The organism is Brevundimonas sp. CEF1 (genome assembly GCF_051353055.1).
In the GTDB taxonomy this organism is placed as follows: domain Bacteria; phylum Pseudomonadota; class Alphaproteobacteria; order Caulobacterales; family Caulobacteraceae; genus Brevundimonas.
Genome location: NZ_CP195593.1, coordinates 2,214,530 through 2,269,334 on the forward strand (window position 1 = coordinate 2,214,530; position 54,805 = coordinate 2,269,334).

A 54,805-nucleotide genomic window follows, 5' to 3' on the forward strand; every position below is an offset into this window, starting at 1 on the left:
GGGTTCCCTATCGCGACGATCTGGTCGGCGATCCCGAGACCGGCGTCCTGGCCGGCGGGCTGGTCACGACCCTGCTGGATCACGTCGGGGGGCTGGCGGTCTGGGTCGGACTGAAGACCTATCAGCCGATCGCCACACTGGACCTCCGCGTCGACTACATGCGCGCCGCCATCCCCGGTCGGGATCTGATCGCCGAGGCGCGCTGCTATCGCCTGACGCGCAGCATCGGCTTCGTCCGCGCCTGGGCCTTCGAGGACGACCCCGCCGATCCCGTCGCCGCCGCCCAATCCGCCTATGTCATCAGCGCCGAGGGCGACCACCGCGCCGGCGCCAACCTGCGCGTCAAGCCCGGCGCCGGAGACGCCGCATGACCGCCCCCCTGCTCGACAGCCTGCCCTACGCCCGCTTCCTCGGCCTGAAGACTCAGCTGAACGGCGACGAACTGACGGTCGTCATGCCCTTCGCCGACCGCCTGATCGGCAACCCCATGCTGCCGGCCCTGCACGGCGGATCGACCGCCGCCCTGCTGGAAATGACGGCCGTAGCCCAGGTCTCGCTCAGCTATCCCCGCCTGCGCTTGCCCCGCCCGATCAATGTCACCGTGGCCTATCTGCGCTCGGGTCGTCCGACGGACGTCTTCGCCCAGGCGCGAATCAACAAGGCCGGCCGACGCGTCGCCCACGTCACCGTCGAAGCCTGGCAGCAAGGCCGTGACCAGCCCATCGCCGCCCTGACCGCCCACTTCCTGCTCGACGGAGACGACGATTCAACCTGAGAGAGTTCGTATACACTCAAGGTTGAATGTAACCCTTGGTAAATAAACCTCTATCAAACACCCTTAATACGCGTTAAGAAATGACGGTATTTCTTTATTGAGGGGTAAAGTCATGGACCGCACTGAAGTGATCGCTGGCGTCGCCGGCGAACTGTACGCCACCGAAAAAGCGGTGGATGACGCCATCACCCACGCCACCACCCTGGTTCAGGCCATGATCGGCGCTCGCGCCGCTCTGTCGCTTTCGCCGGTGTCCGCCGCTGGTTCGCAAGCGAAGGCCGTCGAAGCCATCGTGGCGCTCAGCACCGCCCGCGACGCCGTGGTGGCCTGCCATGCCGAACTGCAAAAGGATCACCGTCGCCTCGGCTACGGCACCTACGCCGTTGGTCCGGTCAACAAGCCGGAAGAGTGGGACGACCGTCCGATGACGCGCAAGAACGACCACCTGCGCGTCGCGTGAAATTCCCGTAACCTTGGGGATCGGCTCTCCGGTTCCTAGCGACTTTGTATTATGTTCGCCCCCATTGTCATCATGACGGTGGGGGCGCTTCATGTTTGAGACGTGGCCAGCTTTGGTCGGCGCCGCCTTTGTGGTGGCGGTTGGTCTGTTCGCCTTCATCAAGGGAGGACAGCCCGAGAAGATCGGCGCCGGCACCTTTCTCTTTGGCTGGTTCGCCTCACTCATGGTCCAGAGCAACGCTGGCCTGTTCGGTGTTCAATGGGCCATGTTCGCCATCGACGTGGCCATGCTGCTGGTCTTCATCGCCATGGTCTGGAAGGCGCCGCGATCCTGGCCGGTCTGGGCCTGCGCGCTTCAACTGCTGGTCGTCACCAGCCACGTCATGGTCATGCTGAACCTGCGCACGCCGATCTCGGCCTTCTATACCGTGGTCAACATGACCGGCTATGGCATCATGCTGGCGATCGCCATTGGCACCTTCTGGGCCTGGCAGGAGCGCCGCGCCATCGGGGCCGACGCCGACTAGGTGGATATTCCTATCGCCTTGCGATAGGCTTCAGGGGCCATGCCCCTCTCCCACGCCAAGCTCTGGAAGGCCCTGGACGCCCTGGCCCGTCGCGAAGGCACGTCTCCATCGGGTCTGGCGCGCCGCGCGGGCCTGGACGCCACCAGCTTCAATCCCTCCAAGCGCTTCGGCCCCGGCGAGCCGCCGCGTCCGCGCTGGCCCTCGACCGAAAGCCTGACCCGCGTGCTGGAGGCGACCGGAATCTCCCTCGGCGCCTTCGCCGCCCTGGCCGACGATGCACCCGCTGAAGACCGCTCCATCCCCCTGCTGGGCCTGGCCCGCGCGGGGGCCGACGGCTTCTTCGACGACGCCGGCCTGCCTCTGGCCGAGGGCTGGGACCAGACCGACCTGCCGACCCGCAAGGACAGCCTGATCAGCCTCACCATCGACGGCGATTCCATGACGCCCCTCTATCGCCCGGGCGACCGGGTGATCGTGGACCTGGAAGCGTCTGACGTGCGGCGCGGCGACCGCGTGGCGGTGCGCACCGCCTCGGGCGAGACCCTGGCCAAGGAGATCGCGGCCATGAACGCGCGCGAGGTCACCCTGACCTCGATCAACCCCGCCTATCCGCCCCGCGCCCTGCCCCGTCGCGACATTCTGTGGATGGCCCGCATCCTCTGGGTCAGCCAGTAGCCGCTGCGCTCAAGCAAGCCGCTAGCCGGTAGCGCACCAAGAAAGCCGCTCAAGCAGGCCGAACGGCCGATAGCGCACAAAAAAGAAAAGAGCCGCCCCATCGGGACGGCTCTCTCCATTCAGACTGTCAGTCGCCTAGTTCGGCGCGACGTGGTGGGCGTTCACCCAGCCGCCGCCGGCGATCTGAACCCACTCGCCTTGCGAACCGACAGCCGTGAAGGGCTGGCCGGCCGACAGGCTGCCGGTTTGGCGATAGTTGGTGCCCGGACCCGTGCGGATGCGCAGGTTCGAGGTGGCGCGGTACGAGTTGGCGGCCGCCTGATTGGCCGAACGCGCGCGCTGCTGGTTGCAGCCGATATAGGAACCGGCGGCGGCGCCGGCGCCCGCGCCGACCACGGCGCCGAGGGCGCGCTCGTTCTTGGACACCTGGCTGCCGGCCAGGCCGCCCAGCACGGCGCCGATGGCGGCGCCGGCGCGCTGACGGCCGCCCGGCGCGTCACAGTTGGTGACGCCATTGGCTTGCGGCATGGCGCTGGCGGTCATCGGCACGGCGGCCGAACCCAGAGCGGCGAACATAGCGGTGGCGGCCAGACCCGCCTTGAAGAACTTCGACATGTCTCTCTCCTGTCATCGAGTGTCGTGGGGAGACAATGCCCCGGCGAAGCTGAAGGCTCCCCCCGTCGCGCCGTTATTTTCGGTTCATCTTTATGAGGGACCTACCGCACATTCCTGTAGGCCTACCGCCCTTCGGGCTACTTGAGGCCCATTCACCCCGTCATCCCGGAAACGGCGCAGCCGTTATCCGGGACCGCAGGAAGCGCCGCCCTCAGCGTCTTGGGCGGTCCCGGCTCTCCGCCCTCGCTGCGCGAGCGCTACGGCCGGGATGACGCTGCTTAGGCGGCCAGTTCGCCGTTCGCGCCCGCTTCGATCAGGGCGATGGTCTGGGGCAGACCATAGATGGCCGCGAACGACCCGAAGCGCGGCCCCTGCGAGGCGCCCAGCAGCACCTCGTAGAGCGCCTGGAACCAGGCCCGCAGCGGCTCGAACTCATGCGCCTTGCCCACGGCGTAGACCTCGCCCTGGATGACCTCACCGTCGGTCGTGTCGGCCGGCAGGGCCTTCAGACGCTCCGCCAGGTCCAGCAGCGCCGCCTTCTCCTTGTCGTCGGGCAGACGATAGGTCTTCGAGGGCTTCACGAAGTCCTCGTAGTAGTTCAGCGCATAGCCCATCAGCCGGTCCAGCACGGGCTCGCTCGTCGGCGTGGCGTCCGGCAGGTATTTGGCGAAATAGGCCCACAACTGGTCCTTGCTGGAGGCGTTGGCCACCCCCACCAGGTTCAGCAGCAGGGCGAAGGACACCGGCGAGGCGCTCTCAGGCGGCTGGCCCGAGTGGATGTGCCAGACCGCGTTGTCGATCTGCTTGGCCGGTTCCTGCGTCTTGTACTGCTCGATGAAGGACAGATAGTCGTCCGTCGCGCGCGGGATGACGTTGAAGTGCAGGCTCTTGGCCGACTTCGGCGACTGGAACATGTACCAGCTCAAGCTCTCGGGCGTGCCGTAGCGCAGCCACTCGTCCATCGTCAGGCCGTTGCCCTTCGACTTGGAGATCTTCTTGCCTTCGACGTCGAGGAAGAGCTCGTAGTTGAAGCCTTCCGGCGCCGTGCCGCCCAGGGCGCGACAGATCTTGCCGCTCTCGCGCACGCTCTCGATCAGGTCCTTGCCCGACATCTCGTAGTCGACGTCCAGCGCGGTCCAGCGCATGGCCCAGTCGGGCTTCCACTGCAGCTTCACATGGCCGCCGGTGACGGGAACCTCGGTGCGCCCGCCCGCAGGGTCGTCAAACACGATGGTGCCGCGCTCGACGTTGCGCTCCAGCGTCGGCACCTGCAGCACATGGCCGGTGATCGGGCTGATCGGCAGGAAGGGCGAATAGGTGGCGCGGCGCTCTTCGCCCAGGGTCGGCAGCATGATGCCCATGACCTTGTCGAAGCGTTCCAACAGGGTCAGCAGGGTCGCGTCGAACCGGCCCGACCGATAGGTCTCGGTCGAGGACATGAACTCGTAGTCGAAGCCGAAGCTGTCGAGGAAGGCGCGCAGACGGGCGTTGTTGTGCGCGCCAAAGCTGTCATGCGTGCCGAACGGGTCGCGCACCTTGGTCAGCGGCAGGTGCAGGTCCTCGCGCAGCATCTCCGGGTTGGGCACGCCTTCCGGCACCTTGCGCAGGCCGTCCATGTCGTCGCTGAAGGCGATCAGACGCGTGCGCCAGTGGTCGCCGGTCAGGGCGCGGAACGCGTTACGCACCATGGTCGTGCGGGCGACTTCGCCAAAGGTGCCCATGTGCGGCAGGCCCGACGGACCGTAACCCGTCTCCAGGATCACCGGCCGGTTCAGGGCCTCGAAGGTCGCCAGAGCCTCGTCCGTCTTGCCCGCGTCGATCAGCAGTTTCGCCGCATCGCGCTCCGCATCCGAAAGCCGTTTTTTGAGCACGTGGGCCAGCAGGTTGCGCGCTTGCTCAAACGGCCACGAACGGGCCTCACGGGACAGGGTTTCAAGGTTCTGAAGCATCCACGGGCTTTGCAGCCTTGAACGCCCGCGGTCAACCGCAGCGGGCGGATCAGAGCCTTGCCGCGGCGTTCCGTGGCAACTGCATCTGGTTCTCGAAACTCATGGCCAGGTCGCCGTCCTGATTGGTCACCCAGGTCTTGGTGCGGACCACGCCGCGATCGGGCTGGCTCTTGGAAGGGCGGATTTCCATAATCTCGCGGCGGACGGTCAGGGTGTCGCCCGGCCGCACAGGCCGCACCCACCACAGGGCGTCGACGTTCATGCCCAGCAGCGGCGTCTGCCCGAAATAGGCCTCGTCCACGAACTGGCGCATCACACGCGAGCAGACGTGCCAGCCGCTGGCGATCAGACCGCCGAAGCGTCCCGCCTCGGCCGCCGCCTTGTCCACGTGCATGGGCTGAGGGTCGAACTGCTGCGCGAAGGCGATGATTTCGGCCTCGGTGATGGTGAAGGGCTCGCCCGTCCAGCTCTCGCCAACGCTCAGGTCGTCCAGATAGCGATCAGCCATGTCGTCTTCCTCATGCGAACTGCAGGTCAGATAGTCGCTTCGTGCGGCGGGGCCAACCGCCGTGCGCCTTGACCCGGCGGCGCGGGCATGGCCTTTGCCCGTCCTCATGCTGACATCCGATTTCGACTTCGACCTGCCCGATGACTGCATCGCGCTGCGCCCCGCCGAGCCGCGCGATTCCGCGCGCCTGCTGCTGGTCAAGGACGGCGCGCTGGACGACCGGATCGTCCGCGACCTGCCAGACTTCCTGCAACCGGGCGACGCCCTGGTGTTCAATGATACGCGGGTGATCCCGGCCCGCCTCTCGGGCGTGCGCCAGCGGATCGGACCGGAAGGCGAGACCCTGACCGTCGAGGTCGAGGCCACCTTGCACCACCGCGACGCCCCCGATGTCTGGTCCGCCTTCATGAAGCCGGGCAAGCGGCTGAAAGCCGGAGACCGGGTGCGCTTCGGGCGCGAGGCCGACGGCGCCTGCGAACTGGGCCGCCTCGACGCCACCGTCGAGGCCAAGGACGAAGACGGCCTGATCACCCTGCGCTTCGACCTGACCGGGCCGGCGCTGGACGACGCCATCCGCGACGTCGGAGTCATGCCCCTGCCCCCCTATATCGCGGCCAAGCGGCCCGAGGACGACCGCGACCTGAAGGACTATCAGACGGTCTTTGCGACCTACGACGGCTCCGTTGCCGCGCCCACGGCGGGACTGCACTTCACCCCCACCCTGCTGGAGGCCCTAACCGCGCGCGGCGTCAGCACCCACGCCGTGACCCTGCACGTCGGCGCCGGCACCTTCCTGCCGGTCAAGGCCGACGACACCGCCGACCACAAGATGCACTCCGAGTGGGGCGAGGTCTCGCCCGAGACCGCCGCCGCCCTGAACGCCGTCCGCGCCGCCGGCGGCCGCATCGTCTGCGTCGGCACCACCTCGCTTCGCCTGCTGGAAAGCGCCACGACCGAGGACGGGGTGGTCCAGCCCTTCCACGGCGACACGGCTATCTTCATCACGCCCGGCTACCGCTTCCGCGCCTGCGACGTGCTGATGACCAACTTCCACCTGCCGAAATCGACCCTCTTCATGCTGGTCAGCGCCTTCGCCGGGCTGGAGACCATGCGCGCCGCCTACGCCCACGCCATCGACAGCGGCTATCGTTTCTATTCCTATGGCGACGGGAGCCTGCTGTTCAGGAAGGACGCATGACCGAAGACCTGCCCGACGATTTCGCCGCCTCTCTGGACATCCTCGCCTCGGCGGCGAGCGAGATGCAGGACCCGTGGTGGATCTTCGGCGGGGCGGCCATGGTGCTGTGGGGGCTGCAGGACTGGCGCGCGCCCGACATCGACATCCTGTGCAGTCCGCGTGACGCGCGTCGTCTGATCGAGGCCCTGCACGGCCAGGTCACGCCCGATCCCGGCGAGGGCCTGTTCCGTTCGCAGGTCTTCGGCCAGATCCTGACCACGCCGGTTCCGCTGGACGTCATGGCCAACATGGACGTCCGCGCGGGCGGCGACTGGGTTCCGGTGACCTTCTCGACCCGCGTGCCGATCGCGCTGGAGGACTTCACCGTCTTCACGCCCTCGATCACCGAGCAGATCGAGACCTGCCGCCTGTTCGGCCGGCCCAAGGACCTGCAACGCGCCGAAATGCTGGAAAGCCTGCGTTAGCCCTAGTTCGCTCGTCATCCCGGAAATGGCGAAGCCATTATCCGGGACCGCCCAAGACGCGACGCCTGCCGCGATCCCGGCTCAAGGCCGGGATGACGATGTCGGGGGTGACAGGGCGGACCCCCATATGCTTGAGAGCCACAAGCCAGCCGCATGGGCGTGGCTAAAGCCTGGGTCCCCGCCTCCGCGGGGATGAGCGGAGTTAACTGTTGCCCTTCCCGTTTGAAATTTCCGCCACCGAAGGCCGCGCCCGCACCGGGGTGCTGAAGACCACGCGGGGCGACATCCGCACCCCAGCCTTCATGCCCGTCGGCACCGCCGCCACAGTCAAGGCGATGACGGTGGATCAGGTCAAGCAGACCGGCGCGGACATCCTTCTGGGCAACACCTATCACCTGATGCTGCGCCCCGGCCCGGAGCGGATGGAGCGCCTCGGCGGGCTGCACAACTTCATGCGTTGGGACAAGCCGATCCTGACCGACTCGGGCGGCTTCCAGGTCATGAGCCTGTCGGGCATTTCCAAGCTGACCGAGGAGGCCGTGACCTTCTCCAGCCACATCGACGGGTCGAAACACGTCCTGACGCCGGAACGCTCGATCCAGATTCAGGCCGACCGCCTGGGCTCCGACATCGTCATGCAGTTGGATGAATGCGTCGCCTGGCCCGCCGAGGAAAAGCGCGCCCGTCAGGGCATGGAGCTGTCGGCCCGCTGGGCGCAGCGCTCCAAGAACGCCTTCGGCGCCCGCGACACACAGGCCCTGTTCGGCATCCAGCAGGGCTCGACCTATGAGAACCTGCGCCGCGAATCCTCCGAACGCCTGCAAGAGATCGGCTTCGACGGCTACGCCATCGGCGGTCTGGCCGTCGGCGAGGGCCATGAGGCCATGTGCGAGGTTCTGGACTTCGCCCCCGAGTTCCTGCCCAAGGACCGCCCCCGCTATCTGATGGGCGTCGGCAAGCCGATTGATCTGGTCGAGGCGGTCTGGCGCGGCGTCGACATGTTCGACTGCGTCCTGCCCACCCGCGCCGGGCGCCACGGTCAGGCCTGGACCTGGGACGGGCCGATCAACATCAAGAACGCCCGCTTCGCCGAAGATCAGGACCCGCTGGACATGGGCGTGCCCTGCCCGGCCTCGCAAGACTATTCAAAGGCTTACCTGCATCACCTGATCCGCGCCGATGAAATCCTCGGCAAGATCCTGCTGAGCTGGCACAACATCGCCTTCTTCCAGGCCCTGACCGCCGCCATGCGCGAGGCCATCAGCGAAGGCCGCTTCGAGCAGTTCCGGCGCGACTTCCGCGCCCGTCACCTGAAGACCTAGTTGCGCGTCTGACCACGGGTCGGGCGCGGCACGAACCCCGCCGGGGCCGCCGGCGGGGCGCAGTTGCGCTGCATCCCCACGCCCTTCAGGAAGGACCGGCGGCGCAGACCCGCCTGGATGGCCGACTGCACATGCTTGCTGTGCGCCTCGGCGCCGCTCAGGCGGCGCACCCAGCTGCGGGCGGGAATGAAGTCAGTCACGGCCCCGCGCACGGCGTCCAGCGTGGCCCCCGCCGCCGCATCCGCCGCCCGCTCGCTCATATAGGAGCCGTCCTGCGACGGCGGCGCGTCCGTGTCCGGCCCCAGGGCCTCGTCCAGACGTGCGATCTCGGCGGCGATGGTGCGGCAGTGATTCAGGTTGCGCAGGTCATAGGGATTGCTCTCGGCCTGCAGCAGGATCGTCGGGATCATCTGGCGACGCAGATTCAGGTCGTCCAGCGGCGCCGTCACCGCATCGCCCAACCCGGCCCCCACCTGTTCGGCCCCGCCGCGCGCCGAGGCGCCAGCGTTGCAGCCAGCCAGGATCAAGGACGCGGCGACGACGGAAAGAGCAAGAGAACGCATGCCCCCTTAGATCACGAGCCCGCCGCCCAAGCCAAGCCGTATGCTTGTACGCCACGACCGGGAGGTTAGGCTCCAGTCATGAGCATCAACGACAATGCGGGCTTCGCCCTGACCCCCATGGATTTCATCATCGCCGTCGCGGTTCTGGCCGTCTTCGCGATTCTGGCCTGGCAGATCAGCGGCTTGCTTCACCGGCGCGGCGTCAAACCCCGCCACGTCACCTTGCTGGACAAAAAGCTAACGCGTCTCGAGGACAGCCTGCGCGACAAACATCAGGACGAGCATAAGCCCTAGGCGGCGATTTTCCATTTGGAGAGAAGGGAGATGGTACGCCCCCTCGGGCTCGAACCGAGGACCCTCTGATTAAAAGTTTGGCAAGCGCCCTCCCCGTTAGCTTGTCTCAGTTTGTTCTAGCTTAAGAAGCTATTTAAAATCAGATAGTTGAGCCGTTGTAAATTTGACGTTCTTTGTCCATGCTGCCCGCAACTTGCTAGCATTGTGCTAGCTTTTGGGTGCGAGGGACCGGAATGGTGAAGCTAACCAAGACCTACATCGATGAGGTGAAACCGCCCGAGAAGGGCTTTGCCATGCACTGGGATGACAAGGTCGCGGGCTACGGCTTGCGGGTCACTGCCGGGGGCGTGCGGAGCTTCATCGCCCAGGGGCGCGTGCGCGGTAAATCGGTCATCGTGACGATCGGCCGATACGGGCTGTACCCCGAGGACAAAGCCCGGAAACGGGCCCAGAGCATCCTGCAGGGGATGCGAGAGGGCATCGACCCTCGGGACGTCAAGAAGGCCGACGAGGCGATGAGCGTGACGCTGGGGGAGGTATGCGAGGCCTATGTCTCCCGGCCAGGCAGGCTAAAGGCGAGCACGAGGACCGAGTACAAGCGGCACGTAGACAAGGTGTTCGCGGCCTGGAAGGACAAGCCCATCGTCCAGATCACCGAGGACGACGTGCGCAAGCGCCACCGGGCGCTTGTGGAGGGTGGACTGGATGGGAAGAAAGCCGCTCCTGCCAGCGCCAACGCCGCGATGGTCACGTTGCGCATTCTGCTCAACTTCGCAGGTCGCCAGTACCGGCGCGGCGACGGAACGCCGCTGATCCAGCGGAACCCGGTCGAGGTGCTCAAGGATCATTGGGCGCCTCTTGGGTCGCGTACCGACCGCTACATCGACCGTCGGAGGATCGGAGAGGTCTGGAACGCGCTGAATAATGCCCGGTCCGACGCCAAAGACCACCACGCCCTAGCCAGCATCGACTTGACCCTGTTCCTGCTGCTGACGGGGGCGCGTCGGGATGAAGGAGCCACCCTCACGTGGGATCGCGTCAATATCGACGATGACGACCCCTCAAACTGCTGGTGGCATCTGGACGAGCGTAAGCGGGGCGACCCTTTATGGCTTCCGCTGTCGTCGCAGGCCGTAGCGGTGCTGAAGGGGCGACCACGGTTGAAGGACAACCCTTACGTCTTCCCGTCCTGGAGCAAGACGGGCCACGTGACCGAGGCGCGTGCGCCGATGGAACTGGTCAGCGCGGTGGCGGGCAAGCATCTGAGCCTGCACGACCTCCGCCGCACCTTCACGAACATCGCCATGCGCGAGTGCCTGATCGAGAAGTTCAGGACTGATCTCCTTACCGGCCACAAACCTGCGCAGGAGGACGTCACCGCCCGCAATTATCTCGACCTCGCCCGCCTCGAATGGCTCCAGCCCGAGGTGCAGAAGATCGGTGACTGGATCGAGGCTCAGGCGAGGGTTGCCGCCATGAAGGCAGCGGGAGCCAACGTCGTCCCGAGCCGCGCGTAGTTGACTAACCCGCTAAAAGATTTGTGAGCGGCCCCAAGAATGGCTGAACGATCTGCATGTGGTTTGCGGCAGTCTCAATGAACTTGCTGTAGGCCGACACAAACCCCGATTTGCCCTGCTGGGCTTCCATATCCTCCACTGCTGCTAGCAGCGGCTCACGAGCAGTCGGGTCGCTCACCTCTGCGCAGATGCGCGCCTTCAGATCACCGAACAAATTTCCGTGCACCACGGTGTTCGTGCTGTTGTCCGTCGAATGCTGATTGATGCGCGCGTTGTCGCCATAGAAATTGTTGGTCACGTTCTGTGCTGTCCTACTCTCTTCATTCGTAAAGCTCATTCCATCGCCCGTCACGCCAGCGGCTTCCATCGCGAGAGCCCAATCAAGCGCCCTGTTGCGAACACCGTTGACCACAGCTCTGAACTTGCCTTGGTCCACTGACAGACCGACCTTGTCGACGCCATTGAGGTTCTGGACCATCGACCGCTCTAGCCATTCCGGGTAGCTCAGTATGATCTGGCCTGTGCTAGCGGCGCTGGATTCAGCTTCCGAAATGCTGGCGTAGAACAAGTTGAAGGATGCAATCTTGTTCATTTGCTCATCTGGGCCAAGAGCTAGCAATCGCCATCCGTGAAACACACTATGAGCCAACGGGACGCCGCCAATCGCCCTGTATTCGGGTAGAGGCGCATCGTTGGGGTATCCATTCAACTCGTGCTGAACCCACTCTTCAAGTTGCGGAAGCCTTAGCTTGGAGGCTGCGATCTTGATCCGACGCAACAGCTGAGAGACGGGGACGCTATCGTCGCTCGCGTCCCTTTGTATTTCTTCGATTAGTCCCGACACGTGAGGCGTCCTGATTCGATGGCGCTATGAACGAGTGTGACGTGACCCCCGTTTCTCATCCAGCCATAACAAGAGTCCGAGGTTGATCTGGGTAGAGATTGGTTGGGTTGGCAATAGGGCGGCCTGCGCAGCCGTCAACCAGCGCAGCAGGCCGCCCGGCGTTTCCAGCAAGGGCTTGCGCGTAGGCCTGCGGCGTCAGCCAGCCGAGCTTCGAGTGCGGTCGCCGTTCGTTGTAGTCACGCCGCCAGGCCTCGAGCACCGCGCGCGCGTGCGGCAGGGATCGAAACAGCGTCTCGTTCAGCAGCTCGTCACGCAGGCGCCCGTTGAAGCTCTCATTGAAGCCGTTCTGCTGGGGCTTGCCCGGCGCGATGTAATGCCAGCCGACGCCGGTGTCGTCGGCCCACGCCAGGACGGCGTTCGAGGTGTATTCCGTGCCGTTGTCGCTGACGATGGTGTCGGGTCGGCCCCGCTGCCGGATGACGGCGTCCAACTCTCGCACCACCCGAGCGCCCGACAGCGAGGTGTCGGCCACCAACGCCAGGCACTCGCGGGTGCAGTTGTCGATCACCGTCAGGATGCGGAAGCGCCGCCCGTCCGTCATCTGGTCAGAGACGAAGTCCAGCGACCAGCGCTGGTTGGCCACCAGCGGCAGGTCCAGCGGTCTCCGCGTGCCCATTGCTCGCTTCCGCCCGCCGCGCCGGCGCACCGTCAGCCGTTCCTCACGATAGATCCGCTGAACCCGCTTCTTGTTGACCGCATGGCCCTCGCGCCGCAGCAGGACGTGCAGGCGGCGGTAGCCGAACCGGCGACGCTCCTGGGCGAGGGCCCTCAGCCGGTCGCGCAGGGCGCCGTCGTCCGGGCGCGTCGCCTGATAGCGCACGCTCGTCCGATCGACGCCCAGAACACGGCACGCCCGCCTTTCGCTCATCTCGTAGGCGGCTTGCAGATGACCAGCCGCCTCGCGCCAGCCGGCGGGCGTCACCACTTTTTTCCCAGCAGGTCCTTCAGGGCCACGTTGTCCAGCATCGCGTCCGCCAACATTCGCTTGAGCCGGGCGTTCTCGTCTTCAAGCGTCTTCAGCCGCCGAGCCTCCGACACGTCGAGCCCGCCGAACTTGGCCTTCCATTTGTAAAAGGTCGCCGAGCTGACCCCGTGACGCCTACACACCTCCGCCGTCGTCACTCCGGCTTCCTGCTCCCGCAGGATCCCGATGATCTGCTCTTCCGTGAACCTTGATCGCTTCATTCTGTCCGTCCTTCGTTAGGGCGGACTCTAGCTATTCCTGGAGGAGTTTCAGGGGGTCACGTCAGGCGCGACGGCGGCCGAGCTGCTGAAGATCCCGGCCAAGCCGCAGGATCAGGCCCCCGAGGATTGGGCGCCGATCCACAAGGCGCTGGGCGTGCCCGAGGATCCGAAGGACTACCAGATCACCCTGGCCCCCGAGGCGGCGGCGGATGCGCCGGCGCTGGAAGGCGTGCTGCGCGAGCTGGGCGGCAAGGCCAAGTTCCAGCCGGCCCAGATGGCGGCCGTGATCGAGACGCTGAACACCCTGGGCCAACAGGCCGAGGCCGCAGAGATCGCTGAACGCGAAGCCGAGACGAAGACCGTCACCGACACCCTGAACAAGGAATGGGGCGCAGCGGCTGAAGGCAACAGGCGGGCCATCGGCAAGCTAATGCGCGACGCCCTAGGCGGACAGATCGACGAGGCGGCCCAGGCAGATCTGGAACGAACCGTCGGTGCCAACCTGACCCTGTCTCGCATTCTAGCCCATGCCATCGGCAAGATGGCCGAGCCTGAAGGCCCCGAGGGTGGATCGGCGGCGGTCGGCGGCAAACAACTGACCCCGGCGGCGGCTCAGGCCGCGATCAACGCCTTCCACGCCGATCAGGGCAAGATGGCGGCCCTGAACGACAAGAAGCATCCGCAGCATGGTGCGGTGCTGCAGGAGCGCGCCGGGCTGCTGGCGCAGGCGCGGGGAGAGAAACGGCCCGATCAGATCACCTGACCAGGCCGTCGTTAGTTACTTCTGAACAGCGAAAACGAGCAACTTCCACCGGATCGGCCCGGAGCCCGGCTGATGCTGGTGGTGGTTCTGCGGCGGCAAGGGATTTCCCTTGTTCGCCGCGATCTCGTCACCGCACACCGTGCATTCATAGATCCCCGACCAAGCGGGCTGTTCCCCAGGCGTCATCACATGATCAAACGCCTCGGCGTCGAGCTTGACGATCTTGTGCATGTATTTGGCTGAAGCCATATTACCATATCCTTATATGGTTGCCCTTGGCCGTTGACCGAATCTGTCACTGGAGTAAGCTCCAGGTGTTGTTGATGTCATCGGCCGCCGACCAAGGGCGGTTCATGAAAATGCCCGGCGCTTCCAACGGCGTCGGGCAATTCCAAGAATAACAGTGATTCGCGGCGTAGCGCTAAGATCCTTAACTTTTGGCCGCTTGACCCGGTCGCCAAATCAGTTCAGCGCATAGATATTCCCTTCCGCCGGAGACCGCGTTCCTGACGCGCCGGAGCCCGGAAGCGGCGCCACAGGCGAGCGCATCGCCAGGCACGCACGGCCCCCGGGCTGAGACTGCAGCCGATCAAACCCAACACTTGATCGAATGCAGGAGGGCGTGCGCCCATGGACTACTCCCAAATCACCCAGGCCGACGTTGACGGCTTCCGCGCCAACCTGAACATGGTGCCGCAGGTTCGCGAGAGCGTTTACCTGCCCCACGTGGACAGCGACCTGAGCTATTCCGAGCCGGGCAAGCTGTTCAACATCGACACCATCGGCACCTCGGACCCCAAGAAGGTCGATACCGTCGTGCCCGACAGCCCCGAGGGCCTGGTGGACATGGTCCGCCGCGTCGGCGCGTTCGAGAGCTTCCACGACGGCAAGTTCATCGAGAGCCTTCAGAAGGTCCACCAGCTGCAGGACCCGACCAACGAGGTCATGGCGGCCATGCGCGCCGGTAAGATGCGTGCGATGGACCGCAAGATCCGCGACAGCTTCTTCGGTTCCGTTCGCATCGGCGAGAGCGGCGAGAACACCCTGAACTTCCCGGGCGGCCGCGTCATTGGCGTTCAGTCGCGCAAGTATCTGCACGCTCAGGAAGGCACCGCCCTGCCCGCCGCCGGCAACGACCTGCCGTTGACGCTCGGCAAGCTGCTGACCGCTCGCGCGCAGATCCGTAAGGGCCGCGTGCTGAGCGTCCTGCCGGGCGCCAAGCTGAAAATCGCGGTGCGATCGGAAGACATCAGCCAACTGCTGACCACCATCCCGGTGACCAGCGGCGACTATCAGACGGTGCGCCGTCTGGAGAGCGGCGAGATCAACAGCTTCCTGGGCTTCGAGTTCGTCATCGACGAGGACGTCAATCCGAAGGCGGGCGCCGCCGGCGTGTTCATCCTGCCCGTCTGGGTCGATCAGGCGATGAAGTATCGCGCCCGCGAGATCCACACCGCGACCATTACCCAGCGCGGCGACAAGTCGATGCGCCCCTACGCCTACTATGAGACCGAGCATGGCGCCCTGCGCGGCTGGGACGAAGGCGTGGTCGGCATCGAAGTCAAGGATCTGGCCTAACCCTGAGCCGGGCCGGTCCTGACGGATCGGCCCACCCTTCTTTCCCGCCCTGAGCGGCGGCGCGGACCCGAGAGGCCGCAGGATGACAAGGAACGAACCCCATGGCCCGCTTTATCGGTGCAATCCTCGGAGCCGCCCATGCCGCCGCCAACGGCGCGGCCGGCTCGCTGGTGGACCCCTTCTTCAACAACGGCCGCGTCGCCCGTATCCTGGGCGACTACTGGACCGGCGACGCCGCCCAGAACGACGTGGTCTCGCTGGGCTATGTCGACTGGAGCACCCGCTTCGACGCCCTGTCGACGATCGAGTTCGACGACTTCGGCACCGCCATCACCCTGGATGTCGGCGTCGCCTCGAATACGGCGAACAGCGGGGCTGGGGCGGTGGCCTGCCTGGTCAACGCCCAGGACGTCGCCACGGCGGCCGGTTCGGCTTCCCTGCTGAAGTCGGTGGCGATCACCAACCGTCACAAGCCCCTGTGGCAACTGGCCGGTTACGCCTCGGCCCAGGCAGCCCGGGACGCCACCGCGTCCGATGGCGGCCGCGCCGAACTGATCGCCACCCTGAAGGGCGGAGATCCGACGGCGGGAACCCTGTCCTGGCGCGTTTACGGCAGCCCGCAATAAGCGGCTGCTGATCCCTTCCCCGTCCCGGCCGTGCTGCTCAATCACAGACGGGACGGGTTGAAACCGAAGGCGGGAGGATTTGAACCCCTCTCGCCTTCGACGCATCTGGAGATACCCTAATGAGCGCAGCCGCCACCCTTCTGGTCAACGGCGCCCTGGTGCAGCTGGGCGAGGACACGGTGCAGTCCGTGGAACTGGACCCGCCGCCCGCTCGCCTGGTGAAGATCCTGCCGCACCTTCAGCCCGCGATCGACGCGGTGCTGGTCAAGTATGGCTGGCTTTGCGCGCTCGACTATCATGAGCTGGAGCCGTCCGGCCTGGTTCCCGGCAACTGGAAGTATCCGACCGCCTATGTGGCGCCGGCGGGGGTGCTGCGGTTCTGGGAGGTGGAGCGGGCCAGCGGCTGGGAGCGCGGCGTCTGGGTCCGCGACGACGGCGCCACCCAGCCCATCCTGCGCGCCAAGACCGGCGGGCCGATCCGGGTCAGCTGCGTAATGCGCCGGGCCGCCGACGCCCTGGACGCGAACGTGCGCGACGCCGTGGTGTTCGAGCTCGCGGCGCGGGCGGCGCGGCCGATCGGGGGGTCAACCGAACGGGCGCTGGAGCTGCGCAAGATCGCCGACGAGGCCGTGCTGTCGGCCATGGGCACCGACGGGCAGGATAGCCGCGCGGACGAGGCCATGTTCGTGGACCGCGTCGGGGCGTTGAGGGCCAGCGCGGCTTAAGTCCGCCCCCCATTGGGGCGCGGCCAGTCTGCGCTCATGAGACAGACAGGCTGGCAGCAATCTTTCAACGTTGGCGAGCTGGGGCCGGACGGCTGGTCGCGCTCTGACTTGGCGCAGTTCTCCAAGGGCGTCATCCTCGGCTACAACATGATCGGTCGCGTGGTCGGCCCGACCGGACGCCGCAACGGCACCTGGTTCGTGGGCCTGCCCAAGCACGCGGATCGGCGCAGCCGCCTGATCCCCTTCCGCCGCAACAGCGGCGACGCCCTGGTGCTGGAGTTCGGCGACGCCTACGTGCGCGTCTGGACCGTGAACGGCGCGCCCGTCATGAACGGGGGCGTTCAGGTCGAGTTCGCCAGCCCCTACGGCGCGCACCAGCTGGACGGCATCCTGCCGCGTCAGTCCGGCGACGTCATCTTCCTGACCCACCGCAACAACCTGAGCCCGCGCATCCTGCGCCGGGCCTCGAACACCAGCTGGACGTTCGACGGCCTGCCGATCTTCAACGGCCCGTTCCGCGCCGAAAACGGCGACGGCGCCCATACCCTGAGCCTGAACGGCACAGCGCTGACGGCCAGCAAGCCCACCTTCCAGCCCGGCCACGTCGGCAGCTTCTGGCGGCTACGCCAGAACAACGGCAACCCGGGCGTGCTGAGCTGGGAGCCGGAAGAAGATCCGATCCCCGGCGGGGCGCAGAGGCTGTCGAACGGCCGCGTCTATGGCCATTCCGGCGGATCGAACAAGGCGGGCAATACGCCGCCGGTGCATACGGCGGGGGCGGTGTCGGACGGCAGCGCCGTCTGGACCTATCTGCATGACGGGGCGGTCAACGTCTATGTGGACGCCTACGTCAGCCCGACGCAGGTCGCGGTGACGCCCTGGAGCGGCGTGCCCGACGGCCTGAACACCGGCACGAGCAGCTGGGCCGAGGGGGCCTATTCCGACTATCGCGGCTGGCCCAGCGCCAACCCCGCCGTGCGCGAGGAGCGTCTGGCGCTGGCTGGCAATCTGGGCGAGCCGGACGTGATCGACCTGACCCGCACCGCCGGTTTCTCGCCGGGCGGCCTGGATTACACGGCGGGGCTCGGCACCGGACGGGTGGTGGACGACGACGCGGTGCGCCGGATCGTCGGCGGCGACCGCGACCGCATCGTGTGGATGGCGGGGTCCACCTTCCTGATGATCGGCACCACGGACGGCGAGTTCGTGGTCTCGGGCGGGTCGCTGGACGAGCCGATCACGCCCGCCGGATGCGTCGCGCGGCCCATCGGCGAGTTCGGCAGCGCCGACGTCATGCCCGCCCTCGCCTTTGGCGGGGTCCTGTTCGTCGCGGCCGGGGGCGAGACCCTGCGCGAGGCGCGCATGGAGCAGGACCAGTCCATGGCGCGCAGCGACCTGAGCGTCATGGCCTCGCACATCGCCAGCCGGGGCATGGTGGAGCTGACCTGGCTGAAGCAGCCGCTCAACCTGTTGTGGGTGCAGCTGGCGGACGGCGGACAGGCCAGCATGACCTATCACGCCGAACAGCAGGTCCTAGGGTGGAACCGCCACGGCGTCGCGGCGACCCAGACGCCCACCGATGACGAACCCTTGGGCGGCGGCATGGTGCTGGAAAGCAGCTGCGTCGTGCCCGGCTATCGGGGGCGTCCGCGCCTCTTCATGATCGTGCGGCGCGAGAAGGACGGCGTGACGCAGCGGATGATCCTGCGGATGGCGGAGCCGGCCGACAAGCTGTTCCTGGACGCGGCTGAAGTTTACGCGGGATCGCCCGTCAATGCGGTCTCGGGATTGGATCACCTGAAGGGCGAAGCCGTGACGGTGATGGCGGGGACCGAGGCAGCCGCTGCCTCGGTCCCCGGTCGAGGCTGGGGCGAATATCGCAACCGCACGGTGGACACCGCCGGGGCGGTGACCCTGCCCGAGACGGTGACGGCGGCGCGGATGCAGGTCGGCCTGCCCTATCTGAGCCGGTTCGAGGGCCTGCCGCCCGAGTTCGCCGGGCCGGGCACCACGGCCGGGCGCAAGGTGCGCTACACCAAGGTCGCCGTGACGCTGGAAGCCGCCATCGCCGAGGTCGGCACCACGGGGCTGGAAGGCGACGCGGGCACGGACCGCCTATTGAACCGCGCGCCGGGCGACGTTGGGGGTCCGGTCGTCAGCCGGACCGTCTGGACGACGCCCGTTTTGGGCGGAGCCGAGACCGAGCGGCGCGTCTTCATTCAGACCGACAGCGGTTTCGACATGGTGATCCACACGCTGCGAGCGCTGGCCGATGTCGACTGACGGCAAGCTGACGCACCGCTGCGGCCTGACCCTGCGTCGCTACTCGCCCTCTGACCCGACGCGGATCCAGGCGCGGGCCGATTTTGCGCGCGAGCAGGCGCTGGCGGGCGATCCCCTGATGGGCCTCGACCAGCCAGGCGGCCTGTGCTGGACCCTGACGGCCGGGCCGGGGAAATGGGACCGGCCGCTGGCCTGCGGCGGGCTGGAAGGCCTGGGGCACGGCCGTTGGAGCGGCTGGCTCTACGCCTCGGACCTGAGCCCGCGCGGCTGGGCCATGGTGGCGCGGGCGTTCCGGCTGATGATCGCCGAGACGAAGGCGCGGCGGGTGGAGATGGCGGTCAATGCCGCCCCCCTGCCCGGCCTGGGCTGGGCCGCGCACGGCTACGCCGAGGCGCTGGGCCTGGCGCGTGAAGGCGTGATGCGCGGCTGGGGGCCCAGCGGCGACGACTATGTTCTCTATGCAGGGGTGTTCGCATGAGCGGCATGTTGGCGACCGGCCTGGCGGCCGCCGGAAAGATCGTGGGCGGCTTCGCGGCCAGGAAGGCGGCCCGGGCGCGCGCGCGCGCTGACCAATGCGGCCAGGAACGCGCGGCAGGAAGCCGGGGTCGCGGCCTCGATCGCGCTGGAAGACAGCGACCGCGTCGGCGCCCGGGCGGCCACGCTGGCGGCGGCGTCGGGCGGCGGGGGATTGCAGGGCTCGGCCCTGGCGGTGATCGACGATCTGGCGAGGCAGGGGCTCGCGAACGCGCGCCAGCAGGTCAGAAACGGCCTTAGCCAATCCGTGGCCCTGCTGAACGACGCCACGACGGCCAAGCGGCAGGGCAGCCTGGATCTGTTCGCCAGCTTCGTGGACGCCGGGTCCACCGTCCTGGGTCAGATGGGATCCGACGCCCAGAACCGGCGCAGCGGCGATGCGGCCAAGATCGCCGCGCAGATGATGAAGGGCGGCTGAGATGGCCAAGCTACCGCAGGCGCTGGACATGCAGCGCCCCAACGGCGCCATGTCGTCAGGCCAGGCGCTGGATTTCAGCAGCCTGGACCGCGCGCTGCAGGGCGCCGCCAAACAGGTCGAGCGTTTCGATGAGGCGCGTCGCGCGGCGGACGACAAGATCGCCGGCCACGTCGTCAGCGAGTTCGCCAACAAATACACCGCCGCCGCCGCCGAACGCTGGGCGGCCTATGACGGTCGCACTGCGGGACAGGACACGGCCGAGATGGCGCTGTTCGATGCCGACAGCGCGCCGCTTCTGGCGCGTGAGGACCTACCCGACGGCGTTCGCGAAGCTGTGCGGCGTCAGGTTTCCGACCTGCGCCAGCAGACCCTGACCCGCGTCACCGCGACAGCGTCCCAGATGCGGGCGGAGCGCTTCGCCTCTGACCGCGACGCCAACGAAAACGCCGCCGCCCAGCGCCTGGTGCAGGACGGCATGGTTGAATGGCAGGAAACCGAAGCCGAGATCCGGCGCTCGGGCGCGGACCTGACGGCCGCCCTGATGCCAGCGTGGGACGGCTTCGTCGAGAAGATGCTCCAACCCCACCCGCCGGCTGTCCGCCAGCGCGCCGCCGCCATCTTCGAGCGCCAGCGCGGTCAGCTGGTCATGGGCGCGCTGCGGGAGCAGGAGGCGAACGCCGAACTGCAGACCCGCCAGAACAGCACAGCCGCCGCCAGCCAGTTCGTGAACCGGGTCCGCCGGGATCCGGCCCTGCTGGCGAACGGCACGGCCGAGTTGGGCGAGATCGCCGCCTCCCTGCCCCATGCCGCGCGATCGGCTTTCATCACGGAGTGGATGCAGAAGGCTGGCGCCGCCCAGCTCGAAGCCCGCATCGAGGGCGGTCAGGCCGATGCCGTCGAAGCGGACATCGCCGCGGGCCATTACGACGGGCTTCCGCCCAGCGTGCTGGAAGCCGCGCGCGCCAGCGTAAAACACGCCCAGTCGGTGATGACCGAAGAGAAAGCCTTCGCCATCGCCAACGCGCAAGCGCGCCACCTTCAGAACCTCGCGGCCATTGCACGCGGCGAGGAAGCGGACGACAGCGTCATCGCCGAGGCCCGCGGGCTGGTGAAGCCCGAAGAGCTGGTCGGCATGCTGGCGGAACAGCAGGAGGCTGTCCGTCTGCGTCCGTTCATCCAGGACATGCGGAAGATGGACGCGGCCCAGGCCGAGCTGGAGCTTCAGCGTCTGGAAGGCCTCGCCACCACCCAGGCCGCGCGCAACGCCCTGGCGGCCGTGCGACGCGAGAAAGACGCCGACTTCGGGCTGCGTGGAACCGACCCGGCCGCCTGGGCGCAGACGCCCGCCGGGCGATCCGACAGGATGCGGACGGCCGTCGCCGCCGCGTGGGCCAACGTCAAGACCAACCCGACGCCGGCCGCCGCCCAGGACTATGCGGCGCGGGCTTTGAGCGTCCAGGCCGAAGCGGGCATCGCCGACGCCAACCGCCGCCTGATCGATCGCGCCACGGCCCGCGACATGGTGGCCGGGCTGGACGCGCCCGGCGTGGACGTCAGCGCCAATATCCGGCGTCTGGCCCAGTTCGCCGACGCCTTCGGGCCGCATCGCGCCCGGGTGATGGTGGAATTGAGCCGGGCGGGCATGACCCCGCGCGCGACCGGCGCCCTGATGCACTACGCCGACCAGCCGCAGGTGCTGGAGCGCTATGCCGCCGGTCTGGCGGCCACGCCCACGAGCGACGAAAAACAGAGGGTCGAGCGCGAAATGCGGACGGTCCTGGGCGACTACGAGCGCACGATGGCCAGCGGCGTCGGGCTGGACGCGACCAAGGCGGCCGTGCGCACGGCGGCGTTCGGCTCGCTGGCGCGCGGCGAGAACGTGGCCGACGCGGTCAAGGCCGCGGCCGATCCGATCATCGGCGACTGGGCCTACGGCAAAACCTTCGCCGTTCCTCGCAGCGCCGGGGTCAGCGTCCGCACTGTAGAAATGGCGGGGAACGCCAGATTGCGGCGTGTGATGGAGAATGATCTTTCCGGGCTCAGGACCCCCGTGGCCCCGGGCTACACGAGAGAGCAAAGCCAACGCCGGTGGCGCGACGTGATCGAGCAGGGTGACTGGGTCACCAAGCCGGACGAGACGGGGATCATCTACATGATCGACCTAGGCAGGGGGCCGGAACCTTTAGTGCAGAAAAACGGAACGCCGCTGGAAATGCCGTGGTCAGCCGCGACCATTGAGGCGCGAGCGACACGGGATCAGATGCTGCGCGACAGCATCTCACAGCCGCTGGGCCTGTAGACAGTCCACCCCCCATTCGGGCGCGGCCAGATTGAGCGCCATGAGCGATCCCTTCCGCGTTCTCGCCCCGCCCTCTTCAGAGGATGACGCCGCCGCGCTTTTGCGCACCGCCCCCGCCTCTCGCGACTTCGGCCGCGAAGCGGTGGCGGACATGTCGCGCCTGACCGGCTCGGTGCTGAGCGGACTGAAGGCGGATGACCGCCGAGCCTTTGACCGGCAGCGCGAGCGCGTTTTCGGCGAGGCTTTCAGCAACCGCCTGACCGCCGAGGAGGCCACGGCCGAGTTCGGTATCGAGGGTCGCCTCAAGTTCGACAAGCCCGTCAACCGCAATATCGCCGCGTGGCGCCGGGACGAACATCAGCGCGAAATGTTCAACCAGGAGGTCGCGGCCTCGGCCGATCTTTCGATTGCCGACACGATCGGGGCGTCCCTCGGCGGGTCTTTCACCGATCCGATCCAGATGCCGCTGTTCATGCTCGGCGGCGAAGGCGTTCTGTTCCGCAGCGTCGGCGGCAGCGTCGTCTCGCGCGGGGCGGCCGCCGCGCGGGCGGCGGCCGTCGGGGCTCTGGACGGCGTCACGGCCAGCGTGGGGCTGGAAGTCGTCGACCAGACCGTCAAGCGCGCCGCCGACCGCGAGGCCCCTGTCGGCCAGTCGGTCGCCAACGTGGGCCTGGGCATGATCTTCGGCGCCGGGATCGGCGGCGTTGCGGGTTCGCTCGCCCGTCCGGGCGCCAGCGCCGCCCCGCGACGCGTCGGCAAACCGGCCGCCGTGGACGGCCGTGTCGAGGCCGAGGCGCGTCGGCGCGGCTTCGATCCGGCCGTCGCTGTGCGCATCCGCCAGTTGGAAAACGGTAGCGGCGACCCGCAGGCCCGGCCGATCAAAAACGGCAAGCGGTTGTCCAGCGCCCACGGCGTGTTCCAGATCACCGACGGCACCTGGACCGGCCTCGGCGGCGGCGATCGCAACGACGTCGGCCGCCAGGTCGAACTGGGGATCGAGAACCTGGTGCGCGAGCAGGCTGGCCTGCGCCAGGCGCTGGGCCGAGAACCCGAGGGCTGGGAGATCTACCTTGCCCACCAGCAGGGCCAAGGCGGCGCGCGTGCGCTGCTGGCCAATCCGGGCCGCGATGCGATCGCCGTGATGACCGAGGTGCTGGAGAAGGCCAACCCGGGTCGTGGCGCCCAGCTGGCGCGCAAGGCGGTGCTGGACAACGGCGGCCGCGAAGGCATGACGGCGGCTGACTTCGCCGGTCTTTGGCGGGCAAAATTCAACGCCGACGGTGCCGCGCCGCGTTCGGCCGCCGTGCTGGAGCCGATGACCCCCAACGAGCGCGCCGGCAGCCTGCTCACCGCCATCGACGCCGTCGCCCGTGACGAGCCCCTGGACCTCGGCCCGCTTCTCGCCCGCAAGGGACTGGCGGCCCTGGACGAGGCCGACGCCCTGCCGAGCGTGCGCGGCCGGTTTCTGGAAAACGATGTAGCCGTGACGCGGCGCGGATCGGAAGTGCCGGTCCGCTTCGCCGTGGTCGAGCTGCAGGACCTGAAGACCAGCCACAGCGACGACCTGACGCCCGTCGCCGACTATCCGGCCGTGCTGCAGCCGCGCGACCGATCACGGCCCGGCAGCCAGTCCGAAAACTACCAGCTTGAGGCTGACCTAAACCCGTCCCTGCTGATGCGCGACAAGTCGGCCGGCGGCGGCGCGCCGATCATCAGCCCGGCCGGACTGGTCGAGTCCGGTAACGGCAGGGCCATCGCCCTGCGCCGCAGCGCGGCGACCGGCACCGAAGCCTGGAGCCGCTATCAGACCGAGCTGAAGCGCCAGGGCATCGACACCACGGGCTTTGACCAGCCGGTGCTTGTGCGCATGCGCGCCGAGCCCATGTCGGGCGCCGAGCGGGCCGATCTGGCGCGCGAACTGAACCGCAGCTCCACCGAAGCCTACTCGCCCGTCGAGCAGGCCCGCAGCGACGCCCGCCGCATGGACCGCGACCTCTTGCGCGCCATCGAGGGCAACGACGTCTTCGCCGCCAGCAACCGGCCCTTCACGCGCGGGTTCATGGCGCGCGTGGCCGAGGGCGACGCCAACGCCCTGACCGACGAAGCGGGAGCTCTGAACCTGTCGGGACGCGCGCGGATCCAGGCTGCCCTGACCCACGCCGCCTATGGCGACGACACCCTCACCGCCGCCGTATTCGAGACCGGCGACGAGACCATCCGCGCCATCGGCAAGGCCCTGGCCGACGCCGCCCCCGCCTGGGCCAGGATGCGCGCCGACGCGCCCGAGGGGCTGGACTTGACCGGCAACCTGGTGTCCGCCGTCAACCTGGTGCGCGAAGGGCGCCGCAGCTCCCTGGGCATAAAGGGCTGGATGGAGACCCGGCTTCAGCAGCGCGACCTGTTCGGGGGCGAAACCGTTAGCCCTGAAACCGAAACCTTCCTGCGCCTGATGTTCCGCGACGATGCTTTCAGCCGTCCCCGCGCCGCTGGCGCGATCGCCGATGGCCTGAGAGACTATGCGCGCCGCGCCGCCGACACCCCGGCCGGTGCTGACCTTTTCGGAGTTGTGCCCGATGGCCGACAATTTCTCGCAACCACCCTCGACTACCTCCGGCGCCTTGAAGGCGACGGATCTCGGGGCCTCGCCTACGCCGGCGGCGCCGAACCTGCGTGGACGGGTCGATCGCTTGCGGATCCTGTCCTCGATCTTCGACAACCTCAGCCAGAAGGGCGAGACGCCGGAGGACAGGGCGTACGACCAGAAGGTCAGCCAGAGCCTGTCGACGCTGGCGGAGGATCTGGAAAACGGCAGAAAGTCGTAGGCCCGCAGCCCCTGCCACCGGAGATCGCGGCGGACCCGGAGCTGCGCGCCATCCTGGACGACACGGAAGCCCTGGCGCGCGAGGCCGGCATCGACGTACCGGACTTCGAACCCGCCGACCGGCCCGAGACCTGGGCGGCGGCGATCCGGGCCGCGGCGATCTGCCTTGCCGGTTGAGGCCTACGTCCGGAAGCGGCGTAGCTGGATGACGATGTTCGGCCATGAAGATCAAGCCGCCGCCCTCCGTCATCCCTGCCATCATGCTCATGCCGGATCAGATCAGCTTCGACTGCGGAGCCTGCGAGACGACCCATATGCTGACGCGCGGCCTGGACTTCATCGAGGACCGGGCGGGCGTGTGGCGACTGAAGGAACAGCCCGGCTACGAGTGCGATTGCGGCGCGGTGCTGGTCGGCGACTTCACTCTGAAGGCGGCGGAAGGAAGCCCTGCTCCGTCAGATACTCCGTCGCAATCCGACGAAGCGCTTCAGGCCGCGACATCTCAGGCGCGCCGATAAGCGGTCCGACCTCGGCCGACCATTTGTCGACGGCAGCCATCAAGTCCGGTGGCGTGCGAACGCCGACCAACACCGCGCCGATACGCGGCCGGCCCCGTTTTCTGTTAACAGCTATTGACCCACCCTCCATAACTGCTAACAGTTATAGCGAGCCGAACCGGGGCGGCAACCCCGGAACGGCCCTCACCACCACCCACGATCCAGCGGAGATCGACATGATGACGGCTGCCCCGGCCTCTACCACGCCCTGCCCTGTCGCGGAACTCGCGCACGACGCCATCCAGCTGGTGCGCCAGCTCAACCGATACGACCAACATAACTGCTCCGATCTGTGGGATCGGACGGCGTCCCGACTGGGGGAGCTGGAAGACGCGGCGTCGCTGATGACCGCGCGGAGTTCCCAGGGCTTCTTCCTGCAAGCCTGCGTGGCGCTGGCCGAAGTCGGAGTGCTGGAGAGCCTGGCTTCAGGCGCTGAAGCCGCGGCGGCCTATACCAAGGCGAGGCGCACCCTGGAACGCGTCGCGCTTGCCCACTTCACCGACGACCTGTCGGTGCTGGCGGATTACTATCTGACCTTCGCGTTCAAGGACGCGATGACGGCCTGATGCCTCGGCCCCGCCGCAGTTTTGAACAGGTCGAAGCTGACTTTTGGACGCGTGTCGATAAAAGCGCTGGCCCGGACGCATGCTGGCCTTGGCTCGGAGCAGTCTATCGAGCGGGCTATGGGAAGGCGACAATCCGTATTGATGGCAAACTGAAAACGCTAACTGCGCACGCGCTTGCATTTATGTTCACCAGCGGCGTTCACCAGCGGCGCGAGGATGGCAAGCTTGTCCGGCATAAATGCGACAATCGCCCCTGCTGCAACCCAAGGCACTTGCTGGCCGGAACGCCCCGTCAGAATTCCGGCGATGCGGTTTCTCGCGGTCGAATGGCGCGCGGCGAGGCCGCAGGCAGGAGTAAGCTGACATCGGCCGGCGTCGGCTCGATCCGGCAAAGCTATATCGCGGGTGAGAGCGTTAGCGACCTGGCCAGACATTTCGGCATATCGCGCCGAGCAGTGCGTTTCGTTGTTACGCGCCGCACATGGAAGCACGTCCATTAGCTGTCCGCCCTGAGGTCAGGCGCGCCTAGCTTCCTGCCATGAGCAGCAAGCATTGCCACGGCCCTGTGAAGATGGCGTCCGAGGGCGCCCTCGGCGAGGACGACATAGACTATATCCTTGCCGGGGTTCAGCGCCGAGCGGCCAGGAAGGGTAAGCCTTTCCGAAAAGAGGCCATCGCCGAGGCGGCGGCCGAGATGACGCGGGAAGAGGTGATCGGTCGGGCGCTGGAGCGACGCATGCGGGTGCACCAGGCCAAGGCCTCGGCCCTGTTTGACAGCCAGATCGACGGCATGGCGGGGATCGGCGACCTGGGCGACCGGTTCCGCGCCTACTGGGTCGGATCGGAACGGCAGGGGCTGGGCGGCAGCTTCTCGGTCGAGGCCGAGGCGCGCGGACTGCAGTCTGCCCTGCTAACGCAGGTCCAGCGCGATTTGCGCGAGGCGGGCCTGAGCGGCCGGGTCACGGCCTTCCGCCCCGACAAGGACCTGGAGCTGGACGTGGCGCGCGAGATGGCGCGGATGAACGGCGGCAAGGATGCGCCGACCGGCAACGCCGAGGCCCTGAAGATCGCCGAGATCTTCAACGCCGCCAATGAGCGGGCGCGCCTTCTGCAGAACGATCAGGGCGCCTGGATTGGAAAACTCGAGGGCTGGATCGTCCGCCAGGCGCACGATCCCGCGAAGGTGGCCGGCGGCTTCTGGCGCGAGGGCGCAGCCCTGCGCAGCGGGGCGACGCCCGGCCAGGCCAACCTGACCGCCAGCCGGCGCGCCTTCAGAGCGTGGCGGGATCAAATTCGGCCACTGCTGGACGAACGCACGTTCGAGGGGCTGGACGCGCGGGCGGTCGACGACCTGACGCCGGAAGCCCGGGCCGATTTCAACGGCGCCGTGGACGACGTCAACGATCCGCGCGAGGCCTTCCTCTTCGATATCTGGTGGTCAATCGTGCACGGCAAGCTGGACCAGCTGGGCGGGGCGGACGACCTGGCGGATTATCGCCCGCCGGCGTCGCTGGCGCGCAGCGTGTCCAAGAGCCGGACCCTGCACTTCCAGAACGCCGACGCCTGGATGGCCTATAACGACGCCTTCGGCGGCGGCAGTCTGTTCGACATGCAGATGAACGGCCTGAGCCGGGCAGCCATGAATTCCGCCATGATGCGCCGCGCCGGCCCCTCGCCTGAAGCCATGTTCCAGACCAAGCGCGCCCAGCTTCTCGCCCAGGCCCGGGCGGCTGGCGACACCAAGGCGGCTGAAAAGCTGAACGCCGCCGTGCGCGAGCGCGAGTTCGCCGAGCTGACCGGCGGCAACTCGCGACCAGAGCATCTGCGGCTGGCCCAGGTGGGCCGTGCGGTGCGCGCCTGGCAGGTGCTGACCAAGCTGGGGGGGGTGGCCCTGTCGTCCATGTCGGACACCGCCCTGACCTCGCAGACGATGAAGCGCGCCGGGGGTTCCTTCCTGGAAGGCTATGGCGCGGCCTTCGGCGGGATCGCCCGCATGGGCGACGCCGAGGCCAAGCAGGCGGCGGACCTCTTGGACGTATCGGGGCGGGCTATGGCTTCGGCCATCGCGGGCCGGTTCGTGGACACCGACGGCGTAGGCGGGCTGGCGGGGGCGATGACGCGCCTGCTCTACAAGGTGCAGGGCTTCACCTTCCTGCAGGACGGCATCCGCGAGGGCTTCGCCCAGGCGGCCAGCCGCTTGATCGGCCAGCAGGTCGATCGCGCCTGGGATGCGCTGGAGATCGGCACCCGCGAGACGATGGAACGCTACGGCATCTCCGCCAAGGAATGGGATCTAGCGCGCCGGGGGATGACCCATCCGCACAAGGACGGGGTGCGCAGCCTGCGCGCCGTGGTTGAGGACATTCCCGGCGACGAACCCGGACGGCGCTACTGGACGTTCGAGGCGCTGGACGGGATCGGCGACAAGGACCTGCTGCGCTGGAAGGGGTTGACCGGCAAGGACGCGACGGCGGACGCCGCCCGCCGCGCCCGTCATGATCTCCGGGTCAAGTTCCAGGCCATGGTCAACGGCATGCTTGACGACGCCCTGACCGAACCGCGCGCCCGCGAGCGCGTGCAGCTGACGGGGCTGGCGGGCCAGCCCGGCACCGTATGGGGCGAGTTCGCGCGCACGGCCACCCAGTTCCTCAGCTTCAGCCAGGCGATCGTCGGCCGTCACGTCGTTCCCGCCCTGAGAGGCTACGCCGGGCAGCACCCGGCCAGCCTGATGGCGCACCTGATCCTGTCCACGACCCTGCTGGGCTATATGCAGATGCAGGCCAAGATGATCGTGGCGGGCAAGGAGCCGCGGAGCTTCACCAACGAGAAGGGCGAGTTCCAGGGCGGCGAGATCTTCATCGCCTCCATGCTCGCCGGGGGGGGCTTGGGCATCTACGGCGACCTCATGTTCGGGGAGAGCAACCGCAACGGCATGGGCTTCACCATCGGCTCGATGATGGGGCCGGCCGTCAGCGAAGTGGAGCGCGCCATGACGATCACCCGCAAGGTGACATCGGGCGATCCCGACCAGTTGGACGATCTGCCCGGCGACCTGACGCGTGCGGCGAAGGCCAATACGCCGTTCGCCAACCTGTGGCTGACGCGGTCGGCCCTCGATTATCTACTTTGGCTAAATCTCCAGGAGGCGATAAAGCCCGGCTCCGTCGAGAAATACGAGCGCAACGTTGAGCGCGAGCAGAACACCAGCTTCCTGATCAGCCCGTCCGAATGGGTTGATCGCTAAGTCCTCCCCCCTGCGGGGCGCCGCGAATGTGGTCTCATGACCACGACCCCGTCGCCCAGCATCAATGTGATCGTGCCGACCGGCATGTCGACCGGTCCGTGGACCACGGGCTGGACCTATGCCTCGTCGGACGACGTGTGGATCTACATCGAGACGGACGGCGTCGCGGGGCCGGATCTGGTCCTGGACGCGGACTTCACCTTGACGGCGGCCAATCCCCAGGAGAACGGCGGCGCGGTCACGCTGATGCCCGGCGCCCTGCCGGCAGGAGGCTGGGTCGCGGGCAAGCACCGCCTGATCCTGCGCCGCTGGACCGGGCGTCGGCAGTCGGTGGCCCTGCCCGACGCCGAAGGCCACAAGCCGCGCGCCACCGAACTGGCGCTGGACCGGCAGATGCGCATCGCCGAGGAGCTGTCGGACGAACTGGATCTGGCGGTCGTCGTGCCGCCGGGCGCCACGCCGCCCTCGCCTGCCGACCTGGCGGCGGCCGCCGAAGCTGGCGCTAATGCGCAGGCGGCGCTGGTGGCTGCTGAGGCGGCGGCGGGACAGGTGTTCGGCAAGGCGGATGCGGATGGTTCCAACGTGGGGCCGAGCTTTGCTGAAGGCGCGCAGATCAAGCTGGCGGTGGCCGGGGCCAGTGAGCGGTCGCTGGCGGACAAGCTGTCAGAGCAACTGTCGCTGGATGATTTCGGCGGCACGGGCGTGGCCCAGCTGAACGCGGCCCTGGCCGCAGCCGGCGACCGAGGCCGGCCAGTCATTCTGAAGTCAGGCGCGGAGCTGGCGCTGGATGAGGCCCCGCTCGGCGGGGTATTCACCGTCTGGGCCGAGGGGGACTTCACCCGGACGGGCGCCTATACCGGCCCAATCGGCGGCAAGCTGATCCAGCCCACCGGCACCAAGCTTTTGTACGATCCCTTCTACGGCGGACAATGGCCCAATGCGGATGGGACCTTCCCATTCGAGGAGGCGTTCCGGGCGCTGCAGCCGGATCACCCCACGGGTCTTCGCACCCTTTCGGTTGCGACCCTCGCCTTCGCCAGCCCCAACGGATCCACGGCCGGGGTCTTCACCTCGCGCTCAAGCGACGGGGGCTCGATCGGATCCGGCTTCGCCCTGGCGTCCTACGTCATCAACGACCGCACGATCGCCGAACATGGCGGCGTGCATGGCATGTGGCTGTTCCAGGGAATGGCGGTCCGCAAGGCGGACGCCGGAACGACGTTCGGCATGGAGCCGGGCGTGGTCAACCTGGGCGATATTCAGGTTCGCCACCCCTATTACGCCTACGCCGACAAGCTGACCTGCGCGATGTGGATGGCGTCGGGCGGGGAGATCGCCGGCGCGAACCCGATCTCGGCCTATGCCGCCATGGTCTATAACGGCCAGAGCGCCATGACCGGGCTGCTGGTCACGGTCGGCGCCCTGGAGGATCGTGGGGGCGGCTACGGCGAGCTGATGGCCCTGCCGCAGAAGACCTACATCGGCCAGTATCTGGACAATGGAGGCGGCGCGCTGGGGCAGTTGGGCTTCCAGTTCGCCATGGGCGTGAGCTCCTATCTGAAGGGCTCGCGGATCACGGCCGACGACAACGGCATCCAGCTGTCGAGCTTCCACGACAACCGCAACTGGATGTTCCTGAACCGCGACGGGGTCACATTCGGACCGGACGGCTCGCCGTGGTTCACGGCGGACAACAGCGGCCTGACCGTCAAGGGCAGACCTACCTCGGCGAACTGGGTCCGCTTCTATGGCGAGGGCGCGGGAACCGGCGAGGCCGTCGTGCTGGCCGAAGGCGCTGACGCCAACGTCTGGCTGCTGCTGACCGGCAAGGGGAACGGCCGGATCAAGCTCCCCAACACGGCGGATTACGCCAACGACGCCGCAGCGGCCACCGGCGGCGTCCCGCTGGGCGGCGTCTATCGCACCGGAAACGCCCTGCGCGTCCGCATCGCCTGACCTGAGACCGGAGACAAGATCATGATCGAAAAGACCAGCTATGAAATCCGGCCAGAAGGCCAGGCCCTGTTGCGCGGGGTGTTCAGCGACCCGCAGAAAGCGGCGGACGCCGCTCAGGCCCAGGCCAACGAGGCGGGCGTCGCCTATGTCATCACTGAAGTCGTTGTGGCCAAGACCACGCGCGAGTTCGGTCGCTTTGAACCGGCGAGCGTCTAAGCATGGCCGGCATCCCTCAGCACATCCTCGCCGCGCCCGTCTCGCTGACCGTCGCCGAGTGGAACCATGTGGTCCAGGCCCTGGGCTACCTGCCCGCCGTGGTGGGCGGCCCGATCGTCGGAGCCATCCAGGCCCAGACCCAAAAGGCGCCGCCCGCGCCGCAAACCGACGTGAAAGCGGAGCCGTGATGGCAGGCTGGAAACTCCCTCTGGCCCAGGCGCTGCACGCGGCCTGGGACTGGCTGCAGCCGCTGATCCCCGGCGCGCTGGGCGCGGCCGTGGGCCAGGCCTGGGAACGCGGGCTGGGCCTGCGCGACCGGGTGATCCAGTGGGTCGTGGGCCTGCTGTTCGCCGCCTATGTCGTGCCGGCCCTGGGCCATCTGCTGCACTGGGGCCAGCCGGTCACCAGCGCTGTAGGCTTCGTCGTCGGCACCATCGCCTTCAAGGCGGTGGGCAAGTGGCGCGAGGCCGCCATCGAGGGCGGCGCGGGCGCCTTCCGCTCCCTGCCCGAGATCGTGCGCAGCTGGCTGCGTCGCCCGGGTGTCACCCCTGAAACTCCGAAGGAAGGCTGACATGCGTCTGTCCGATCACTTCTCGCTCGCTGAGCTGACCCATTCGGCCACCGCCACGCGCAAGGGCATCCAGAACGTCGCGCCACCGGCCATCATCGACACACTGATCCTGACGGCGGACCGGATGGAAAAGGTGAGGTCCCTGCTGGGCGACAAGCCCATCGTGGTGCTGTCCGGCTATCGCAGCCCGGCGGTCAATGCGGCGGTCGGCGGATCGAAAACCTCGGCCCACATGACCGGCCACGCCGTCGACTTCCTCTGCCCGCAGTTCGGCACGCCCGCCCAGGTCGCCGCGCACCTGGCCAAGCACCTGACGGGGTTCGATCAGATTATCGAAGAGTTCGGCGACTGGGTGCACGTGGGCTTCGGCCCCGGCAAGCGCGGTCAGACGCTGACGGCCCGCAAGGTCGGCGGCAAGACCGTTTACACGCCGGGGATCAAGGCGTGACCCCCGCCGCCGCGATCGAGGCGCTGAAGGCGGGACGCAAGATGCTGACCCTGCTGGTCGTCGCGAGCGCGGCGGCGGGCCTCTACGTCTGGGGCGAGACGGCGCGGCGCGATCGCGATGCGCTTATCGTCTGGAGCGACCTGACCTGCACAGCCGCCGGATCCGAGTTCCGCCCGGCCGAGACCAAGAAACGCCAGTGGGGCGTCGCCTGTCTGGCCGAGGTCAAGCGCCTGGCCGCCGTCGAAGAGGCGGTGAAGACCCAGAACCTTGAAGCCCTGCTCGCCGACCTGGAGCGGCGCGAGGGCAAGGAAGCCGCGGACGCCGCCCTGGCGGCCGTGATGTCGCAACGGGCGGCCGACGCCGTCGTACGAATGGAGGCGGCCGATGCGGCTGTTGAAGGGGACCGCGTGGGCTCTGACTGGGCTGCTGCTGTCAACGAGCTTGGCGGCCTGCGGAACAACCGGCGCTGAGACGGCCGCGCCTGAGCCGGTCGTGGTGGTGCGCGAGGTGAAGGACACGCCTCCGGCCGAGTTGCTGCGCTGTCCCACCGCCCCGGCGGGTCTGCCGACGTCTGGCGAAGCGGTGATCCCGCCCGCCTGGCGCATGGGCATCATCGGGCTGGCGCGCGGCTACGCCGCCGTGTCGGACCAGCTGAGCCGACTGATCCAGTTCCACACGGGAGCAAGCTGTGGCTAACGCAAGGCGTAGAATCAGTGCTCATCTACTTGGATGCGGAAGTGGCTCCTCAGTCTCTTGCCTCCAGCGTTCGCTCTCATTCTCGGCTGGATATTGCCGATGACGGTGCCAACGCTGACGCAAGAACAGCTAGTGCTCGCGTGGATAGTCCTCGCGGTGCTGGCAGCTGTGATCATTTTTCTGATCTGGAAGGGCCACTTCGAAAAAGTCTCAGAGGGGACCGTGGCGATGGGCGACAACTACAACAACAGTGGATACATCGGCGGCAATATGGGGCCGACCACAAACCTCTACGGAGCTCAGTACTTCCGCGGCGATGAGGCCGCGGAGATGGTAGTGGGCAACCTCCCCGCAGGGCAGGACATTGAGGTGATGTCACTGATCCAAGACGGCCCAACGCTTCAGTTCTGTGAGGAACTGCGATCTGCACTGAGAGCCAAGGGCTTTACAGTCAAGAACGCGGTAGCCGAGATGATCGGCGGCATCCCAATGTTTAAGGGTGTCCAGCAGATGGGCGTGGGAAGTCCTCGGCTCCTCGTCGGGGACGTCCGGAAATTTTAGGCGGTCCTGCTATTCCCGGGGCAGCTGCCGGGTTCGGCTAAGGGCGGCCGCCTGATCTGCCTGATGCCCCTCATCCCAGCAGGCGGGTCTCAGCGTGACGTCAAGCAAATGCACCCCCTGGGTGCTAGTGCGACGTCCAATCCTCAGAGCGGCGGCATAGACGCCTCACCGCCGGCAGCGAAACCTGAGCCGCTGCAAAGGCGTGTCCGCCAAGCGCATGCCGATCTTCCAGACATTGACTTCGGTGTCGAGACGGCAGCCCTCGCAGTTGATCGAAAGCACCACGTCGCGGTGCGCCACGACGTCGCGAGCGGTAACAGTTTCAGCCTTCCAGTCTTCCGGCGCCATGGCCGCGCGATACGCCTGGGTCGATAAGAACGCAAGGGGAACATCTGGAGACAAGTCACACGTGTGACTTCTGCAAAGTCACAAACACCCCCTGTTCGTTCTCAGGGGCGCAGCGCGTAAATCCAGCAATGTAGGGGAATAAAGATGGTACGCCCCCTCGGGCTCGAACCGAGGACCCTCTGATTAAAAGTCAGATGCTCTAACCAACTGAGCTAGGGGCGCACACTCTTTGAAATCAACCACTTGGGCTGTTTCCCGCCAACAAGCGCAGCGCCTGTTTGCGGAGGCGGTTTCTGGTTCATTCGCGACGACAGGTCAAGGGCCGCAACGCCCGAAGACGCGTATTTTGTGAGGAAAACCTCCGCCGAGGTCCCGCGAGCTCAGACGCCGAAGTTATCCGTATTCGGCGCGGAACTGTCGCCCCCTCTGCCCCATCACGTTCCAGCCCGCATTGGTGGGACGCAGCCGCCCGGCCTTGCCGAAGCGTTCCGCCAAGCCAAGCACCACAAGCTGGGCGCTGTTCTGCACATCCTGGGTTCGGTTACCGTCGACAAGGTCGAGCAGGGCGTTGATGCGTTCCGCTTCAGTCACGATGGGTCCGTCGTCCGTTGAGCCAGGGGGCCGGCGCTGATCCGCCCGCACTCGACGAAAGTCCCCGCCGGCGTCTCCGTTCCTCACGACTGAAAATCTCGTGTCGCCTTCTGCCGGTTCCGGTCTAGCCTTGCCTCATGGGACCTCTCTCCGGACTACGCATCATCGAGATCGACGGCCTGGGGCCGGTCACCTTCGCGGGCATGGTCCTGGCCGACATGGGGGCCGAGGTCCTGCGGCTGACGCGCGGCGGCGGCGCGCCCGCCGCCGTGTTCGACGAGGTCGGCGGCGAGGTCCTGCATCGCGGCCGAACGGCCGTGCCGGTCGATCTGAAATCGCCCGAGGATCGTGACCGGGTCCTGCGCCTGATCGAAAGCGCCGACGCCCTGATCGAGGGCTTCCGTCCTGGCGTCATGGAGCGGTTGGGCCTCGGTCCCGAGACCTGCGCCGCGCGCAACCCGCGCCTGGTCTATGGCCGCGTCACCGGCTGGGGCCAGAGCGGGCCGATGGCGGACCAGGTCGGCCACGACATCAACTATATCGCCCTGTCCGGCGCGCTTCATCCGATGGGCGCGGGCGACCGGCCCCCTTCCCCGCCGCTGAACCTGATCGGCGACTACGGCGGCGGGGCCATGATGCTGGTCAGCGGCGTCCTGGCGGCGATGCTGGAGGCGAAGACCACCGGCCGCGGGCGTGTCGTGGACGCCGCCATGACCGACGGGTCGGCCCTGCTGACCAGCCTGTTCCACGCCCTGCACGCGCGCGGCCTGTGGAGCGACCAGCGCGAGGCCAATCTGCTGGACGGCGGCACGCCCTTCTACCGCTGCTACGCCTGCAAGGACGGCGAGTTCGTCGCCGTGGGGGCGCTGGAGCCGCGCTTCTACGCCGCCCTGATCACCGGCCTGGGCCTGACGCCCGATGAGGCTCCGCAGTTCGATCGCGAGAACTGGCCGGCCCTGCAAGCTCGCTTCGCCGCCCTGTTCGCCGCCCGCGATCGCGACGACTGGGCCGCCCATTTCGCCGGGACCGAGGCCTGCGTCACCCCGGTCCTGACCCTGACCGAGGCGGCGGACCATCCGCACAATCGGGCGCGCGGGACCTTTGTCGAGGCCGGAATCACCCAACCCGCCCCGGCCCCCCGCTTTGGCGCTTCAGCCGCTTCGGTTAGGGCCGAACGCCCCATTCGCCCCCTGGATGAGGCCCTGGCCGACTGGAAGGGCCGCACATCGCTGCGCGCGTGACGTAAAAGGTTCAGTTGCGGTTCATTCTCCTTCGGTCAACAAGGGGGCAGGAACCCAGCGCCTCAGACGGCGTTTGCCACCCCAACAGGGGGAAGAAACTCAGATGAACCAGTTGATTGTAAAACGTTTGCTGCTGGCGGCCAGCCTCGGCGCCGCCGCCCTCCTCGCCTCCTGCGACGAACCGCGTCAGGACCAGGACTACGAGGCCGTCGAAATCCAGACCGAGGAACCGACCGCTCCGGCCGCCGAAGAATCGGCCGCCCCCGCCGTGGCCGAAGCCCCGATCCCGACCGACGCCCCGCCGCCGGTTGATCGACTGCCCCCCGAACAGCGCACCTCGGAACAGACGGTGCAGCCGGAAAGCGATACGCTGTTCTACTGATTCCGCTCGGCGAGCCTTTGCTCTCCGCCGTCGTGCTCTGAACCAAGGCTCCAGTTTGACGTCGCGGCCCTATCTTCTTCTCGCCAGCGTGGCGCTCTCGGTCATGTGCGGCCACGCCGCCTTGGCGGCCGAGCCGAAAGCCCAGATTCGCGGCGAGGTCGACGGCGAACTGCGTCGTCAACTGGAACAGGCCGTCGGCGTCGTCGATGCGGCGCCGGCCAACCGATTCGAGGCGCGTCGCCGCGCCCGCAGCGCCATGGAGGCCGCCGAGGCCCTGCTGCGCTCCGAGGGCTATTATCAGCCGACGCTGCAGGACGACGTGGAGGGCGAGGACAAGCCGGTCGCGGTCGTCACCGTCACGCCGGGCCGGCGCTTTGTCCTGGACCAAGCCAAGGTCAACTGGGTCGCCCCCGTTCCTGACGCCGTGACCGCAGAGGTCGTGACCAAGGACATGGGCCTGACCTCGGGCGATCCTGGCCGCGCCGCCGACGTCCTGGCCGCCGAGGGCCGCATCGTGGCCGGTCTGACGCGCGAAGGCTACGCCGACGCCAAGGCCGAACCGCGCCGCGTCGTGGTCGATCACGCAACCTTCACCGTCCAGCCCAATTTCAACATCGCCTCGGGCGCCCTGGTGCGCCTGGACGGGCTTCAGGTCCGCACGCGCGGCTCGACCAATCCCGACTGGGTCGCCGGCCTGGCCCCCTGGAAGGCGGGCGACCGCTATGATCCCGAGGACGTGGCCGAACTGGAACGCCGCCTGCTGGACACCGGCGTCTATGACGGCGTCAACGTCTCGCTGGCCGGGCCGGATCAGGTGACGCCCGAGGGCCTGCGCCCCGTGGTCGTGGGCCTGTCCGATCGCGCGCGCAGCCTGCTGGAGGCCGGCGCCACCTATTCGACCGCCGAGGGCGTCGGCGTGGACGTCTTCCAGACCCGGTTCAACCGGTTCGGCCGCGCCGCCACAGTGAAATACGGCGGCCGCTACGCCAGCATCGACAGCCGCCTAGGCGGCGAGATCAGCCTGCCCCACTGGCGCAAGCCGGGACGGACGCTGCGCCTGTCGTCCTACCTCGTCAACGAACAGACCGACGCCTATGACCGCAGCGCCGTCAGCCTGAACGCCGACCTGTCGCAGCGTATCGGCAAGACCTCCTTCTTCACCTACGGCCTGGGGATTGACGCGGGCCAGTATACGGAAAACCGCTTCGACCCGGTCACTGAAGCGCCCATCACCTTCGACCGCGACCTGGCCATCTTCACCGGCCGCGCGGCCGCCTTCATGGACCGGTCGAACGATCCGCTGGACCCGACGCGGGGCTTCCGCCTCTACGTCTCGGCCCAGCCGACCGCCGTGGCCGGCGAGGACACGGTCCTGTTCCTGAAGACCGAGGGCCAGGCCACGGCCTACCTGCCCCTGCAGGACGGCGCCAAGACCGTGCTGGCCGGACGGGCGCGCATCGGTTCGATCATCGGCGGTCAGGAGCTGACGGTGCCGTCGGATCGCCTCTTCTATTCCGGCGGCGGCGGCTCCGTGCGCGGCTATTCCTATCAGAGCATCAACCCGCGACTGCCCGACAACACCCCGCGCGGCGGCCTGTCCCTGTTCGAGACCTCGCTTGAGGTCCGCCACGACATCGGCGCCAAGTTCCAGGCCGTGGGCTTCCTCGATGCGGGGGCCATCGGCTTCCAGGAAACGCCCAACCTGACCAATATGCGCTACGGCGCGGGCGTCGGCGTGCGCTACAAGCTGCCGTTCGGCCCGGTCCGCGCCGACATCGCCGTCCCCTTGAACAAGCGCGAGGGCGACTCGAACTTCCAGCTCTACATCAGCATCGGCCAGGCGTTTTGACCGACACTCCTCCGCCTCACGAACCCGAAGCGGACGTCGCCGCCGACACGCCCGCCAAGGCGGAAAAGCGCAAGCGCACGCGCCTGCAACTGATCGCCTTCGTCTCAGGCATCGTGGTCGCGGCCCTGCTGGCCCTGGCCATTGTGCTGGCCGTAGGCGGGCGGATGTATCTGGTCTCGGATTCCGGCCGCGAGCTGATCACCAGCTTCGTCGCGGGCAAGAAGATCAGCCGCTACGGCCGCATCAACGTCGAGGGGCTCAAAGGCGATCTGTTCGACGACTTCACCCTGGGCCGCGTCACGGTGACGGACGAAAAGGGCGTCTGGCTGGAGGCGACCAACGTCCGCGTGGACTGGTCCTACTGGCCCCTGGTGATGCGCCGTTTCCACGCCAGCGAGATCAGCGCCGACCAGATCCGCGTCATCCGCCGCCCCCTGCTGGAACCCCGCACCGAGCCCGGCGGCCCCCAGGCCATCACGGTCGACATCGACAAGTTCCGCGCCAACGTCGAGCTGATGGAGGACTTCTCCAAGGAATATGGTCGCTGGACCCTGAGCGGCGACGCCGAAATCCCCCGCAAGGGCGACAAGGTGGTCAACGTCAACGCCTTCAGCCTGAACCGCAAGGGCGACCACCTGCTGCTGAAGGCCGTCATCGGCCAGAAGCCCGAGGACCTGCGCGTCAACCTGCGCGCCGGCGAAGCCCAGGGCGGGCCTATCGCCGGGGCGCTCGGCTATTCGCCGGACAAACCCTTCTCGGCCATCGCCGTGGTCAACGGCGAGATCGTCGACGTCGAGGTCAAGACGGGCGACTTCACCCCCCTGTCGGTCAAGGGCCGCTACGGCAAGGACGGCGCCCGCATCGGCGGCAACGCCGACTTCTCGGGTTCGGACCTGCTGGCGCCCTTCGTCGAGCGCATCGGCCGCACCGCCCGCTTCGGCTTCGCCGCCGTGCCCGACAAGACCCGCGAAGGCTACCAGGGCGTGGCCTGGACCCTGAACGCCGAAAACATCCAGTCCAACGCCCGCGGCCTGCTCCAGCTCAAGGACCGCAACGCGCCCGACGGGATCAACCTGACGATCACCACCCCGTCGCTGACGCGGTTGGCCGGTTTCCCCCTGGCCGAAGCCACCACCTACACCGGCGTCTTCAAGGGCGACGCCAAGGCCTGGACTCTGCAGGGTTCAGCCAGTCTTCAGAACGCCGACCTGGCCAGCTACCGCGCCGCTCGCATCTCCGGGCCGCTCGACATCGCCGTGAGCAAGGGGCAGTTCGACATCACCACTGACGCCCGCGCGGTCGGCGGCTCGACCGCCGGCATCATCGGCGCCCTGCTCGGGGCGACGCCGCGCGTTCAGTTGCAGGGCTCGCGCACGGCTGACGGCGCCTATGTGCTGAAGAAGATCGACGGTCGCGGTCAGGCCCTGACCCTGACCGGATCGGGCGGCCGCAGCATCACCGGCGGCCTCAGCTTCCGGGGCGACGCCGCCATCACCGACATCTCCCGTATCCGCCCCGGCGCCAAGGGCGCCTTCAGGGGGCCGATCCAGGCCGGCAAGGCGCGCGGCGACTCCCCCTGGACCCTAAGCTTCGACGGGCGCGGTTCCGGCATGACCATCGGCATGGACGAACTGGACCGCCTGCTGGGCCAGACCCCGCGCCTCAAGGCCGCCGGTTCATGGAACCGCGGCGTTCTGTCCATCAACAGCAGCGAGCTGACCGGCGCCGCCGGACGCATGGGCGCCAAGGGCCTGATCGAAGGCGGCAAGCTGCGCCTGGCGCTCGACTGGGACGCGCGCGGTCCGTTCGGCGTCGGTCCCGTGGCCATCGACGGCGCCATGAGCGGAAACGGCGCCCTGACCGGCACCCTGGCCCAGCCCCGCGCCGACCTGCGCGCCGCCTTCGACAAGGTGTCGGCGGGCGGCCTGATCCTGACCAACGCCGACCTGATCCTCAGCTTCCGCAAGGGGACGGACGCCTCGGACGGCCGCATCGTCCTCAACGCCGGCTCCAACTACGGCCCGGCGCGGGCCTCGGGGAACTTCTTCCTCGGCGGCAAGCAGATCCGCCTGACCGAGGTGGACGTCAACGCCGGCGGCGTCACGGCCCAGGGCGCGGTGGCCCTGTCCAACAACTACCCTTCCAGCGCCGACCTGACCTTCACCGCGCGGCAGGGCGCCTTCCTGGCCTCGGGCGAGGCCAATGGCCGGGTGCGCCTGACCGACGGCGGCGGCGATCAGAGCGCCGTCCTCGACGTCACCGGCCGCAACGTCCGCCTGGCCGGTTCGACCTGGGTCGTGCGCAACCTGTCGCTGAAAGGCCAGGGCACGCTGGATCGTCTGCCCTTCACCCTGTCAGCCGACGTGGGCGGCGCTACCCCGGTTCAGTTCAACGGCTCGGGCGAATATTCCCGACAGGGCTCGGCCCAGTCCGTCACCCTGCGCGGCGGCGGCCGTGTGCGCGAGGTCGCCTTCACCACCCGCAGCCCCGCCATCGTCGCCCTGAACGGCGACGGCCGCGTGGTCCGTGTCGATCTTGGCGTCGGCGGCGGCGTCCTGACCGGCGAACTGCGTCAGGACAAGGCTGGCAGCGCCATCCAGGCCGACATGACCAATGTCGAAATGGGCTCCCTGGCCCCCGATCTGCGCGGTCAGATCACCGGACGCGTCTCATTGCAGGGCTCGGGCGACACCCTGAACGGCTCCGCCAACGTCGACCTGAAACAGCTGCGCAGCATCGACGCCCCGCGCGGCCTGGCCGTGGACGGCACGCTGAACGCCGATCTGAGCGACAACGTCCTGCGCATCCGGGCCCAGGCCAACGACGGCACGGCGGTTCAGGCCTCCGCCGACGTCAGCCTCCCGGTCGAGGCCTCGGCCGCGCCGCTGCGCCTGGCCATCGCCCGCACCCGCGACATGTCGGGTCAGATCGCCATCAACGGTCAGATCCAGCCTATCTGGGACCTCTTCCTCGGCGGGGCGCAGTCCCTGTCGGGTCAGGTCGCGGCGCGCGCCACCCTGGCCGGCACGCTGAACGAACCGCGGCTGAACGGCCGAATGGACCTGACGCAGGGCGCCTTCCGCGACAGCGCCACGGGCCTGCGCCTCGAAAACGTGACCCTGGCCAGCCGCTTCGACGACAGCCAGGCTGTGATCGAGCGCTTCGAGGCCGCCGATGGGGTCAAGGGCACGGTCACCGGCAACGGCAACCTGGGCCTGCGCCAGGGCTCGGGTTCGACCCTGCGGCTGGAGCTCACCCGCTTCCGCGTCATCGACAACGACATCGCCGAGGCCCGCGCCAACGGGGTGCTGACCGCCGTGCGGGGCGCCGATGGCAATATCCAACTGAGCGGCGACCTGAACATCGACAACGCCGAAATCTCGCCCAACCTGCCCGGTTCGAACGGGGTGGTGAAGATGGACGTGGTCGAGATCAACCGTCCCGGCGGCGATCCGGTCGAGGTCGAGGCCAAGGCCCGTGGTCCTCAGATCGGTCTGAACCTGAACCTGACCGGGCGCGACATCCATGTGCGCGGACGCGGTCTGAACGTCGAACTGACCGCCGACGCCCGCGTGCGCGGCACCATCGCGCAGCCGCAGCTGACCGGCACGGCCAATGTCGTGCGCGGCGACTATGAGTTCGCGGGCAAGCGCTTCGTCTTCGACGACAGCGGCTCGGTCAGCCTGTCCACAGACCCCGCTCGCATTCGCCTGAACCTGGCGGCGGTGCGCGAGGACCCGACCCTGACGGCGACCATCAAGGTCACCGGCACGGCGGCCCAGCCCAAAATCGAGCTGACCTCGACCCCCTCCCTGCCCCAGGACGAGATCCTGTCGCAGGTCCTGTTCGGCCGCTCGGCCTCGCAACTGTCCGGCTTCGAGGCGGCCCAACTGGCCTCGGCCGTGGCCTCCCTGGCCGGCGGCGGCGGCTTCGACGTGATCGGCAACCTGCGCGAACTGGCCGGTCTGGACCGCCTGTCCTTCGGCGGCGAGGCCTCCAGCCTGACCGTGGCCGGCGGCCGCTACATCACCGACGACGTCTATCTGGAGGTCATCGGCGGCGGCGAAGGCGGGGCGGCGGTCAATGTCGAATGGCAGGTGCGCCGCAACCTGGCCGTCAGCTCCAAGTTCGGCGGCGAAGGCGACGCCAGCCTGTCGATCCGCTGGCGCCGCGAAAGCGACCGCCCCGGCGGCGACCGCACCGACCGACGACGGAATCGCAGCCGCTAACCGCTCGACGTCATCCCGGAAGCGGCGCAGCCGCTATCCGGGACCGCCAGGGATGCGACGCCCGGTGTTTTGGGCGATCCCGGCTCTCCGCCTCTCTGCGAGAGGCTGCGGCCGGGATGGCGGAGCAGACTCCTACAGAATATGCAGGATGTTCTCGACCGGACGCCCGATCCGGGCGCCTTTCGTCGACTGGACGATCGGCCGCTCGACCAGCACCGGGTCGGCGAGCATGGCGGCGCGGATCACGTCCTCGGACGCGCCGCTTTCCAGCAGCTCAGCCGTCCGGGGCTCGCGCTTGCGCAGCAGGCCCGCCAGGCCGCCGCCCGTCTGCTCGGCCAGGCGGTCCAGGGTCGCCGCGTCCCAGCCGGTCTTCAGATACTCGACCACCGTCGGCTGAACGCCCTTTTCCTGCAGCAGCTCCAGCGCCTTGCGCGAGGTCGAGCATTTCGGATTGTGGAAGATGGTGACGGTCATGGCGCACTCCTATCTGAAGCCCTCACCTAGAGCGAAATCGGGTCGGATGCGATCCATCGGAACCCAGATCTTCGCACCGGCATCAAGCCTTGAGACCCTCACGCGCCAGCGCCGCGGAACCGCGAAGGCCGCCGACATGCAGGACGGCGCAAACCAGCATGGCCGCCGCCGCCACTGCGCCGCCCCAGATGGGAACGCCCGCCACGCCCAGCGGCGCCCCGACCAGCAGGCTGACGCCCGTGGAGCTCAGTTCGTATAGCGCCCATGCCAGGCCGAAGACCGGCAGGATGCGGTTAGGTCGCCGCCACTGTATCCAACCCAGAATCCCGGCGATCAGGGCGAAGAAGACCGCGAACCCCGTCGTCGCGCCGCGAAACTCGGCGTAGCTGGCGTCCGAGGCGTACCAGACCAACCCCGCCTGCAGCAGCCCGACCGCGCCCCACAGCCAGAACCCCCACGCGCTCAGGCGTGCCATCGCCGCCGCCGTCGAACCCGAATCGACGGGACCGAACGGATTGGGAAGGGCAAAACGACGGTTCATGCGCGACTCCTAGAATGCGGCGGCAAACCTATCCCGCGCGCCCCCGTTTTCCCAAGTCCGTGAGCGAGAAACCGCCCCGTCTTCACCTTTGCCTCGCCCCCGTCTAGGGTCGCCGCCATGCGGATTGAACCCCAAGACCAGGCCGTGCTCGACCACGTCGCGGCCCAGGGCGACGCCATCGTCGCGCGGACCATCGCCTGGGCCAATATCAACTCCGGCAGTCGCCACGCCGCCGGTCTGGCGCGCATGCTGGACGTACTGGAGGCCGAGGCGCGCCGCCTGCCCGCCGCCGTCGTGCGCGTGCCGACGCAGGCCTCGACCACCGTGGCCGACAGCGGCGCGGTGATCCCCGAAAGCTACGCCGACTGCCTGACCATCACCGCCCGGCCCGAGGCCCCGATCCAGGTCGTCCTGACCGGCCACTACGACACCGTCTTTGCCGCCGACAGCGCCTTCCAGACCGTCGTCACCCGCGCCGACGGCGCCCTGAACGGTCCCGGCGTGGCCGACATGAAGGGTGGCATCAGCGTCATGCTGGCCGCTCTGGAAGCTTTCGAGACCCACCCGGACAAGGCCCGCGTCGGCTGGACCGTGCTGCTCAGCCCCGACGAAGAGATCGGCTCGCCCGCCTCGGCCCCGCTTCTGGCGGAACTGGGCGCGCGCGGTCATGTCGGCCTGACCTATGAACCCGCCCTTTCGGACGGCACCCTGGCGGGCGAACGCAAGGGCAGCGGCAACTTCCACCTGATCGTCACCGGCAAGGCCGCCCACGCGGGCCGCGCCTTCCATGAGGGCGCCAATGCGGTGGCCGGCGCGGCCATGATCGCCGCCCGCCTGCATGGTCTGAACGGCCAGCGCGAGGGCGTCACCGTCAACGTGGCCAAGATCGCTGGCGGCGGTCCCCTGAACGTCGTGGCCGACAACGCCGTGGTCCGCTTCAACGTCCGCGTGCCGGACAAGGAGGCCGCCGCCTGGATCGACGCCACGGTGCGCGCCATCGCCGCCGAACCGCCCTTCCCCGGCCTGAGCCTGGACCTGCACGGCGGCATGACCCGCGCGCCCAAGCCGATGGACGCCAGCCAGACCGCCCTCTTCCACGCCGTCCGCGACGCGGGCGAACTGCTGGGCCAGACCATCGCCTGGAAGCCCTCCGGCGGCGTCTGCGAGGGCAACAACCTGCACGCCGCGGGCCTGCCCAATGTCGACACCCTGGGCGTCGTCGGCGGCGAGATCCATTCGGATCAGGAGTTCGCCTGGCCCGCCAGCTTCGTCGAACGCGCCCAACTGTCTGCCCTGATCCTGTGCAAGATCGCCTCGGGCGAGATTGACGCGTTGAAACTGAAACAGCTCCGACTGGAGACCATGTAACCGCATGCTCGTTGTTCGCCCCGCCGGCCCGGCCGACCTTCACCACCTGCTTGAACTGGCCATCCTGTCCGGCCCCGGCTTCACCAGCCTGCCCGAGGACGCCGATGTCCTGAGCGAGCGTCTGGAACTCAGCCAGGCCAGCTTCGAGGGTCGCGTCCCGCCTCAGGAAGCCTGGTACACCCTGATGCTGGAAGACGGCGACACGGGCGATATCGACGGCATCGGCTCAGTCAAGGCGACGGTGGGGCTGAAGCGGCCCTTCTTCAGCTTCCGCGTGGTCAACAACACGGTCCAGTCGCCCTCTCTGGGCATGAAGCTGAACCATCAGACCCTGGTGCTGGTCAACGAATGCACCGGCTGGACCGAGGTCGGCTCCCTCTTCCTCAAGGCCGACCGTCGCAAGGGCGGCGCCGGGCGTCTGCTCAGCCAATCGCGCTACATGCTGATCGGGGCCCAGCCGGACCTGTTCGCCGACAATGTCCTGGCCGAGCTGCGCGGCGTCTTCACCCCCGACGGCTACTGCCCCTTCTGGGACCATGTGGCGCACAAGTTCTTCCCGATGGACTTCGACGACGCCGACCGCATGAGCGGCTCGACCGACAAGCAGTTCATCCTCGACCTGGCCCCGCGCCATCCCATCTACATCGACCTGCTGCCCGAACCGGCCCGCGCCGTGATCGGCAAGGTTCACCCCCAGGGCGTGCCCGCCATGGCCCTGCTGGAATCCGAGGGCTTCCGCCCCAACGGTCTGGTCGACATCTTCGACGCCGGGCCGACCGTGGCCTGCGGTCGCGACAACATCCGCACTGTCCGCGACGCCCGCGTCCTGAGCGCCCGCATCGAGAAGGAGGTCGAGGTCGAACTGCCCTCCCTCGTCTCGACCGACAGCGTCTCGGCCTTCCGCGCCGTCCGCGCCCGTGTCCTGATCGACGGCGATACGGTCCGCATGACCCCCGATGTCGCCGCCGCCCTCAAGATCAAGGACGGCGCCACGGTGCGGGTGAAGTCCTAGTGATCCCTGCGCTCAAGCAGCCGCAGGCGATAGCGCACAAAAACGCCCTTCTCCCCCTGTGGGAGAAGGTGGCCTGCGAAGCAGGTCGGATGAGGGGTGTCGCCGCGACGTCCGCCCTTATATCCTGGCGACAGCGCCGCCCTGTCAGACGTCGCCGCAACCCCTCATCCGGTCGCTGACGCGACCACCTTCTCCCGCAAGGGGAGAAGGGGAGAAAACGCATGACCCACTTTGTCTCCACCAACCCCGCCACCGGCGAAACCGTCTGGGAAGGCGAAGCCGCCTCCGTCGAACAGGTCGGCGCCGCCGTCGAGGCCGCCCGCACCGCCTTCCCCGACTGGGCCGACCGCCCGCGTCAGGACCGCATCGACGCGGTGAAACGCTATCAGGCCGTGCTCAAGGACCGCGCGCCCGAAATGGCAGAGGCCATCAGCCGCGAGACCGGCAAGGCCCTGTGGGAGACGAAAACCGAACTGGCCTCGATGGCGGGCAAGGTCGACATCTCGATCCGCGCCTATGACGAGCGCACCGGCGAGCGCACCACCGAAACCGCCTTCGGCCACGCCACCCTGCGCCACCGCCCGCACGGCGTCTCGGCGGTGCTCGGCCCGTTCAACTTCCCCGGCCACCTGCCCAACGGCCACATCGTCCCGGCCCTGCTGGCGGGCGACACCGTCGTGTTCAAGCCGTCCGAGGAAACGCCCCTGACCGGCCAGCTGATGGCCGAATGCCTGGACGCCGCCGACCTGCCCAAGGGCGTGTTCAACATGGTGCAGGGCGGACGCGACACCGGCGCGGCCCTGCTGGACCAGCCCATCGACGCCCTGATGTTCACCGGATCGGGCGCGGCGGGCGCGCATTTCCGTCGCAAGTTCGCCGACGATCCCCACGTCATCCTGGCGCTGGAACTGGGCGGCAATAACCCCCTGGTCGTCTGGGACGCCGCCGACGCCGAAGCCGTCGCCGGCATCGTGGTCCAGTCCGCCTTCGTCACCACCGGCCAGCGCTGCTCCTGCGCGCGCCGCCTGATCCTGCCGGAAGGCGCGCAGGGCGACGCTGTCGTCGAAGCCGTGGCGGCCATGTCCGACCGCCTGAACTTCGCCCCCTGGGACAGTGATCCCGAGCCCTACGCAGGCCCCCTGATCTCGGAAAAGGCCGCGCAGGCCGCCCTGCAGGCCCTGCAGCAGCGCATCGACCTGGGCGCCAAGGTCATCCGCGCCTCGGGTCCCGTCGACAACCTGCCCGGCGCCTTCGTCCGCCCCGCCATCATCGACGTGACCGGCCTGAACGTCCTGGACGAAGAGATGTTCGCCCCCTTCCTCCAGGTCATCCGCGTCCCGACCTTCGACGCCGCCATCGCCGCCGCCAACGCCACCAAGTACGGCCTGTCCGCCGGCCTGGTCAGCGATGACGCGAAGAACTGGGACCGCTTCATCAACCGCATCCGCGCGGGCGTGGTGAACTTCAACCGCCCGACCACGGGCGCGGCCGGCGACATGCCCTTCGGCGGCCTCGGCGCCTCCGGCAACCATCGCCCCAGCGCCTACTACGCCGCCGACTACTGCGCCTACCCCGTCGCCAGCTTCGAAGCCGGATCGGTCAAGAATATCGAAAGCGAGATCAAGGGGTTGAGGGGATGATTTCGACTGGTCCGTTCGACAAACATGAACGGATCAAGCCGGGCGCCCGCGTGCGCGCCCGGCGCCTTCGCACCGCCCCGACCTGGACCAAGGCCAAGCTGTGGGACCGCTTGCGCAAGCTGGACATCCGCATCCGGCGGCAAGCCCCGATCGGTCCCTATGTCGCCGACTTCGCTTGCCTGCGTGCCCGCCTGGTGATCGAAGTCGACGGCGGCGTTCACAATCGCACGGACGTCGCCCTACGGGATCTGAGGCGTGACGTGTGGCTGGCTGGCGAAGGCTACCGCGTCCTGCGCATCGATAGCCGCCGCATCCCCCACGACCTCGACGCCGTCGTCGCGGAAATCACCCAGGCCATCCGCCTCAAAGCCCCCCTTCCCCTCGAGGGGGAAGGGGTCGGGGGATGGGGTGAAGCCGCAACGCATCTGGAAATGACGCAAGAGGCGCCGCCCCTCCCGCGCCCCACAAATACCCGTCCTGCCAACACCCCCACCCAACCCTCCCCCCTTGAGGGGGAGGGCTCATGAGCGTGAATATGAAGGCCATCGAATCCAACGCCGACGGTCTGATCGGGCCGACCCACTCCTATGCGGGCCTGTCGCCGGGCAATCTCGCCTCCAGCCTGAACAAGGGCGAGGCGTCGAACCCGCGCGCGGCGGTCTTGCAGGGTCTCGACAAGATGAAGCGGCTGGCCGATTTGGGCCTGCCCCAGTTCGTCCTGCCCCCGCACGAGCGGCCCAACATCCCCTTCCTCCGTTCGCTCGGCTTCTCGGGCAATGACAAGACGGTGCTGGCCAAGGCCTGGCGCGACGCGCCTGCGTTTGCCGCCGCCGCCTGTTCGGCCTCGCCCATGTGGGCCGCCAACGCCGCGACAGTGACGCCCAGCGCCGACGCCGCCGACGGCCGGGTCCACTTCACCCCGGCCAACCTGCACACCAACCTGCACCGCTCGCTGGAGCACGCCCAGACGAAGCGGGCGCTGGACGCCCTCTTCCCTGACGCCAGCAAGTTCGCTGTCCATGACGCCTTGCCCGCTGTGGCCCATCTGGCCGACGAAGGCGCCGCCAACCACGTCCGCCTGTGCGCCACGCACGGCGGTCGCGGGGTCAATCTGCTGGTCTGGGGTCGCGAAGCCTTCGAGCCCTGGGAAGGCCGCTTCCCCGCCCGCCAGACGCGCGAGGCCAGCCAGGCCATCGTTCGCCGCCATGAAGCCGGTCGGCCGGTCCTGGCCCAGCAGTCGCGCGCGGCCATCGACGGCGGCACCTTCCACAACGACGTGGTCTGCGTCGGCGCCCTGGACACCCTCTTCTTCCACGAGCTGGCCTTCGAGGACACGGACGCGACCAAGGCCGCCATCCGCCGCGCCGCCGACGGCCTGTTCGAGCCCCAGTTCGTCGAGGTCTCCGCCGCCGACCTGCCGCTGGCCGACGCCATCAGCAGCTATCTGTTCAACTCCATGCTGATCCAGATTCCGGGCGAGGACCGTCTGACCCTGATCTGCCCGACCGAGACGCGCGACAACGCCCGCAGCCATGCGGTCGCCGAACGCCTCGCCGCCTCCAACGGCCCCATCGGCCGGGTCGAGTATGTCGATGTGCGCCAGTCGATGCGCAACGGCGGCGGCCCCGCCTGTCTGCGTCTGCGCGTCGTCCTGACCGAAGACGAACTGGCCGCGACCAACCCGTCCATGCGCCTGACCGACGAACTGCACGGCGCCCTCAGCGTCTGGGCCCTGCGCTGGTATCGCGACAGCCTGACCGCCCAAGACCTGGCCGACCCCGCCCTGCTGGACGAGACGCGCGGGGCGCTGGATGAACTGACGGGGATTCTGGGGCTAGGCGGCGGCTTCTATCCGTTCCAGCGGGTCTGACAGACCTCTCCTCCCCCGTTCACGGGGGAGGGGGACCGCGTAGCGGTGGTGGGGGCGGATTACAGGCTCACCGTCGAAAACTGTTTCCCCGCGCCTGAAGGCAATTCGTCGCGCCGGATTTCGCTCCCTCCACCATGCTGCGCTTGGTCCCCCTCCCCCGCTTCGCAGGGAGGATTGCGGAGGCGTCACAACTCGACGCCGCAATCCCTTAAAATCATGGGGTTTGCATGCCTCCGACACGCATTTCCTCGCCTGCCCTTCGCCGTGCGCCATCATCCCCTCCCGATCAGCGCCACGGAGGGGATTTCAGACGATTCAGACGAATTGGACTCTGTTTTTCGACAGCCCCCGTCAGGCCGCGAAGCGTCCGCCCTTGTTGGCATAGGCCTGAGTGCCGCGCGTGAAGACCTGATCCTCCGGCAGGATGGTCTCGATCGGCAGGTCCTCAGCGCCCTGCAGACGCTCATAGATCGGACCGAAGTCCCGCAGCGTGACTTCCTTCAGCTTCTCGATGCTGTCGATGACGAAATAGACCTGCTGGAAGTCGTCGATCCGATAGAGGGTCTTCATCACCCGCTCCAGGTCAAAGCCCAGACGGTTCGGGGAGGCGTCCTCCAGGCTGAAGACGCTCTCGGTCGCCGAGGAGACGATGCCCGCGCCATAGATGCGAAGGCCCTCAGCCTCCTTCATCAGGCCGAACTCGACCGTGTACCAGTAGAGCCGCGCCAGGTTCTTCAGCATCCCCAGCGACTGCGCCCGCTGCCCGCCCTTGCCATAGGCTTCCATATAGGCGGCGAAATCGGGGTCGGTCAGCATCGGCACATGGCCGAAGACGTCATGGAAGATGTCGGGTTCCTGCAGGTAATCCAGCTGATCCGGCTTGCGGATGAACTGGCCCGAGACGAAGCGACGGTTGGCCAGGTGATCAAAGAAGACGTCGTCCGGCACCAGTCCCGGCACGCAGACCACGGTCCAGCCGGTCAGGGCCTGCAGCTTGGGGTTCATCACCTCGAAGTCGGGGATGCCGCCCATGTTCAGGTCCAGCGCATCCAGCCCGCGCATATAGGCCTCGCAAGCGCGGCCGGGCAGGATCTTCATCTGCCGGGCGTAGAGGGTGTTCCAGGTCTCGTGTTCGACGTCGGTATAGGCCGCCCAGTTCTGGGGGATGGTCCAGTCGGCGGCGGCGCCTTCCGGCGGGACCTCAAAGACGTGCTCGAAATCGGACATGGGAACGCTCCTCTCGGCTCTGACGGCCGTTGCGGGCAGATTAGCGCGCTGTCGGGCCGTCGTCACGCACGTCTATTGCAGCCTTTGCGAACGCGGCGCGTGGCGGCCCTGGGCGTCGACGGTGAACCACTCCCGCTCGGCCTCGGGCGACAGGGGTTCGATCTCGGGCGTCGCCTCCAGAGCCTCCTCAGCGGCGTAGGCGATGACGCCGCCATCGGTGTCCGCGACAAGGATGCGATAGAAGGGCTGATCGCTGGCGACCACGCCCGTCTCTGCGGCCGGGCCTGCGTATCGGGCGTCCACATCCATGACCAGGCCGTGGAAGGCGTGGTCGCGATGCCGGACGATCTGTCCGAGGCCGAACCGGGCTGTGTGAACCTGGGTCATGCTTCGTCATTACGCCTCGCCGGTTGAAGCGAATGCATCGACGCCGTTCATCTCTGCGACAGAATGTCTTGGCTTGACCGCTCGGCCCGGTCTAACCTGATCGGGACGGGTGCCGCTTCGGACCGCCCACATGAAAGCTCGGCCCATGCCGGAGACCCCTGGCGCGCCTGCACGGCGCGACGCGCGGTCCCAGCCCACGAAGTCCCGCGATTCAGGGGCTTCCGGTCGCGATGCGCCCCTCTATGGCGCGCTCGACCTGGGGACCAATAATTGCCGCCTGCTGATCGCGCGCCCCGCGCGCGACGGCTTCCGGGTGGTGGACAGCTTCAGCCGCATCGTGCGGCTGGGCGAAGGCCTGTCGCACACGGGACGGCTGGATGATCGCGCCATGGATCGGGCCTATGACGCCCTGGCCCTGTGCGCCGAGCGCGTGGCCCGCAAGGGTCTGGACGCCAGCCGACTGACCGCCGTCGCCACCCAGGCCTGCCGCGCCGCCGACAATGGCCCGGCCTTCATCGAGCGGGTGCGTCGCGGCACCGGGCTGAAGCTCAAGATCATCGACCCGGCGGAAGAAGCCGGTCTGTCGGTCGCCGGCTGCCTCAACCTGTTCGATCCCAGGGCCGAGGCGGTGCTGGTCATCGACGTCGGCGGCGGCTCGACCGAGCTGTCATGGATGACGCGCGGCGCGCGCGGCTTTGAAAGCAAGGGCTGGATGTCAGCGCCGCTCGGCGTCGTCACCCTGGCCGAGCGCCATCCTGAACCGGCTGGCGACACCGAGGCCTGGTATGAGGCCATGGTCGCCGATGTCGGCGCCGCCCTGGCCCTCGGCGGCCCTAGCGACGACGCGGTGCGCCAACTGTTCGAAAGCGGCCGGGTGCATATGGTCGGCACCTCGGGCGCCATCACCAGCCTGGCCGGCATCCATCTGGGCCTGCGTCGCTATCAGCGCGATCTGGTCGACGGGCTGTGGATGACGCGCGCCGACTGCGAGGCGGCGGCGGCGCGGCTGAAGAACCTCGGTCCGGCGGGTCGGGCGGCGGAAAGTTGCATCGGACCCGACCGCGCCGACCTGGTGCTGGCGGGCGCCGCCATCCTGGAGGCCGTGCAACGCGCCTGGCCGTGCGAGCGCGTCCGCGTGGCCGACCGGGGCCTGCGCGAGGGTCTGCTGCTGCAAAGGATGCGCGAAGACCGCCAGAAGCCCCGCCGACGCCGTCGTCGGGGGCGTTCCCATGCTCAGACGGGCAATCAGGCGGGCGACGCGCCGGCCACCTGAACCGGCAGGTCGATGTCGCAGACCGAGAAGTCGGCCCCCTTGGCCTGACGCGCCGCATCCGCCAGGGCGCGGAACTGCGGCGACGCCGTATCCAGCACCCGCGCCGTCGGCCGCTCGGCCTCGGGCAGGTCCGACGCCACGCGCACCCGCGTCATGCGATCCGGGTCGGTGACGATGCCGTCCGGGTTGGGGCTGAACTTCAGGGCGCGCACCACGTCCAGGCCGGAAATCACCCGCCCCCAGATGGTGTAGCGCTTGTCCAGCGAGGGATAGGGCTGGCGCATCAGGAAGAACTGGCTGTTGGCGCTGTCCGGCGCCTCGTCGCGCGCCATGCCCGCGACGCCGGGGCAATAGAGACCCCAGGCATGGACCTTGTGATCCCCCGTCGTGGCCATATAGGCGTCAGGCTGGGTCTGGACCGGCAGGGAATGGAGGAAGCCCAGCAGAGCCCCGGCGGGCGCCGCCACCGGCGTGAACGGCGTCTGGCCGTCGCGGCGGAAGGTGAACTCGGCCTTCAGGTCAGGATGGAAGCTCTGACCCTCGCCGCTACCCAGCGGATCGCCGGTCTGGGCCATGAATTGATCAATGACCCGGTGCCACAGCAGCCCGTCAAAAAAGCCCTTCCCGGCCAGAAGACGTATGCGCTCGACATGGCCCGGCGCGACCTCGGGGGCCAGTTCCACCAGGACGCGGCCCTTGCTGGTGTCGATCACCAGCAGGTTCTCGGCCGGAACCGCGCGCCACTCGTTCGCCGTGACCGGGGCCATGACCGGGGCGGTTGGCGCGGCCGCGGGGGCCGGCTCCTGCGCCCAGGTCGCCCCGGCCGCCAGTATCAGGACGGACGCCGCCGCCACACCCATTGAAACGCGCATTCTGCCCCTCCCCTGAAGTCGATGATTAGCCGCCCGTGACCTGCACGACCGGCTGCACGTCGCAGATGCCGAACCGTGCGCCGCGTTCGGCGCGCGCGGCCTCCACGGCGGCGTTGAAGGGCGCCGAGCCCGGCACGGCTACCCGCACCGTCGGGCGCTGCCCCTCCGGCAGGGCAGAAGCCAGTTGCACCTTGGTCATGACGTCGGCGTCAGGGCCGACCGCGCCATCCCTAGCGTCGTCGCCCGGTTTCAGCGCCTTGACCACGTCCAGCCCTTGAACCACGCGGCCGAAGGTGGTGTAGCCGCCGTTCAGGTTGTCGTTCTGACCGCTCATCAGGAAGAACTGGCTGTTGGCGCTGTCGGGCGATCCCGCGCGCGCCATGCCCGCCACCCCAGGGCAGAACAGACCGCCGGCGCCGACCTTGAGGTCAGCGGTGACGAACATCTGGGCGTCCGGCTGGGTCGTGACGGGCAGGCTGCCCATGATGCCGCGCAGGCCTGGGCCGCTGTTCTCGACGGCGGCGAAGCCGCTATCGCGGCCACGGCGGAACTCGAACTCGCCCTTGACGTCAGGCAGGTCGCTGCCGCCGGCGCCCGTGCCTTCGGGATCGCCGGTCTGGGCCATGAAGTTCGGAATGACGCGGTGGAACTTCAGCCCGTCATAGAAGCCGCGGTTGGTCAGGGTGCGGATACGCTCGATATGATTCGGCGCGGCGCGCGGCTCCAACTCGACCAGGACGCGGCCTTTGGAGGTGTCGATCACCAGCAGGTTTTCGGGCGAAACCGTGCGCCATTCAGAAGCGGTCTGGGCGACAGCGCCGCCCGCGATCATCGAGACCGCAGCGGCGGCCAGAAGCATCTTGAAGGTCATTCGTAATCCTGAAATCTAGCGCTGCACCTTGGCGCGCACCTGGGCGGCGACCGCCGGGCTGACGAAGCTTTCGATCGCACCGTCCAGACGGGCGATCTCCTTCACCAGCCGCGAAGCAATGGCCTGATGGCGCGGATCGGCCATCAGGAACACGGTCTCTATGTCGCTGTTGAGGCGCTGGTTCATCGCCGTCATCTGGAACTCGTATTCAAAGTCCGCGACCGCGCGCAGGCCGCGGACGATGACGTTGGCGTCCACTTCCTCGGCGAAATGCATCAGCAGGCTGCTGAAGGGACGCACCTCGATGTCGGCGTTGAAGCGCGCGACCTCGGTCTTCAGCATCTCGACGCGTTCGGCGGTCGAGAACAGCGGCCCCTTGTCGTCGTTCTGGGCCACGCCGACGACCAGCCGGTCGACCAGCTTGATGGCCCGCCCGATGATGTCCATGTGGCCGTTCGTGACCGGGTCGAAAGTCCCCGGATACAGTCCGATGCGCATGGCCTTCGCCTCCCCGCGTTTCGACCCGTTTAGCAGGTGCGAAATCAACGGCCTAGATTTTCTGACGCGGGTTTGATCGCCAGGCGGCTTCGATATGCCGAGAAAAATCCCCTGCGCCGCCAAACTGATGCGCGCCGATGGCGGCGATCACAGCGGCCGGGGTGGCGCTGTTGCAGAGAAAAGCGCCGTCGAGGTCAGCCAGATCGTCAAGGATCACAGGCCGCACATGCTGCTTCACCCCTGCCCGGTCCAGCCCCTGCTGGATCAGCGCCTGGGCGACGCCCTCCAACATCGGCGCCTGAGGCCAGACCACCT

General features: G+C 67.9%; 57 protein-coding genes and 1 tRNA gene (2 of these 58 cut by a window edge). 40 read left to right on the forward strand and 18 right to left on the reverse strand.

Translation table 11 applies throughout. The features are described 5' to 3' along the window. The 5 genes from ACR9FL_RS11395 to ACR9FL_RS11415 all read left to right on the forward strand — a co-directional run. A protein-coding gene (locus tag ACR9FL_RS11395) for a PaaI family thioesterase (RefSeq protein ID WP_296174293.1) crosses the window boundary here: on the forward strand, positions 1-371 show its 3' portion. The gene continues 112 nt to the left of window position 1, outside the view; 371 of the gene's 483 nt are visible here — the last part of the coding sequence; its start codon lies beyond the left edge, outside the window; it ends in the stop codon at positions 369-371. Continuing rightward, entirely contained in the window at positions 368-775 is a 408-nt protein-coding gene (locus tag ACR9FL_RS11400) for a PaaI family thioesterase (RefSeq protein WP_436355660.1), read from the forward strand. The genes ACR9FL_RS11395 and ACR9FL_RS11400 overlap by 4 nt, the downstream gene beginning before the upstream one ends. Before the next feature lie 112 nt (positions 776-887). Continuing rightward, on the forward strand, positions 888-1,235 hold the full coding sequence (locus ACR9FL_RS11405; protein ID WP_436355661.1) for a hypothetical protein: 348 nt from the start codon (positions 888-890) through the stop codon (positions 1,233-1,235). Between the two features lie 91 nt (positions 1,236-1,326). Beyond that, complete coding sequence (locus ACR9FL_RS11410; protein ID WP_436355662.1) at positions 1,327-1,761, forward strand: hypothetical protein; 435 nt, start codon at positions 1,327-1,329, stop codon at positions 1,759-1,761. A 39-nt stretch (positions 1,762-1,800) separates the two neighbouring features. Continuing rightward, the gene (locus tag ACR9FL_RS11415) at positions 1,801-2,436 is read left to right on the forward strand and encodes a S24 family peptidase (protein WP_296174283.1); all 636 of its coding nucleotides are present in this window, start codon (positions 1,801-1,803) and stop codon (positions 2,434-2,436) included. A gap of 135 nt (positions 2,437-2,571) precedes the next feature. Here ACR9FL_RS11415 and ACR9FL_RS11420 read toward each other — a convergent pair whose 3' ends face one another. From ACR9FL_RS11420 to ACR9FL_RS11430, 3 genes are all read right to left on the reverse strand, one after another. After that, positions 2,572-3,051, reverse strand: a complete 480-nt coding sequence (locus tag ACR9FL_RS11420) for an SH3 domain-containing protein (RefSeq protein WP_292082416.1) — start codon at positions 3,049-3,051, stop codon at positions 2,572-2,574. Positions 3,052-3,329: 278 nt separating this feature from the next. Continuing rightward, the gene (locus tag ACR9FL_RS11425; protein WP_436355663.1) at positions 3,330-5,000 is read right to left on the reverse strand and encodes a lysine--tRNA ligase; all 1,671 of its coding nucleotides are present in this window, start codon (positions 4,998-5,000) and stop codon (positions 3,330-3,332) included. A 49-nt stretch (positions 5,001-5,049) separates the two neighbouring features. Next, entirely contained in the window at positions 5,050-5,616 is a 567-nt protein-coding gene (locus tag ACR9FL_RS11430) for a MaoC family dehydratase (RefSeq protein WP_436355664.1), read from the reverse strand. On the opposite strand from ACR9FL_RS11430, the gene queA reads away from it, so the two are divergent. The 3 genes from queA (at position 5,615) to tgt (ending at position 8,492) form a co-directional block, all read left to right on the forward strand. Further along, positions 5,615-6,706 carry a tRNA preQ1(34) S-adenosylmethionine ribosyltransferase-isomerase QueA gene (gene queA / locus ACR9FL_RS11435; RefSeq protein WP_296174276.1) on the forward strand — a complete coding sequence of 364 codons (1,092 nt, stop codon included), beginning with the start codon at positions 5,615-5,617 and terminating at the stop codon, positions 6,704-6,706. The genes ACR9FL_RS11430 and queA overlap by 2 nt on opposite strands. Continuing rightward, positions 6,703-7,170 carry a hypothetical protein gene (locus ACR9FL_RS11440; protein WP_436355665.1) on the forward strand — a complete coding sequence of 156 codons (468 nt, stop codon included), beginning with the start codon at positions 6,703-6,705 and terminating at the stop codon, positions 7,168-7,170. Before queA ends, ACR9FL_RS11440 begins: the two co-directional genes overlap by 4 nt. Positions 7,171-7,376: 206 nt before the next feature. Next, entirely contained in the window at positions 7,377-8,492 is a 1,116-nt protein-coding gene (gene tgt / locus ACR9FL_RS11445; RefSeq protein ID WP_436358150.1) for a tRNA guanosine(34) transglycosylase Tgt, read from the forward strand. On the opposite strand, the gene ACR9FL_RS11450 is transcribed toward tgt, so the two are convergent. After that, positions 8,489-9,055, reverse strand: a complete 567-nt coding sequence (locus ACR9FL_RS11450) for a hypothetical protein (protein ID WP_296174272.1) — start codon at positions 9,053-9,055, stop codon at positions 8,489-8,491. The two genes, tgt and ACR9FL_RS11450, sit on opposite strands and share 4 nt — an antisense overlap. Before the next feature lie 78 nt (positions 9,056-9,133). Between ACR9FL_RS11450 and ACR9FL_RS11455 the strand changes: the two genes are divergently transcribed. Both ACR9FL_RS11455 and ACR9FL_RS11460 read left to right on the forward strand, forming a co-directional pair. Continuing rightward, positions 9,134-9,349 (forward strand): hypothetical protein, encoded by a 216-nt coding sequence (locus ACR9FL_RS11455; protein WP_436355666.1) that lies wholly within the window; start codon positions 9,134-9,136, stop codon positions 9,347-9,349. A gap of 233 nt (positions 9,350-9,582) precedes the next feature. Next, on the forward strand, positions 9,583-10,866 hold the full coding sequence (locus ACR9FL_RS11460) for a tyrosine-type recombinase/integrase (RefSeq protein WP_436355667.1): 1,284 nt from the start codon (positions 9,583-9,585) through the stop codon (positions 10,864-10,866). A 4-nt stretch (positions 10,867-10,870) separates the two neighbouring features. Here the strand turns inward: ACR9FL_RS11460 and ACR9FL_RS11465 are convergent, their stop codons facing one another. Beyond that, entirely contained in the window at positions 10,871-11,710 is an 840-nt protein-coding gene (locus ACR9FL_RS11465) for a hypothetical protein (protein ID WP_436355668.1), read from the reverse strand. Positions 11,711-11,765: 55 nt separating this feature from the next. Continuing rightward, a protein-coding gene (locus tag ACR9FL_RS11470) for an IS3 family transposase (RefSeq protein ID WP_134581407.1) occupies positions 11,766-12,955 on the reverse strand; the annotation gives its coding sequence in 2 pieces (ribosomal slippage) (positions 11,766-12,703 and positions 12,703-12,955; 1,191 coding nt in all). Between the two features lie 154 nt (positions 12,956-13,109). On the opposite strand from ACR9FL_RS11470, the gene ACR9FL_RS11475 reads away from it, so the two are divergent. Next, positions 13,110-13,718, forward strand: coding sequence for a hypothetical protein (locus ACR9FL_RS11475; protein WP_436355669.1), 609 nt, complete (start codon positions 13,110-13,112; stop codon positions 13,716-13,718). Between the two features lie 15 nt (positions 13,719-13,733). On the opposite strand, the gene ACR9FL_RS11480 is transcribed toward ACR9FL_RS11475, so the two are convergent. Continuing rightward, positions 13,734-13,967: a hypothetical protein gene (locus tag ACR9FL_RS11480; RefSeq protein ID WP_436355670.1), complete on the reverse strand. Its 234-nt coding sequence runs from the start codon at positions 13,965-13,967 to the stop codon at positions 13,734-13,736. A 381-nt stretch (positions 13,968-14,348) separates the two neighbouring features. Here ACR9FL_RS11480 and ACR9FL_RS11485 point away from each other — a divergent pair, with 381 nt between their 5' ends. The 19 genes from ACR9FL_RS11485 to ACR9FL_RS11575 all read left to right on the forward strand — a co-directional run bounded on the left by ACR9FL_RS11485 (position 14,349) and on the right by ACR9FL_RS11575 (position 33,817). Continuing rightward, positions 14,349-15,296, forward strand: a complete 948-nt coding sequence (locus ACR9FL_RS11485) for a phage capsid protein (protein WP_436355671.1) — start codon at positions 14,349-14,351, stop codon at positions 15,294-15,296. A 101-nt stretch (positions 15,297-15,397) separates the two neighbouring features. Next, the gene (locus ACR9FL_RS11490; protein WP_436355672.1) at positions 15,398-15,922 is read left to right on the forward strand and encodes a hypothetical protein; all 525 of its coding nucleotides are present in this window, start codon (positions 15,398-15,400) and stop codon (positions 15,920-15,922) included. Between the two features lie 119 nt (positions 15,923-16,041). Then, the gene (locus tag ACR9FL_RS11495; protein ID WP_436355673.1) at positions 16,042-16,647 is read left to right on the forward strand and encodes a hypothetical protein; all 606 of its coding nucleotides are present in this window, start codon (positions 16,042-16,044) and stop codon (positions 16,645-16,647) included. Between the two features lie 36 nt (positions 16,648-16,683). Beyond that, positions 16,684-18,930 (forward strand): hypothetical protein, encoded by a 2,247-nt coding sequence (locus ACR9FL_RS11500; protein ID WP_436355674.1) that lies wholly within the window; start codon positions 16,684-16,686, stop codon positions 18,928-18,930. Then, positions 18,920-19,408 carry a hypothetical protein gene (locus tag ACR9FL_RS11505; protein ID WP_436355675.1) on the forward strand — a complete coding sequence of 163 codons (489 nt, stop codon included), beginning with the start codon at positions 18,920-18,922 and terminating at the stop codon, positions 19,406-19,408. The genes ACR9FL_RS11500 and ACR9FL_RS11505 overlap by 11 nt, the downstream gene beginning before the upstream one ends. A 210-nt stretch (positions 19,409-19,618) precedes the next feature. Beyond that, a complete protein-coding gene (locus tag ACR9FL_RS11510; protein WP_436355676.1) occupies positions 19,619-19,882 on the forward strand; it encodes a hypothetical protein in 264 nt (87 codons plus the stop codon). 1 nt (position 19,883) lies between these two features. Next, complete coding sequence (locus tag ACR9FL_RS11515; protein ID WP_436355677.1) at positions 19,884-22,181, forward strand: hypothetical protein; 2,298 nt, start codon at positions 19,884-19,886, stop codon at positions 22,179-22,181. A 40-nt stretch (positions 22,182-22,221) separates the two neighbouring features. Next, positions 22,222-25,179, forward strand: coding sequence for a hypothetical protein (locus tag ACR9FL_RS11520; protein WP_436355678.1), 2,958 nt, complete (start codon positions 22,222-22,224; stop codon positions 25,177-25,179). Positions 25,180-25,223: 44 nt separating this feature from the next. Further along, positions 25,224-25,520 (forward strand): hypothetical protein, encoded by a 297-nt coding sequence (locus ACR9FL_RS11525; protein WP_436355679.1) that lies wholly within the window; start codon positions 25,224-25,226, stop codon positions 25,518-25,520. Positions 25,521-25,735: 215 nt separating this feature from the next. Further along, positions 25,736-26,125: a hypothetical protein gene (locus ACR9FL_RS11530; RefSeq protein ID WP_436355680.1), complete on the forward strand. Its 390-nt coding sequence runs from the start codon at positions 25,736-25,738 to the stop codon at positions 26,123-26,125. Positions 26,126-26,663: 538 nt separating this feature from the next. After that, entirely contained in the window at positions 26,664-29,369 is a 2,706-nt protein-coding gene (locus tag ACR9FL_RS11535) for a hypothetical protein (RefSeq protein WP_436355681.1), read from the forward strand. Between the two features lie 36 nt (positions 29,370-29,405). Then, positions 29,406-31,325, forward strand: a complete 1,920-nt coding sequence (locus ACR9FL_RS11540) for a hypothetical protein (protein WP_436355682.1) — start codon at positions 29,406-29,408, stop codon at positions 31,323-31,325. Positions 31,326-31,346: 21 nt separating this feature from the next. After that, positions 31,347-31,541, forward strand: coding sequence for a hypothetical protein (locus ACR9FL_RS11545; RefSeq protein ID WP_436355683.1), 195 nt, complete (start codon positions 31,347-31,349; stop codon positions 31,539-31,541). A gap of 2 nt (positions 31,542-31,543) precedes the next feature. Beyond that, positions 31,544-31,729: a hypothetical protein gene (locus ACR9FL_RS11550; protein WP_436355684.1), complete on the forward strand. Its 186-nt coding sequence runs from the start codon at positions 31,544-31,546 to the stop codon at positions 31,727-31,729. Continuing rightward, complete coding sequence (locus ACR9FL_RS11555) at positions 31,729-32,112, forward strand: hypothetical protein (RefSeq protein WP_436355685.1); 384 nt, start codon at positions 31,729-31,731, stop codon at positions 32,110-32,112. The genes ACR9FL_RS11550 and ACR9FL_RS11555 overlap by 1 nt, the downstream gene beginning before the upstream one ends. Before the next feature lies 1 nt (position 32,113). Continuing rightward, on the forward strand, positions 32,114-32,560 hold the full coding sequence (locus ACR9FL_RS11560; RefSeq protein WP_436355686.1) for a D-Ala-D-Ala carboxypeptidase family metallohydrolase: 447 nt from the start codon (positions 32,114-32,116) through the stop codon (positions 32,558-32,560). Next, complete coding sequence (locus tag ACR9FL_RS11565) at positions 32,557-33,030, forward strand: hypothetical protein (protein ID WP_436355687.1); 474 nt, start codon at positions 32,557-32,559, stop codon at positions 33,028-33,030. The genes ACR9FL_RS11560 and ACR9FL_RS11565 overlap by 4 nt, the downstream gene beginning before the upstream one ends. A gap of 22 nt (positions 33,031-33,052) precedes the next feature. Further along, a complete protein-coding gene (locus tag ACR9FL_RS11570; RefSeq protein WP_436355688.1) occupies positions 33,053-33,256 on the forward strand; it encodes a hypothetical protein in 204 nt (67 codons plus the stop codon). Positions 33,257-33,355: 99 nt separating this feature from the next. Then, complete coding sequence (locus ACR9FL_RS11575; RefSeq protein ID WP_436355689.1) at positions 33,356-33,817, forward strand: hypothetical protein; 462 nt, start codon at positions 33,356-33,358, stop codon at positions 33,815-33,817. Between the two features lie 165 nt (positions 33,818-33,982). Here the strand turns inward: ACR9FL_RS11575 and ACR9FL_RS11580 are convergent, their stop codons facing one another. From ACR9FL_RS11580 to ACR9FL_RS11590, 3 genes are all read right to left on the reverse strand, one after another. Beyond that, complete coding sequence (locus ACR9FL_RS11580) at positions 33,983-34,165, reverse strand: hypothetical protein (protein ID WP_436355690.1); 183 nt, start codon at positions 34,163-34,165, stop codon at positions 33,983-33,985. A 145-nt stretch (positions 34,166-34,310) separates the two neighbouring features. After that, positions 34,311-34,387: transfer RNA gene (locus ACR9FL_RS11585), tRNA-Lys, on the reverse strand. Positions 34,388-34,558: 171 nt separating this feature from the next. Beyond that, complete coding sequence (locus ACR9FL_RS11590; protein WP_436355691.1) at positions 34,559-34,756, reverse strand: hypothetical protein; 198 nt, start codon at positions 34,754-34,756, stop codon at positions 34,559-34,561. Positions 34,757-34,893: 137 nt separating this feature from the next. Between ACR9FL_RS11590 and ACR9FL_RS11595 the strand changes: the two genes are divergently transcribed. From ACR9FL_RS11595 to ACR9FL_RS11610, 4 genes are all read left to right on the forward strand, one after another. Then, positions 34,894-35,997, forward strand: coding sequence for a CaiB/BaiF CoA transferase family protein (locus tag ACR9FL_RS11595; RefSeq protein ID WP_436355692.1), 1,104 nt, complete (start codon positions 34,894-34,896; stop codon positions 35,995-35,997). Positions 35,998-36,100: 103 nt separating this feature from the next. Continuing rightward, positions 36,101-36,379, forward strand: a complete 279-nt coding sequence (locus tag ACR9FL_RS11600; protein ID WP_436355693.1) for a hypothetical protein — start codon at positions 36,101-36,103, stop codon at positions 36,377-36,379. A 55-nt stretch (positions 36,380-36,434) separates the two neighbouring features. Then, on the forward strand, positions 36,435-38,228 hold the full coding sequence (locus tag ACR9FL_RS11605; protein ID WP_436355694.1) for an autotransporter assembly complex protein TamA: 1,794 nt from the start codon (positions 36,435-36,437) through the stop codon (positions 38,226-38,228). Continuing rightward, positions 38,225-42,457, forward strand: a complete 4,233-nt coding sequence (locus tag ACR9FL_RS11610; RefSeq protein WP_436355695.1) for a translocation/assembly module TamB domain-containing protein — start codon at positions 38,225-38,227, stop codon at positions 42,455-42,457. Before ACR9FL_RS11605 ends, ACR9FL_RS11610 begins: the two co-directional genes overlap by 4 nt. A 132-nt stretch (positions 42,458-42,589) precedes the next feature. Here the strand turns inward: ACR9FL_RS11610 and ACR9FL_RS11615 are convergent, their stop codons facing one another. After that, positions 42,590-42,931, reverse strand: coding sequence for an arsenate reductase family protein (locus ACR9FL_RS11615; protein ID WP_436355696.1), 342 nt, complete (start codon positions 42,929-42,931; stop codon positions 42,590-42,592). Between the two features lie 82 nt (positions 42,932-43,013). Then, complete coding sequence (locus ACR9FL_RS11620) at positions 43,014-43,472, reverse strand: hypothetical protein (RefSeq protein ID WP_436355697.1); 459 nt, start codon at positions 43,470-43,472, stop codon at positions 43,014-43,016. Positions 43,473-43,589: 117 nt separating this feature from the next. On the opposite strand from ACR9FL_RS11620, the gene ACR9FL_RS11625 reads away from it, so the two are divergent. The 5 genes from ACR9FL_RS11625 to astB all read left to right on the forward strand — a co-directional run bounded on the left by ACR9FL_RS11625 (position 43,590) and on the right by astB (position 49,362). Next, positions 43,590-44,840 (forward strand): hydrolase, encoded by a 1,251-nt coding sequence (locus tag ACR9FL_RS11625; protein WP_436355698.1) that lies wholly within the window; start codon positions 43,590-43,592, stop codon positions 44,838-44,840. A gap of 4 nt (positions 44,841-44,844) precedes the next feature. After that, positions 44,845-45,852, forward strand: coding sequence for an arginine N-succinyltransferase (locus ACR9FL_RS11630; RefSeq protein WP_436355699.1), 1,008 nt, complete (start codon positions 44,845-44,847; stop codon positions 45,850-45,852). A gap of 221 nt (positions 45,853-46,073) precedes the next feature. Further along, positions 46,074-47,492, forward strand: coding sequence for a succinylglutamate-semialdehyde dehydrogenase (gene astD, locus ACR9FL_RS11635; RefSeq protein ID WP_436355700.1), 1,419 nt, complete (start codon positions 46,074-46,076; stop codon positions 47,490-47,492). After that, positions 47,489-48,019 (forward strand): endonuclease domain-containing protein, encoded by a 531-nt coding sequence (locus ACR9FL_RS11640; RefSeq protein WP_436355701.1) that lies wholly within the window; start codon positions 47,489-47,491, stop codon positions 48,017-48,019. Before astD ends, ACR9FL_RS11640 begins: the two co-directional genes overlap by 4 nt. A gap of 8 nt (positions 48,020-48,027) precedes the next feature. Continuing rightward, positions 48,028-49,362 carry an N-succinylarginine dihydrolase gene (gene astB / locus ACR9FL_RS11645; protein WP_436358151.1) on the forward strand — a complete coding sequence of 445 codons (1,335 nt, stop codon included), beginning with the start codon at positions 48,028-48,030 and terminating at the stop codon, positions 49,360-49,362. Between the two features lie 351 nt (positions 49,363-49,713). Here the strand turns inward: astB and phhA are convergent, their stop codons facing one another. Together phhA and hspQ are read right to left on the reverse strand one after the other, a co-directional pair. Further along, positions 49,714-50,589: a phenylalanine 4-monooxygenase gene (phhA, locus tag ACR9FL_RS11650; protein WP_436355702.1), complete on the reverse strand. Its 876-nt coding sequence runs from the start codon at positions 50,587-50,589 to the stop codon at positions 49,714-49,716. 72 nt (positions 50,590-50,661) lie between these two features. Further along, positions 50,662-50,976 carry a heat shock protein HspQ gene (gene hspQ / locus ACR9FL_RS11655; protein ID WP_296175949.1) on the reverse strand — a complete coding sequence of 105 codons (315 nt, stop codon included), beginning with the start codon at positions 50,974-50,976 and terminating at the stop codon, positions 50,662-50,664. A gap of 145 nt (positions 50,977-51,121) precedes the next feature. Here hspQ and ACR9FL_RS11660 point away from each other — a divergent pair, with 145 nt between their 5' ends. After that, complete coding sequence (locus tag ACR9FL_RS11660) at positions 51,122-52,249, forward strand: Ppx/GppA phosphatase family protein (RefSeq protein WP_296175975.1); 1,128 nt, start codon at positions 51,122-51,124, stop codon at positions 52,247-52,249. Here the strand turns inward: ACR9FL_RS11660 and ACR9FL_RS11665 are convergent. The 4 genes in view from ACR9FL_RS11665 to ACR9FL_RS11680 are tightly spaced (at most 52 nt apart) and all read right to left on the reverse strand, a layout consistent with a single transcriptional unit that may run on beyond the window. Next, on the reverse strand, positions 52,222-53,121 hold the full coding sequence (locus ACR9FL_RS11665; protein WP_436355703.1) for a peptidylprolyl isomerase: 900 nt from the start codon (positions 53,119-53,121) through the stop codon (positions 52,222-52,224). The two genes, ACR9FL_RS11660 and ACR9FL_RS11665, sit on opposite strands and share 28 nt — an antisense overlap. A 25-nt stretch (positions 53,122-53,146) precedes the next feature. Beyond that, entirely contained in the window at positions 53,147-53,992 is an 846-nt protein-coding gene (locus tag ACR9FL_RS11670; protein ID WP_436355704.1) for a peptidylprolyl isomerase, read from the reverse strand. A gap of 15 nt (positions 53,993-54,007) precedes the next feature. After that, entirely contained in the window at positions 54,008-54,490 is a 483-nt protein-coding gene (coaD, locus tag ACR9FL_RS11675; RefSeq protein WP_207822191.1) for a pantetheine-phosphate adenylyltransferase, read from the reverse strand. Positions 54,491-54,542: 52 nt separating this feature from the next. Then, a protein-coding gene (locus ACR9FL_RS11680) for an aminotransferase class IV (protein WP_436355705.1) crosses the window boundary here: on the reverse strand, positions 54,543-54,805 show its final stretch. 541 nt of this gene lie beyond the right edge of the window; 263 of the gene's 804 nt are visible here — the last part of the coding sequence; its start codon lies off the right edge, out of view; its stop codon occupies positions 54,543-54,545.

What these genes read in the sequence shown, in the direction of transcription:
- ACR9FL_RS11545 (WP_436355683.1), top strand. Translation starts at nt 31,347, where the DNA reads ATGATCGAAAAGACCAGCTATGAAATCCGGCCAGAAGGCCAGGCCCTG.
- ACR9FL_RS11455 (WP_436355666.1), top strand. Translation starts at nt 9,134, where the DNA reads ATGAGCATCAACGACAATGCGGGCTTCGCCCTGACCCCCATGGATTTC.
- ACR9FL_RS11405 (WP_436355661.1), top strand. Translation starts at nt 888, where the DNA reads ATGGACCGCACTGAAGTGATCGCTGGCGTCGCCGGCGAACTGTACGCC.
- astB (WP_436358151.1), top strand. Translation starts at nt 48,028, where the DNA reads ATGAAGGCCATCGAATCCAACGCCGACGGTCTGATCGGGCCGACCCAC.
- ACR9FL_RS11505 (WP_436355675.1), top strand. Translation starts at nt 18,920, where the DNA reads ATGTCGACTGACGGCAAGCTGACGCACCGCTGCGGCCTGACCCTGCGT.
- ACR9FL_RS11430 (WP_436355664.1), bottom strand. Translation starts at nt 5,616, where the DNA reads ATGAGGACGGGCAAAGGCCATGCCCGCGCCGCCGGGTCAAGGCGCACG.
- phhA (WP_436355702.1), bottom strand. Translation starts at nt 50,589, where the DNA reads ATGTCCGATTTCGAGCACGTCTTTGAGGTCCCGCCGGAAGGCGCCGCC.
- ACR9FL_RS11480 (WP_436355670.1), bottom strand. Translation starts at nt 13,967, where the DNA reads ATGGCTTCAGCCAAATACATGCACAAGATCGTCAAGCTCGACGCCGAG.
- ACR9FL_RS11530 (WP_436355680.1), top strand. Translation starts at nt 25,736, where the DNA reads ATGATGACGGCTGCCCCGGCCTCTACCACGCCCTGCCCTGTCGCGGAA.
- ACR9FL_RS11460 (WP_436355667.1), top strand. Translation starts at nt 9,583, where the DNA reads ATGGTGAAGCTAACCAAGACCTACATCGATGAGGTGAAACCGCCCGAG.
- ACR9FL_RS11515 (WP_436355677.1), top strand. Translation starts at nt 19,884, where the DNA reads ATGGCCAAGCTACCGCAGGCGCTGGACATGCAGCGCCCCAACGGCGCC.
- ACR9FL_RS11550 (WP_436355684.1), top strand. Translation starts at nt 31,544, where the DNA reads ATGGCCGGCATCCCTCAGCACATCCTCGCCGCGCCCGTCTCGCTGACC.
- ACR9FL_RS11495 (WP_436355673.1), top strand. Translation starts at nt 16,042, where the DNA reads ATGAGCGCAGCCGCCACCCTTCTGGTCAACGGCGCCCTGGTGCAGCTG.
- ACR9FL_RS11615 (WP_436355696.1), bottom strand. Translation starts at nt 42,931, where the DNA reads ATGACCGTCACCATCTTCCACAATCCGAAATGCTCGACCTCGCGCAAG.
- ACR9FL_RS11400 (WP_436355660.1), top strand. Translation starts at nt 368, where the DNA reads ATGACCGCCCCCCTGCTCGACAGCCTGCCCTACGCCCGCTTCCTCGGC.
- ACR9FL_RS11625 (WP_436355698.1), top strand. Translation starts at nt 43,590, where the DNA reads ATGCGGATTGAACCCCAAGACCAGGCCGTGCTCGACCACGTCGCGGCC.
- ACR9FL_RS11560 (WP_436355686.1), top strand. Translation starts at nt 32,114, where the DNA reads ATGCGTCTGTCCGATCACTTCTCGCTCGCTGAGCTGACCCATTCGGCC.
- ACR9FL_RS11555 (WP_436355685.1), top strand. Translation starts at nt 31,729, where the DNA reads ATGGCAGGCTGGAAACTCCCTCTGGCCCAGGCGCTGCACGCGGCCTGG.
- ACR9FL_RS11595 (WP_436355692.1), top strand. Translation starts at nt 34,894, where the DNA reads ATGGGACCTCTCTCCGGACTACGCATCATCGAGATCGACGGCCTGGGG.
- ACR9FL_RS11490 (WP_436355672.1), top strand. Translation starts at nt 15,398, where the DNA reads ATGGCCCGCTTTATCGGTGCAATCCTCGGAGCCGCCCATGCCGCCGCC.
- ACR9FL_RS11620 (WP_436355697.1), bottom strand. Translation starts at nt 43,472, where the DNA reads ATGAACCGTCGTTTTGCCCTTCCCAATCCGTTCGGTCCCGTCGATTCG.
- ACR9FL_RS11660 (WP_296175975.1), top strand. Translation starts at nt 51,122, where the DNA reads ATGCCGGAGACCCCTGGCGCGCCTGCACGGCGCGACGCGCGGTCCCAG.
- ACR9FL_RS11580 (WP_436355690.1), bottom strand. Translation starts at nt 34,165, where the DNA reads ATGGCGCCGGAAGACTGGAAGGCTGAAACTGTTACCGCTCGCGACGTC.
- hspQ (WP_296175949.1), bottom strand. Translation starts at nt 50,976, where the DNA reads ATGACCCAGGTTCACACAGCCCGGTTCGGCCTCGGACAGATCGTCCGG.
- ACR9FL_RS11575 (WP_436355689.1), top strand. Translation starts at nt 33,356, where the DNA reads ATGACGGTGCCAACGCTGACGCAAGAACAGCTAGTGCTCGCGTGGATA.
- ACR9FL_RS11535 (WP_436355681.1), top strand. Translation starts at nt 26,664, where the DNA reads ATGAGCAGCAAGCATTGCCACGGCCCTGTGAAGATGGCGTCCGAGGGC.
- ACR9FL_RS11600 (WP_436355693.1), top strand. Translation starts at nt 36,101, where the DNA reads ATGAACCAGTTGATTGTAAAACGTTTGCTGCTGGCGGCCAGCCTCGGC.
- astD (WP_436355700.1), top strand. Translation starts at nt 46,074, where the DNA reads ATGACCCACTTTGTCTCCACCAACCCCGCCACCGGCGAAACCGTCTGG.
- ACR9FL_RS11525 (WP_436355679.1), top strand. Translation starts at nt 25,224, where the DNA reads ATGAAGATCAAGCCGCCGCCCTCCGTCATCCCTGCCATCATGCTCATG.
- ACR9FL_RS11450 (WP_296174272.1), bottom strand. Translation starts at nt 9,055, where the DNA reads ATGCGTTCTCTTGCTCTTTCCGTCGTCGCCGCGTCCTTGATCCTGGCT.
- ACR9FL_RS11665 (WP_436355703.1), bottom strand. Translation starts at nt 53,121, where the DNA reads ATGCGCGTTTCAATGGGTGTGGCGGCGGCGTCCGTCCTGATACTGGCG.
- ACR9FL_RS11630 (WP_436355699.1), top strand. Translation starts at nt 44,845, where the DNA reads ATGCTCGTTGTTCGCCCCGCCGGCCCGGCCGACCTTCACCACCTGCTT.
- ACR9FL_RS11485 (WP_436355671.1), top strand. Translation starts at nt 14,349, where the DNA reads ATGGACTACTCCCAAATCACCCAGGCCGACGTTGACGGCTTCCGCGCC.
- ACR9FL_RS11640 (WP_436355701.1), top strand. Translation starts at nt 47,489, where the DNA reads ATGATTTCGACTGGTCCGTTCGACAAACATGAACGGATCAAGCCGGGC.
- ACR9FL_RS11520 (WP_436355678.1), top strand. Translation starts at nt 22,222, where the DNA reads ATGAGCGATCCCTTCCGCGTTCTCGCCCCGCCCTCTTCAGAGGATGAC.
- ACR9FL_RS11540 (WP_436355682.1), top strand. Translation starts at nt 29,406, where the DNA reads ATGACCACGACCCCGTCGCCCAGCATCAATGTGATCGTGCCGACCGGC.
- ACR9FL_RS11440 (WP_436355665.1), top strand. Translation starts at nt 6,703, where the DNA reads ATGACCGAAGACCTGCCCGACGATTTCGCCGCCTCTCTGGACATCCTC.
- coaD (WP_207822191.1), bottom strand. Translation starts at nt 54,490, where the DNA reads ATGCGCATCGGACTGTATCCGGGGACTTTCGACCCGGTCACGAACGGC.
- ACR9FL_RS11420 (WP_292082416.1), bottom strand. Translation starts at nt 3,051, where the DNA reads ATGTCGAAGTTCTTCAAGGCGGGTCTGGCCGCCACCGCTATGTTCGCC.
- ACR9FL_RS11500 (WP_436355674.1), top strand. Translation starts at nt 16,684, where the DNA reads ATGAGACAGACAGGCTGGCAGCAATCTTTCAACGTTGGCGAGCTGGGG.
- ACR9FL_RS11415 (WP_296174283.1), top strand. Translation starts at nt 1,801, where the DNA reads ATGCCCCTCTCCCACGCCAAGCTCTGGAAGGCCCTGGACGCCCTGGCC.
- ACR9FL_RS11410 (WP_436355662.1), top strand. Translation starts at nt 1,327, where the DNA reads ATGTTTGAGACGTGGCCAGCTTTGGTCGGCGCCGCCTTTGTGGTGGCG.
- ACR9FL_RS11425 (WP_436355663.1), bottom strand. Translation starts at nt 5,000, where the DNA reads ATGCTTCAGAACCTTGAAACCCTGTCCCGTGAGGCCCGTTCGTGGCCG.
- queA (WP_296174276.1), top strand. Translation starts at nt 5,615, where the DNA reads ATGCTGACATCCGATTTCGACTTCGACCTGCCCGATGACTGCATCGCG.
- ACR9FL_RS11670 (WP_436355704.1), bottom strand. Translation starts at nt 53,992, where the DNA reads ATGACCTTCAAGATGCTTCTGGCCGCCGCTGCGGTCTCGATGATCGCG.